General features: G+C 60.7%; 51 protein-coding genes and 2 pseudogenes (2 of these 53 cut by a window edge). 26 read left to right on the top strand and 27 right to left on the bottom strand.

Annotated elements, in window-relative coordinates:
- On the top strand, positions 1-18 hold the 3' portion of the coding sequence (locus tag ACS4RR_RS28760; protein WP_017967613.1) for a dioxygenase family protein. It extends 831 nt beyond the left edge of the window; the window shows 18 of its 849 coding nt (coding positions 832-849); its start codon lies beyond the left edge, outside the window; it ends in the stop codon at positions 16-18.
- On the top strand, positions 15-338 hold the full coding sequence (locus tag ACS4RR_RS28755; protein ID WP_222296191.1) for a YciI family protein: 324 nt from the start codon (positions 15-17) through the stop codon (positions 336-338). Before ACS4RR_RS28760 ends, ACS4RR_RS28755 begins: the two co-directional genes overlap by 4 nt.
- Positions 339-404: 66 nt before the next feature.
- On the opposite strand, the gene ACS4RR_RS28750 is transcribed toward ACS4RR_RS28755, so the two are convergent.
- The 10 genes from ACS4RR_RS28750 to ACS4RR_RS28705 all read right to left on the bottom strand — a co-directional run bounded on the left by ACS4RR_RS28750 (position 405) and on the right by ACS4RR_RS28705 (position 10,835).
- A complete protein-coding gene (locus tag ACS4RR_RS28750) occupies positions 405-1,358 on the bottom strand; it encodes a sulfonate ABC transporter substrate-binding protein (RefSeq protein WP_017967611.1) in 954 nt (317 codons plus the stop codon).
- A 300-nt stretch (positions 1,359-1,658) separates the two neighbouring features.
- Positions 1,659-2,006 carry a DUF488 domain-containing protein gene (locus ACS4RR_RS28745; RefSeq protein WP_456190593.1) on the bottom strand — a complete coding sequence of 116 codons (348 nt, stop codon included), beginning with the start codon at positions 2,004-2,006 and terminating at the stop codon, positions 1,659-1,661.
- Between the two features lie 250 nt (positions 2,007-2,256).
- Positions 2,257-3,702 (bottom strand): aldehyde dehydrogenase, encoded by a 1,446-nt coding sequence (locus tag ACS4RR_RS28740; RefSeq protein WP_456190499.1) that lies wholly within the window; start codon positions 3,700-3,702, stop codon positions 2,257-2,259.
- Between the two features lie 23 nt (positions 3,703-3,725).
- Positions 3,726-4,511 (bottom strand): coniferyl-alcohol dehydrogenase, encoded by a 786-nt coding sequence (locus ACS4RR_RS28735; RefSeq protein WP_260111162.1) that lies wholly within the window; start codon positions 4,509-4,511, stop codon positions 3,726-3,728.
- 40 nt (positions 4,512-4,551) lie between these two features.
- The gene (locus tag ACS4RR_RS28730; protein WP_260111163.1) at positions 4,552-5,589 is read right to left on the bottom strand and encodes a branched-chain amino acid ABC transporter permease; all 1,038 of its coding nucleotides are present in this window, start codon (positions 5,587-5,589) and stop codon (positions 4,552-4,554) included.
- On the bottom strand, positions 5,586-6,500 hold the full coding sequence (locus ACS4RR_RS28725; protein WP_456190498.1) for a branched-chain amino acid ABC transporter permease: 915 nt from the start codon (positions 6,498-6,500) through the stop codon (positions 5,586-5,588). Before ACS4RR_RS28725 ends, ACS4RR_RS28730 begins: the two co-directional genes overlap by 4 nt.
- Positions 6,497-7,225 (bottom strand): ABC transporter ATP-binding protein, encoded by a 729-nt coding sequence (locus tag ACS4RR_RS28720; protein ID WP_260111165.1) that lies wholly within the window; start codon positions 7,223-7,225, stop codon positions 6,497-6,499. The genes ACS4RR_RS28725 and ACS4RR_RS28720 overlap by 4 nt, the downstream gene beginning before the upstream one ends.
- Positions 7,222-7,977: an ABC transporter ATP-binding protein gene (locus ACS4RR_RS28715; RefSeq protein ID WP_260111166.1), complete on the bottom strand. Its 756-nt coding sequence runs from the start codon at positions 7,975-7,977 to the stop codon at positions 7,222-7,224. Before ACS4RR_RS28715 ends, ACS4RR_RS28720 begins: the two co-directional genes overlap by 4 nt.
- A gap of 6 nt (positions 7,978-7,983) precedes the next feature.
- Positions 7,984-9,303: an ABC transporter substrate-binding protein gene (locus ACS4RR_RS28710; protein ID WP_260111167.1), complete on the bottom strand. Its 1,320-nt coding sequence runs from the start codon at positions 9,301-9,303 to the stop codon at positions 7,984-7,986.
- Positions 9,304-9,371: 68 nt separating this feature from the next.
- Positions 9,372-10,835, bottom strand: coding sequence for an aldehyde dehydrogenase (locus tag ACS4RR_RS28705; RefSeq protein WP_260111441.1), 1,464 nt, complete (start codon positions 10,833-10,835; stop codon positions 9,372-9,374).
- 262 nt (positions 10,836-11,097) lie between these two features.
- Between ACS4RR_RS28705 and ACS4RR_RS28700 the strand changes: the two genes are divergently transcribed.
- Complete coding sequence (locus tag ACS4RR_RS28700) at positions 11,098-11,997, top strand: helix-turn-helix transcriptional regulator (RefSeq protein WP_260111168.1); 900 nt, start codon at positions 11,098-11,100, stop codon at positions 11,995-11,997.
- 321 nt (positions 11,998-12,318) lie between these two features.
- On the opposite strand, the gene ACS4RR_RS28695 is transcribed toward ACS4RR_RS28700, so the two are convergent.
- Entirely contained in the window at positions 12,319-12,942 is a 624-nt protein-coding gene (locus tag ACS4RR_RS28695; RefSeq protein ID WP_018486467.1) for a response regulator transcription factor, read from the bottom strand.
- Positions 12,932-14,839, bottom strand: a complete 1,908-nt coding sequence (locus ACS4RR_RS28690; protein ID WP_018486468.1) for a PAS domain-containing sensor histidine kinase — start codon at positions 14,837-14,839, stop codon at positions 12,932-12,934. Before ACS4RR_RS28690 ends, ACS4RR_RS28695 begins: the two co-directional genes overlap by 11 nt.
- A gap of 444 nt (positions 14,840-15,283) precedes the next feature.
- Between ACS4RR_RS28690 and ACS4RR_RS28685 the strand changes: the two genes are divergently transcribed.
- From ACS4RR_RS28685 to ACS4RR_RS28670, 4 genes and pseudogenes are all read left to right on the top strand, one after another.
- Positions 15,284-16,258: an alpha/beta fold hydrolase gene (locus ACS4RR_RS28685; RefSeq protein ID WP_170279727.1), complete on the top strand. Its 975-nt coding sequence runs from the start codon at positions 15,284-15,286 to the stop codon at positions 16,256-16,258.
- A 99-nt stretch (positions 16,259-16,357) separates the two neighbouring features.
- On the top strand, positions 16,358-16,984 hold the full coding sequence (locus ACS4RR_RS28680; RefSeq protein ID WP_260299037.1) for a pyridoxamine 5'-phosphate oxidase family protein: 627 nt from the start codon (positions 16,358-16,360) through the stop codon (positions 16,982-16,984).
- Positions 16,984-17,166: pseudogene (locus tag ACS4RR_RS28675) on the top strand (DUF1348 family protein); the annotation flags it as partial. The gene ACS4RR_RS28680 and the pseudogene ACS4RR_RS28675, both read left to right, overlap by 1 nt.
- A gap of 132 nt (positions 17,167-17,298) precedes the next feature.
- On the top strand, positions 17,299-18,117 hold the full coding sequence (locus tag ACS4RR_RS28670; RefSeq protein ID WP_456190497.1) for a GNAT family N-acetyltransferase: 819 nt from the start codon (positions 17,299-17,301) through the stop codon (positions 18,115-18,117).
- A 390-nt stretch (positions 18,118-18,507) separates the two neighbouring features.
- Here the strand turns inward: ACS4RR_RS28670 and ACS4RR_RS28665 are convergent, their stop codons facing one another.
- Positions 18,508-19,914 carry an adenylate/guanylate cyclase domain-containing protein gene (locus tag ACS4RR_RS28665; RefSeq protein ID WP_222387470.1) on the bottom strand — a complete coding sequence of 469 codons (1,407 nt, stop codon included), beginning with the start codon at positions 19,912-19,914 and terminating at the stop codon, positions 18,508-18,510.
- Between the two features lie 121 nt (positions 19,915-20,035).
- The gene (locus tag ACS4RR_RS28660) at positions 20,036-20,521 is read right to left on the bottom strand and encodes a MarR family winged helix-turn-helix transcriptional regulator (RefSeq protein ID WP_162116223.1); all 486 of its coding nucleotides are present in this window, start codon (positions 20,519-20,521) and stop codon (positions 20,036-20,038) included.
- 200 nt (positions 20,522-20,721) lie between these two features.
- On the opposite strand from ACS4RR_RS28660, the gene ACS4RR_RS28655 reads away from it, so the two are divergent.
- From ACS4RR_RS28655 to ACS4RR_RS28625, 7 genes are all read left to right on the top strand, one after another.
- On the top strand, positions 20,722-22,308 hold the full coding sequence (locus ACS4RR_RS28655) for an AMP-binding protein (RefSeq protein WP_456190496.1): 1,587 nt from the start codon (positions 20,722-20,724) through the stop codon (positions 22,306-22,308).
- A 56-nt stretch (positions 22,309-22,364) separates the two neighbouring features.
- Positions 22,365-23,189, top strand: coding sequence for a p-hydroxycinnamoyl CoA hydratase/lyase (locus ACS4RR_RS28650; RefSeq protein ID WP_260111442.1), 825 nt, complete (start codon positions 22,365-22,367; stop codon positions 23,187-23,189).
- A gap of 57 nt (positions 23,190-23,246) precedes the next feature.
- Entirely contained in the window at positions 23,247-24,353 is a 1,107-nt protein-coding gene (locus tag ACS4RR_RS28645; RefSeq protein ID WP_456190495.1) for an NAD(P)-dependent alcohol dehydrogenase, read from the top strand.
- Between the two features lie 21 nt (positions 24,354-24,374).
- Positions 24,375-25,814: a coniferyl aldehyde dehydrogenase gene (locus tag ACS4RR_RS28640; RefSeq protein ID WP_170279560.1), complete on the top strand. Its 1,440-nt coding sequence runs from the start codon at positions 24,375-24,377 to the stop codon at positions 25,812-25,814.
- A gap of 233 nt (positions 25,815-26,047) precedes the next feature.
- A complete protein-coding gene (locus ACS4RR_RS28635; RefSeq protein ID WP_456190494.1) occupies positions 26,048-27,976 on the top strand; it encodes a diguanylate cyclase in 1,929 nt (642 codons plus the stop codon).
- 80 nt (positions 27,977-28,056) lie between these two features.
- Entirely contained in the window at positions 28,057-30,351 is a 2,295-nt protein-coding gene (locus tag ACS4RR_RS28630) for an FdhF/YdeP family oxidoreductase (RefSeq protein ID WP_222350839.1), read from the top strand.
- The gene (locus ACS4RR_RS28625) at positions 30,348-30,632 is read left to right on the top strand and encodes a hypothetical protein (protein WP_170279563.1); all 285 of its coding nucleotides are present in this window, start codon (positions 30,348-30,350) and stop codon (positions 30,630-30,632) included. Before ACS4RR_RS28630 ends, ACS4RR_RS28625 begins: the two co-directional genes overlap by 4 nt.
- A gap of 51 nt (positions 30,633-30,683) precedes the next feature.
- Here ACS4RR_RS28625 and ACS4RR_RS28620 read toward each other — a convergent pair whose 3' ends face one another.
- The 6 genes from ACS4RR_RS28620 to ACS4RR_RS28595 form a co-directional block, all read right to left on the bottom strand.
- Positions 30,684-31,685: an AraC family transcriptional regulator gene (locus ACS4RR_RS28620; protein ID WP_170279564.1), complete on the bottom strand. Its 1,002-nt coding sequence runs from the start codon at positions 31,683-31,685 to the stop codon at positions 30,684-30,686.
- Between the two features lie 1,110 nt (positions 31,686-32,795).
- A complete protein-coding gene (locus tag ACS4RR_RS28615) occupies positions 32,796-33,875 on the bottom strand; it encodes a quaternary amine ABC transporter ATP-binding protein (protein ID WP_222350840.1) in 1,080 nt (359 codons plus the stop codon).
- Positions 33,868-34,755, bottom strand: coding sequence for an ABC transporter permease (locus tag ACS4RR_RS28610; RefSeq protein WP_170256650.1), 888 nt, complete (start codon positions 34,753-34,755; stop codon positions 33,868-33,870). Before ACS4RR_RS28610 ends, ACS4RR_RS28615 begins: the two co-directional genes overlap by 8 nt.
- A gap of 207 nt (positions 34,756-34,962) precedes the next feature.
- Positions 34,963-35,964 carry an ABC transporter substrate-binding protein gene (locus tag ACS4RR_RS28605; RefSeq protein WP_170259543.1) on the bottom strand — a complete coding sequence of 334 codons (1,002 nt, stop codon included), beginning with the start codon at positions 35,962-35,964 and terminating at the stop codon, positions 34,963-34,965.
- Positions 35,965-36,031: 67 nt separating this feature from the next.
- Entirely contained in the window at positions 36,032-36,826 is a 795-nt protein-coding gene (locus ACS4RR_RS28600) for a pyrroline-5-carboxylate reductase family protein (protein WP_170276055.1), read from the bottom strand.
- Positions 36,827-36,837: 11 nt separating this feature from the next.
- On the bottom strand, positions 36,838-37,467 hold the full coding sequence (locus ACS4RR_RS28595; RefSeq protein ID WP_011649280.1) for a TetR/AcrR family transcriptional regulator: 630 nt from the start codon (positions 37,465-37,467) through the stop codon (positions 36,838-36,840).
- Positions 37,468-37,614: 147 nt separating this feature from the next.
- Between ACS4RR_RS28595 and ACS4RR_RS28590 the strand changes: the two genes are divergently transcribed.
- From ACS4RR_RS28590 to ACS4RR_RS28545, 10 genes and pseudogenes are all read left to right on the top strand, one after another.
- Positions 37,615-39,651 (top strand): NADH:flavin oxidoreductase, encoded by a 2,037-nt coding sequence (locus tag ACS4RR_RS28590; protein ID WP_222350841.1) that lies wholly within the window; start codon positions 37,615-37,617, stop codon positions 39,649-39,651.
- A 48-nt stretch (positions 39,652-39,699) separates the two neighbouring features.
- Complete coding sequence (locus tag ACS4RR_RS28585; RefSeq protein ID WP_222350842.1) at positions 39,700-40,302, top strand: dimethylsulfoniopropionate lyase; 603 nt, start codon at positions 39,700-39,702, stop codon at positions 40,300-40,302.
- A 34-nt stretch (positions 40,303-40,336) separates the two neighbouring features.
- The gene (locus tag ACS4RR_RS28580) at positions 40,337-41,086 is read left to right on the top strand and encodes an electron transfer flavoprotein subunit beta/FixA family protein (protein WP_222350843.1); all 750 of its coding nucleotides are present in this window, start codon (positions 40,337-40,339) and stop codon (positions 41,084-41,086) included.
- 25 nt (positions 41,087-41,111) lie between these two features.
- Entirely contained in the window at positions 41,112-42,041 is a 930-nt protein-coding gene (locus ACS4RR_RS28575) for an electron transfer flavoprotein subunit alpha/FixB family protein (protein ID WP_222350844.1), read from the top strand.
- 14 nt (positions 42,042-42,055) lie between these two features.
- Positions 42,056-42,751, top strand: a complete 696-nt coding sequence (locus ACS4RR_RS28570) for a dimethylsulfonioproprionate lyase family protein (RefSeq protein WP_456190492.1) — start codon at positions 42,056-42,058, stop codon at positions 42,749-42,751.
- 148 nt (positions 42,752-42,899) lie between these two features.
- Complete coding sequence (locus ACS4RR_RS28565; RefSeq protein WP_222281726.1) at positions 42,900-44,027, top strand: S-(hydroxymethyl)glutathione dehydrogenase/class III alcohol dehydrogenase; 1,128 nt, start codon at positions 42,900-42,902, stop codon at positions 44,025-44,027.
- A 3-nt stretch (positions 44,028-44,030) separates the two neighbouring features.
- Positions 44,031-44,867: an S-formylglutathione hydrolase gene (fghA, locus tag ACS4RR_RS28560; RefSeq protein ID WP_222281727.1), complete on the top strand. Its 837-nt coding sequence runs from the start codon at positions 44,031-44,033 to the stop codon at positions 44,865-44,867.
- 54 nt (positions 44,868-44,921) lie between these two features.
- The gene (gfa, locus tag ACS4RR_RS28555; protein WP_222350848.1) at positions 44,922-45,494 is read left to right on the top strand and encodes an S-(hydroxymethyl)glutathione synthase; all 573 of its coding nucleotides are present in this window, start codon (positions 44,922-44,924) and stop codon (positions 45,492-45,494) included.
- 93 nt (positions 45,495-45,587) lie between these two features.
- Positions 45,588-45,746 (top strand): annotated as a pseudogene (locus tag ACS4RR_RS28550) (proline racemase family protein); the annotation flags it as partial.
- A gap of 10 nt (positions 45,747-45,756) precedes the next feature.
- The gene (locus ACS4RR_RS28545) at positions 45,757-46,770 is read left to right on the top strand and encodes a GlxA family transcriptional regulator (protein ID WP_222281729.1); all 1,014 of its coding nucleotides are present in this window, start codon (positions 45,757-45,759) and stop codon (positions 46,768-46,770) included.
- 47 nt (positions 46,771-46,817) lie between these two features.
- Here the strand turns inward: ACS4RR_RS28545 and ACS4RR_RS28540 are convergent, their stop codons facing one another.
- Positions 46,818-47,888 (bottom strand): FAD-binding oxidoreductase, encoded by a 1,071-nt coding sequence (locus tag ACS4RR_RS28540; protein ID WP_170279579.1) that lies wholly within the window; start codon positions 47,886-47,888, stop codon positions 46,818-46,820.
- 10 nt (positions 47,889-47,898) lie between these two features.
- The gene (locus ACS4RR_RS28535) at positions 47,899-49,152 is read right to left on the bottom strand and encodes an aromatic ring-hydroxylating oxygenase subunit alpha (protein WP_456190491.1); all 1,254 of its coding nucleotides are present in this window, start codon (positions 49,150-49,152) and stop codon (positions 47,899-47,901) included.
- Between the two features lie 110 nt (positions 49,153-49,262).
- Here ACS4RR_RS28535 and ACS4RR_RS28530 point away from each other — a divergent pair, with 110 nt between their 5' ends.
- On the top strand, positions 49,263-50,150 hold the full coding sequence (locus ACS4RR_RS28530; RefSeq protein ID WP_222281754.1) for a LysR substrate-binding domain-containing protein: 888 nt from the start codon (positions 49,263-49,265) through the stop codon (positions 50,148-50,150).
- An 11-nt stretch (positions 50,151-50,161) separates the two neighbouring features.
- Here ACS4RR_RS28530 and ACS4RR_RS28525 read toward each other — a convergent pair whose 3' ends face one another.
- On the bottom strand, positions 50,162-51,814 hold the full coding sequence (locus ACS4RR_RS28525; RefSeq protein WP_456190490.1) for an acyltransferase: 1,653 nt from the start codon (positions 51,812-51,814) through the stop codon (positions 50,162-50,164).
- Positions 51,815-52,143: 329 nt separating this feature from the next.
- Positions 52,144-54,141 (bottom strand): putative bifunctional diguanylate cyclase/phosphodiesterase, encoded by a 1,998-nt coding sequence (locus ACS4RR_RS28520; protein WP_170279582.1) that lies wholly within the window; start codon positions 54,139-54,141, stop codon positions 52,144-52,146.
- Positions 54,142-54,321: 180 nt separating this feature from the next.
- On the opposite strand from ACS4RR_RS28520, the gene ACS4RR_RS28515 reads away from it, so the two are divergent.
- Complete coding sequence (locus ACS4RR_RS28515) at positions 54,322-55,359, top strand: class I SAM-dependent methyltransferase (protein WP_222281733.1); 1,038 nt, start codon at positions 54,322-54,324, stop codon at positions 55,357-55,359.
- A 137-nt stretch (positions 55,360-55,496) separates the two neighbouring features.
- Here the strand turns inward: ACS4RR_RS28515 and ACS4RR_RS28510 are convergent, their stop codons facing one another.
- The 3 genes in view from ACS4RR_RS28510 to ACS4RR_RS28500 are tightly spaced (at most 31 nt apart) and all read right to left on the bottom strand, a layout consistent with a single transcriptional unit that may run on beyond the window.
- On the bottom strand, positions 55,497-55,967 hold the full coding sequence (locus ACS4RR_RS28510; RefSeq protein ID WP_222281734.1) for a cyclophilin-like fold protein: 471 nt from the start codon (positions 55,965-55,967) through the stop codon (positions 55,497-55,499).
- 13 nt (positions 55,968-55,980) lie between these two features.
- Positions 55,981-56,727, bottom strand: a complete 747-nt coding sequence (locus tag ACS4RR_RS28505; protein WP_260111187.1) for an SDR family oxidoreductase — start codon at positions 56,725-56,727, stop codon at positions 55,981-55,983.
- A gap of 31 nt (positions 56,728-56,758) precedes the next feature.
- Positions 56,759-56,845: the 3' end of an MFS transporter gene (locus ACS4RR_RS28500; protein ID WP_456190489.1), read on the bottom strand. It continues 1,101 nt past the right edge of the window; 87 of the gene's 1,188 nt are visible here — the last part of the coding sequence; its start codon lies beyond the right edge, outside the window — the gene reads right to left on this strand; its stop codon occupies positions 56,759-56,761.

The following is a 56,845-nucleotide window of genomic DNA, read 5'->3' as shown; positions in this document are numbered from 1 at the left end:
GGGGAGAATAGACAATGATCGTTGCTCGCTATGCGCTATCCGACCCCGGCAAGGCTGGCGAGCGTTCCCGATTGCTCGAGGAACACAAGGCCTATCTGAATGGCGCGGCGATCCGCATCTTGCTTTCCGGACCTTCTGCACCGCCGGCGGAGGGCAAGGGTTCGACCGCCGTCGTGATCGCGGAAGTCGAAACGCTCGCCGAGTTCGAGGCGTTCAGTGCTGAAGATCCCTTCGTCCGCTCCGGTGTTTACTGCAGCATCGATGTATTCGAATGGCGGCCCACTTTGGGGCTTCTTCTGGCGAGGGGGATGCCTCGGTCGACAGATTGCTCAAGCTGACCAGTGGAACCGTCATGCTACCTCCCTTCTACAGGCAGAGATCCGCGCCTTCCATGTCGATGAGCACTACGCCTTGCCCTTGCGGACAACGTCCGCAATCGTCACCTCCTTGGGAATGAGCTTGAGTTTGAAAAAGGTGTCGGCGATGCTCTGCTGCTGCGCGACGACAGAGTCATCCAGGCTCTTGATCCCATAGGACTGACGTTCGAGCGCCTTGACGAGGACAGATTCGGGGATGCCGACCGACGGTGATAGCTCTGCCGCGGCAGCCGCGGTATCGGACTTGGTCCATTCGTCGATCTCGGAAATGGCGTCGATCAAGACATCGATCGCCTGGGCGTGGCCGTCAACCAGCGTACTCGTGCCGAGATAGAACTGGTGATTGGGAACGATGCCCTCGCCGTTTCTGAGCTCTCTCGCTTCGATCGCCACTTCCGCAGCTGCCTGGAAGGGATCCCAGATGACCCATGCATCCACCGCGCCCTTCTCGAAAGCTGCGCGGCCGTCGGCTGGAGCGAGGAAGGATGGCTCCACGTCCTCATAGGTCAAGCCGGCTTCTTCGAGCGCCTTAACGAGCAGGTAATGCACGTTCGAGCCCTTGTTGAAGGCGACCTTCTTGCCCTTCAGCTCCGCGACCGACTTTATCGGGCTATCCCTAGGGACCAGTATGGCTTCGCCGCGCGGGGCGGGCGGCTCATGTGCGATATAGACAAGCGGAGCGTTCGCGGCCTGGGCGAAGATCGGTGGCGTTTCGCCGGTCGATCCGAAATCGACAGCACCGGCGTTCAGGGCCTCGAGGAGCTGCGGACCGCCCGGAAATTCGGTCCATTCAACCGTGTAGTCGATGGATTTGAGTTTCTTCTCCAGCAACCCTTTGCCCTTGAGAAGCACCAGAGTTCCATATTTCTGGTAGCCGATACGCACGACCTTGTCAGCCGCGCCAGCCGGCCGGACATGCGTCAAAGGTGTCGCGATGGCACCTGCGACCAGTGCAGTGAAAGCTCGTCTTGTGATCTTCATCATACCCTCCGGAATAAGATCACGCCAAAATTAAAGTGTCTCTACATTTTTACTAGATTATACGTGCTCCTGAGCCCGCTTCTCCGGGATTCGCTTTTTTGTTCTGTCCCGGCAGCGAGCAAAAAGAACTGCGCCTGCTGGTTCAGTTCCCCGCGCACGTCGTTTCCGCGGTTTCAGGAGATTGAGGATTGAACAGAGCTTTCCACCATCGGCTGCAGTCCGGCGATATTCATGGTATGCGCGGGAGGTATCGCTCCGCCGAGCGAATTTTTCGTAGATCCATGCGGCCACACCGCCGTGTCAGCCTTCGCCGACGAAGTGCTGAAGAACGATAGCGTGATTGTGGTGCAGGTCTCTCGCAGCGTAGAGAAGCGTCGCGTCCGATCGCCCAATCTGGCGTTTCAGTTCCTCGACGGCGGACGGATTCTTTTCCAGCTCGTCTCGATAGCGGCGCTGGAACTCTGTCCATTTCGCGGGGTCGTGGCCGAACCAACGGCGTAGCGCCGGGCTTGGCGCGATATCCTTCAACCAGATATCGACTGCTGCATCCTGCTTGCTCAACCCGCGAGGCCATAGCCGGTCGACCAGGATCTGCGCCCCGTCCTTATCGTCTTTCGGCTCGTAGATTCGTTTGATGTGTAAAGCCATTTGCTCGCCCGCCATAAGGTCGAAAGCCATTCTCGAACGAATACGTGTGACAAGTTTTGGTTCCGGACTGGAGCCCGAGAACAGGTCCTGGAACCTTTTCAAATAGGCACCGCGCTATTTCGCGGCCCACGCCATATCGAAGCGCTGAAGCACCTTTCTAAGGGCCGTGCGAAATCCCTTTTGCGGTCTGAGCATAGACCGTGCCACGACCTCAATGGCGTCGTGGCACGGTGAAGCCCGTCAAACCGGCTCAGAAGGGATAGTGCTGGGCGGAATCCTCGACCGTGATCCAGCGCAGGTCGGTGAATTCGGCGATCCCCGCCTTGCCGCCGAAGCGGCCGTAGCCGCTGCCCTTGACGCCGCCAAAGGGCATTTGCGCCTCGTCGTGCACCGTCGGGCCGTTGATGTGGCAGATGCCGGATTCGATCCGCGCCGCAACCGCCATTGCCCGTTGGACATTCCGGCTGAAGACGGCGGAGGACAGGCCGTATTCGGTGTCGTTGGCGATGCGGATCGCTTCTTCCTCGCCGGAGACGCGAATGATCGGCTTGACCGGGCCGAAGGATTCTTCCGCATAGACGCGCATCTCGGGCGTCACGTGATCGAGCAGCGTCGCCTCGACCACGGTGCCCGAGCGCTTGCCGCCGGCCACGAGCTTTGCCCCCTTGGCCGTCGCATCGGCAATCAGCTCCTCCATTTTCTTCGCTGCGTCGAGGCTGATCAGCGAGCCGAGAACGACATGGCCACGTGGGTCGCCGGCCGGCAGCTGGCTGGCGCGGGCGGCCAGTTTGGCGACGAACTGATCGGCGATCGTCTCGTCGACGATGATCCGCTCCGTCGACATGCAGATCTGCCCCTGATGCATGAAGGCGCCGAAAGTGGCGGCATTGACGGCACCGTCGATATCGGCGTCGTCGAGGATAACAAGCGGCGCCTTGCCGCCGAGTTCGAGAAGGGCAGGCTTGAGATATTTGCCGCAGGTCTCGGCGATGATCTTGCCGACCTTGGTCGAGCCGGTGAAGTTCACGCGCTTGACGGCCGGATGGGCAATCAACGCGGTGACGATTTCAGGCGCATCCTCCGGCGCGTTGGTGAGGACGTTGATGACGCCGGCCGGCAGGCCGGCTTCGGTCAGCACTGTCGCAATCAGCCGGTGCGTGCCGGGGCATTGTTCGGATGCTTTGAGGACGACGGTGTTGCCGCAGGCGATCGGCATGGCGATGGCGCGGGTGGCGAGGATGACCGGCGCATTCCAGGGAGCAATCGCCAAGCAGACGCCCGCGGCCTGGCGAATGCCCATGGCGAGCGTGCCCGGCTTGTCGGAAGGGATGATTTCGCCTGATATCTGCGTCGTCATCGCGCCGGCCTCGCGCAGGATATTGGCGGCAAACATGACATTGAAGCCGGCCCAGGGCGCGGTGGCGCCCGTTTCCTCGATCATGAGCCGGGTAAACTCGCCCACCTTGGAATCCATGATATCGGCGGCCTTCAGCAGGATCGCGCGGCGCTGGCCGGGACCGGTCTTCGACCAGGCGCCGAAGGCGGCGCTGGCGGCATCGACTGCCGCGGCAGCATCCTCCAGGCTTGCCGCGGCGGCGCGGCTTGCGAGCTTTTCGGTGAAGGGATCGATGCGATCATAGGTGCGGCCGCCGGAGGCCGCGCGGTCTGCGCCGTTGATAAGCAGGGAAATATTCATCGGAGGTCTCCTTGGGACAAGAACTAGAAGCCGAGGACTTCGGCGTTGATGGAAGCTTCGAGACCGCCGTCGGCGGCAAGATTGGCGCCGTTGATCCAGCGTGCGCCATCCGAGCAGAGGAAGAGCACGGCGGGCGCGATATCGGCGGAGGTGCCGGCGCGGCCGACGCGGGTGATGTCGCTATCGACCCTGGCGTCGCCGAGCACGGCGCGGAACTGCTTGAGGATCGGCGTTTCCACCGGCCCGGGGCTGACAGCATTCACCCGGATGCCGCGGTTCTTGAATAACGGCTGGTGGGCCGCCCGCATCGTCCACAGCAGCAGCAGCTCCTTGGAGAGCGGGTAACCTTCCTCATTCTTGAGATCGTGGTCGGCGACAACTGCCGCCACTTCGGGAAAGCCTTCGATTGATGTCAGCGACTTCGCCCGCTCGAGATTGGCGCGCCAACCGTAGCCGGCGATCGAGGCGACATTGACGATGGCCCCGCCTTCGCGCAGGCGGGGCGCCACGGCTTCGGACAGGGCACGAAGGCCGTAGAAATTGACGGCAAGCGTCGAGACGACGCCGGTGCTGCCGGAGAGGCCGGCGACATTGGCGAGCGCGTCGAGGCGCGCTGGAAGCCGTGCCGCGATCTCGGCAACGCCTGATGCCGTGGAGAGGTCACCCTTGATGAAGGCGGCACTTCCACTGGCAGGCTCGCGCACATCGACGCCGATGACTTCGGCACCCATCTGGCCGGCCAACTCCGCCGTGCGGGCGCCGATGCCGGAAGCCACGCCGGTCACCAGGATCGTTTTACCAAAAAGCATGAACGTCACCTTTCGCGAGAGAGCCCGGAAGCAAGCCGGCTCATTCTTTCCATTGGATCTTGGTCGGACCGGGCAATTTCAGCCGGTAGCCGACCGGCAGAAGTTGAAAATCGAAGCGGCGCTCGATTTCGCCCCAAAGGCCGCGCGGCAGGTAGAGCGAGAAAATCAAGGCGGTGGCGCCGAGGCCGATCAGGTACCAGACGCCGGCTGCGCCGAAGACGGTCTCGATCACGAAGAACAGGATGGCGCCGAGGATCGCGCCTTCGAATTTGCCGATCCCGCCGACCAGCACCATGAAGATCATGTAGGCCGTCCATTGAATGCTGAAATAGGTCTTCGGCTGGAAGGTCGTGGCGGTCGCCAGCCACAGGCCTCCGGCGACGGCGACGCCGAAGGCGGCAAGCACGAAGAGCAGCCTCTTGGTTGCGATCACCCTCACGCCGACCGAGGTCGCCGCCTCCTCATTGTCGCGGATCGCCTGCATGGCCGCGCCGGCACGGCTTCGCATCAGCATGAAGAGCGCGCCGAGCAGGGCGGCCATGGCCGTCAATGCGAGCCAGTAGATCGTCGCCCGCCGCGTGCCGCTATCATAGACGTTGAGGGAGATCAGCGAGGTGCCCGTTTCCCCCTGGATCAGCCGGTCGAGGTTGACCAGCAGATGGGCGAGCTCTGATATCACCCACATGCCGATCGCGAACTCGCCGCCCTTCAGGCGCAGCATGAACAGCGAAAGCGGGATCGACAGCGCGCCGGTCACGATCGCGGCGGCAAACAGCGCGACGAAGGGATTGAGCCCTGCATCCGCAAGCCGAATGGTGAAATAGGCGCCGAGGCCGAAGAACACCTGCTGGCCGACCGAGACCAGCCCGCCGAAACCGGCAAGCGCATTCCACATGGCGGCAAGGATCACGTAGATGAACAGGGCCGTCATCCGGTCGATCGCGCCGGCGCCGAGCGCGGCGGGGGCAAACATCAGCAGGGCGAGCACCGCGGCCATGCAGCCAAGCGCCACCCGCGACGACTTCGTCCAGCGTTCTATCGATATTCCGTTGGAGGCAAGAGTAGTGTTGGGGCTCATGTCGGGCTCCGGAGGCGGGTGCGCTGTTTGAAACGTGCGCCGAGTTTGTCGAAGATCGGCATGCCGGACCGTGACAGCCTGACGAAAAGCACCAGCAGGAACACGGCATGGCCGCCGATCAGGAAGCCTTGCGGATGCAATTGCGCGCCGAGCGATTGGGCAAGACCGAGAACGATGCCGCCGGCAAGCGTGCCCCATAGCGATCCCGCTCCGCCGATAACGGCCGCCTCGAAGGCGAAGAGTAGCTGCGGGCCGCCGGCATAGGGGCTGAAGGTTGCCCGCATCCCGAGAAAGGCACCGGCGATCCCGACCGTTACCATGGTGATCGCGGTGGCGACGGCGTTGACCCTGCGGGCGTCGATGCCGACCAGCCCCGCCGTATCGGGATCTTCCGCCGTGGCGCGGATCGCGCGACCGAGCGCAAAGCGGCTCAGGAAGAACTGCAGCCCGCCGAGAATGAGGACGGCTGTCACCATCATCATGACGGCAAGCTTGCCGACGAAGATGTGGCCCGGCAGTTGCCAGGAGGCATAGGACAGGTTGCCGATGAACGGCGCGAGCGAACGGGTGTCGGCGCCGAACTGCTCAAACAGCAGATTGTCGATGACGATCGACAGGCCGAAGGTCGTCAGGATCGGCAGGAGCGTGCCGCCGCGGGCGCTGCGCTCCAGAATGAAGCGCTGCAACAGCCAGCCGACGGCCGCCATGACCGGCAGCACGATCAGCAGGCCGGCGAAGGGCGGAATGCCGGCTTTGGCGGCGAGCAGCCACAGCCCGTAAGCAGCTGCAACCGCCAGGCTGCCATGCGCGAGATTGATGATCCGCATGACCGAGAACATGAAGGACAATCCACAGGCGATAACGGCGTAGTAACCGCCGAGCAGAATGCCCTGGAGCAGGGTGTTGATCACGATGCGCTCCTTTCGCCGGCGGCCCGGTGCAATCCGAAATAGGCCTGGGTGACGTGCTCGCGCGTGACGTCGGCGGCCGGCCGGTCGAGGACGATAAGCCCTTCCAGCATGCAGATGACACGGCTTGCCACGCTCATGGCGCGGGCGAGGTCCTGCTCGACGAGCACGATGGTCGTTCCTGAGGTGAGCAGTGCCTGCAACTGGGCATAGACGCGATCGACGACCAGAGGCGAAAGTCCGAGCGAGACCTCGTCGAGGAGAAGAATATCGGGATTGCTCATCAGCGCCCGGCCGATGGCGGTCGCCTGCTGTTCCCCGCCCGAGAGATGTCCCGTCTTGGCGTGGCGGCGGGGTTTCAGGTTCGGAAAGGCGTCGAGGATGCGGTCGATGTTCCACTCGCCCTTTCGGCCGGAGGTCTTTCCGAGAAGCAGGTTCTCTTCCACCGTCATCTGCGAAAACAGCCGCCGGCCTTCCGGCACCAGCGCGATGCCCTTGGCGATCCGCTTGTGGGACGGGATGGCGGCCAGATCTTCGTCGTTGAGAAGGACGCGGCCGGAGGATGGCAAATGGGCGCCGGCGATCGATCTGAGCAGCGTCGTCTTGCCCGCGCCATTTGCGCCGACCAGTGCCAACACCTCGCCCTTGGCAAGATCGAAACTGACGCCGCGCACCGCCTGGAGCAGGCCGTGGCGGACGTCGAGATCGCGGATGGAGAGAAGGCTCATGCGGGTGTCCCTCCGAGATAGGCCTTGACCACCTCCGCGTCGTTCATGACCGTTTTCGGTTCGCCATCGGCGATGATCCTGCCGGCATCCATGCAGATCAGCCGTTCCGCCACCTGCAGCAGGATATGAACGATATGCTCGATCCAGACGATGCCGACACCGCGGCGGCGCAATTCGAGGATGGTTTCCACCAGCTCGCTCGCCTCGCCATCGGTCAGGCCGCCGCCGATCTCGTCGAGCAGCATCAGCCTCGGCTGCGTGGCAAGCGCACGGGCAAGCTCCAGCCGTTTGCGGTCCAGCAGGCCGAGCGTGTCGGCCGGGCGGTTGGCGACTCCAAGCATGCCGCAGAGCGAAAGCGAATCCACCACGCGCGCATAGGCCTCGTCGCGGCTTGCGGCATTGCCGTGCGATGCGGCGACGAAGACATTTTCGAAGGTCGTCATGCCGCCGAAGGGCTTGGGAATCTGGTGGGTCCGGACAAGCCCGGAGCGGCAGCGTTCCGCCGCCGTCCGGCGCGTGACGTCGACGCCGTCGAAGGTGATGCTTCCCTCATTCGGCGGGAAGGCGCCGGCGAGCACGCTGAGCAGGGTCGTCTTGCCAGCGCCGTTCGGCCCGACAATGCCGATCGCCTCGCCATCGCCCATGGAAAAATCCAGATTCTCCAGCACCACCAGCGCGCCGAACCGCTTGTGGATCCCGTTGGCCGAGAGAAAGGCTTCCCCCGGCCGTCTTTGAGCTTCCCGCTGCAGCACTGTACGTTATCCGTTATAAGCGGTGAGCTTGGCGCCGACCGGGACATTCGGGTCGGTGGCGTTTTCGGTAACGACGTAGTCGAGCGCGAATTTCGACCCCTCCGGCGCTTTCACCCATTGCGTGCCGATGATCGGCCCGGGAGAGACGTTGGCGACGGGGCCGCTGGTGAAATCGACCTTGCCGGCGATGGTCGTTGTCTTCAGCGTGCTGATCGCCTTGGCGACGGCCTCCTTGCTCTTGACGTCGGTACTGACCTTCAGCGCATCGAAGCCGGCGTCGAGAAGCGCCAGGCTGGCGCCGAGCTGCTGCGTCCACTGCTTGCCGCTGGCCGTCTCATAACCGTCGGCGAGTTCGGTTCCGGAAACTCCGGTGAGCGTGGATTTATAGGGGAAGGCCTTGTGCCAGTAAGCAGCGCTGCCGATGTTCAGGCCGAGATCGCCGAGCGCCTCGATGTCGGACGGAAACAGGCCCGTCTTGGCGATCTGGCAGATCTTGATCTGCTGGGTAAGGCCTTGCTGCGCGGCCTGACGCCAGAAGGCGGCGAAGTCAGGCGGTATCGGGAACGAGTTGAAGATCTCCACGCCCTCCTGCCTGAAGAGAGCGATCTGCGCCGTAAAGTCGGTGGTTCCGGTTTCATAGGCGCCGGGATCGACGATGGTGAAGCCGGCCTTGGCGAGCGCCGGCGCCAGATGGGTGCGGATCGCATTGCCGTCGGCGTCGTTGGGATACATCACGCCGACCTTCTTGTTGGTCTCGATCAGGTTCCACTGCGAAACATAGGCCTTGTGGAACTCTTCGACGCCGAAGCCGAAATGATAGGTCCATTTGAACGGCGAGGGCGCGCCCGGCTTGGCGCCGCGGCCGAAATACCAGGCTTCCCAAGGCATGACCGTCGAGAGGCAGGGAATTCCGGCTGCCTCGCAGGCATCGGCCACCGGGTTGATGGTTTCCGGTGTCGAGACGGCGAGCATCAGGTCGATCGCCTGGTTGTTGATGAGGTCCTTTGCCAACTGGCCGGCGCGCGAGGGGTCGGACTGGGTGTCCTGGTCGAGAATCTCCACCTTCCAGGTCTTGCCACCCGCCTGCAGCCCGTTTGCCAGCGCCTTGCGCGCCAGTTCTAGCACATAGCCGTCCGTCTCGCCGAAGCCGCCGAGAGGGCCGGTGCGCGGGCTGATGAAGCCGACCTTCAACGTATCGCTGCTTTGAGCGAAGGCCGTGCGGCCGGAAAGCGCCAGCGCAGCACCGCCCGCGACAGTCGATGCGATGAAAGACCGGCGGCTCAGCGATGCCGCGTTGATTTTGCCGTTGCGGAAAATGCCGTTCATGAAATCATTCCTCCCTCTTGATCGGGCCTCCCAGCCCGTTCCCAGTGTTCATTTCGGCCGATCTCAATTCAGATCGGGTAGTGCCGTTTTCCCGAGGCCATGGTGATCCATCTGAGCTCGGTGAATTCATCGATCGCGGCCTTGCCGCCGAAGCGGCCGTAGCCGCTTGATTTGACGCCGCCGAACGGCATTTGCGGCTCGTCGGAAACTGTCGCTTCGTTGATGTGGCAGATGCCGGATTCGAGCCGCATGGCAACGGCAAGTGCTGCATTGACGTCGGCGCTGAAAACGGCGGCCGACAGCCCGTATTCGTTGTCGTTGGCAACCGTGACGGCCTCGTCGACGCTGCCGACCCGGACGATCGCCGCGACCGGTCCAAAGCTCTCCTCGCGGTAGATCCGCATGGCAGGCGTCACGTGATCGATGACGGTCGCGTCCATCAGCGTGCCGTTGGCCTGGCCGCCGCAGACGAGGACTGCGCCCTTCTGCAGGGCATCGTCGATGAGCGATCGGACGCGCCTGATGGCTTCGGTGTTGATCAGCGTGCCGAGCGGCGTGTTGCCGTCCCTGGGATTGCCGGCAATGAGGGTTGCGGCTTTCGTCCGGAACTTGCCGACGAAGCCATCGGCGATCTCGTCCATCAGGATGATCCGTTCGGTCGACATGCAGATCTGACCCTGGTTCATGAAGGCGCCGAAGGCGGCAGCACGTACGGCCTCATCGATATCGGCGTCGGCAAGAACGATGAACGGCGCCTTGCCGCCGAGTTCGAGCAGGCAGCGCTTGAGATGCCTTGCCGCGGATTCGGCAATGATCCGGCCGACACGGGTGGAGCCGGTGAAGTTGATGCGGCGGACGGCCGGATGGGCGATCAGCGCATCTACGACGGCGGCGGCATCGATCGGCGCATTGGAAACGACATTGACGACGCCGCGCGGAAAGCCGGCGTCACACAGGATGTCGCCGATCAGGCCATGGGTCTTCGGGCAAAGTTCGGAGGCCTTGAGGACGACGGTGTTGCCGCAGGCAAGCGGCATGGCGACCGCGCGGGTGCCGAGGATAATTGGCGCATTCCAGGGGGCAATGCCGACGCAGACGCCTGCCGGCTGGCGGACCGCCATGGCGAGGCTTCCCGGAATGCCGGAAGGAATGATCTCGCCGGATATCTGCGTGGTCATCGCCGCCGCCTCGCGAAGAATATCCGCGCCAAGGCCGCAATTGACCGCCGCCCATTGTGTCGTGGCGCCGGTTTCGCCAGTCATGGCGGCAACGAGTTCGGCTGTGCGGGCCTCCAGGATGTCGGCTGCGGCATTCAGAAGCCTGCGCCGTTCGCCCGGGCCGGTCTGCGACCAGTCCGGAAAGGCTGCTGCTGCCGCGTTGGCTGCCCGCGTCATGTCGGCAACGGATCCTGCCGAGGCAATCGTTGCGACGTCGCCGGTCAACGGATCGATGCGTTCGAAGGTGGCCCCTTCGGAGGCATTCATCGCCTCGTTGTTGATCATCAGCTGTGCTGAAAACACTGTTTCACCCAATTCGCCATGTGTTGGTGCCACACATTGGCGCCAGGTGTTGGCGCCGAATGTCGGTTTGCGTTGTTGCCATGGGAGAAGACGAGCGGACGCGGCGCCACGAGGGCTGCCCGACTGTTCCTGCATCTGTTGATGTGCCTCCTCCCAAAGGCTGATGGAGAAAAGGTTACGCCGATCTGGTGCAGATGGAATGCGATTTATTGGGTTAATATTGTAATTATCCGGCGATTGCGGCATTGTTTGACATGGGAGCGGAGGGGAAGCGTTGGCGACGAACGGCGGGATTCATCATTATGCCAGGGGCGAATGGCACGCTCCGTCGCTGTCGCACCGGCGCATCCGTCTTCAAAAAGGGCTGTATACCGATTTCCATCACTTCCTTCTGCTCGGGGAGGGCAGTGGGGAGCTTCACTTCGACAATGGCGAACATCGGCCGCTGCACGGACCGCTGCTTGCCTTCCTGCCGCCGCAGGCGCGGTGCGACCTGTCGATATCAGCCGGAACCGCGGCTCATCTGGTCGGCGCTTCGCCGCAGATCATGGTCGATGCTATTGGCGACAAGGTGGAATCCTATTCGTTGCGCATCTTCACAGAGCAGCGCAAGCTGGTCGAGGCATTGGATCCCTTGGCGGTGGCCGAAATCAGCCCGCTGATTTCTGGCTTCGTGCGGGAACTCAGCGATCCCTCCCGCTCCTCCTGGATGGTCGCATCCGCCTATATCAGGCTCATCTTGATGGCGCTGTGGCGCGGCTCCGATGGCGAGAGAAGCGAGCAGCGCGGGCAGGGCGAAGTGGGATCGATCCTGCAGCGATACCGGCAACTGGTCGAGGCCGGTTTCCGCCAGCACCGGCCGATCAGCGATTATGCCGCGGAATTGGGCGTCACGGCCGACAGGCTGCATTCCACCTGCCAAAGAGCGCTCGGCCGCTCGCCGATCCAGCTCCTGCACGAGCGCGTGGTGCAGGAGGCGAAGCTCAGATTGGAGCGATCGGCCCGCAATATCCAGGAAATCTCCGACAGCCTCGGCTTTCGCGACCCGACCTATTTCAGCCATTTCTTCAAGCGCAAGACCGGGCTTTCACCCGCCGGCTACCGCGAAATCGCCCGCGCTTCGGCCGGCTCGGAAAATAGCATGCTGTCTTCGGGTTATGCGGATTGGCCTTAGATTAGGCTCTGGGCTCGTTGGTCAACGCTAGAATTTGCCGGTCTTGGATCGCGATGATGCTGACATGAAATCCCAAGCTGGCGGAGAACTGCAATGCGCCAATAGCCTTCATTGCGCGCTGCAATCGGCAATGGCCGACATGGGGCCGGTAGCGGACTGGTAGCTCCCGGTGTCCTTCACTTCTGTAGAAGACGGTCAGATCGCAGCGCGAAGTTTTCAGGTCCGGACTATGGCACACAGGCAAAAGGCTCAATCACCATCGGCCGGTGTGGGACCCTCAGCTCTTGCAAGGGATCGAACGCTTCCTCCAAATCGCTGCTTTCAGCCCTTCAGAATGCCCGCAATCCTAACCAAATCCGCAACTGACGATGCTTGCATTTTTCGCATCATGTGACCGCGGTGAAGCTTCACGGTGGCCTCAGCGAGCTGAACTTCAGCCGCAATTTGTTTGTTCAGCTTCCCGGCGACAACCAATGCCATAATCTGCCGCTCGCGCTCGGTAAGTTTGGAATACATTAGGCGCAATGCCGCCGTTTGACGTGCCTCTTCGCGTCGAGCGCTATCACTTGCCAAAGCCCGATTCACCGCTTCGAGCAGGTCCTGCTCGCGCACAGGCTTGGTAAGAACATCGATAGCACCTGCCTTCATGGCGCGGACAGCCATCGCCACATCGACATGGGCACTGATCAGCACCACCGACCTTGGATGCCGGCTTTTCGCGAGTGCCTCCTGAAACTCCAGGCCGCTTTGACCTGGCAAGCGAATATCAAGCACAATACAGCCGGCACGATCAGGATCATCCGCGGCAAGAAACTCTGCCACCGAACCATGGGTTTCAGCGACAAGTCCGACTGACTGGAACAATCCTCTCAAAGCTTCGCGGACACTTTCGTCGTCATCGATGACAATAACTGTGGGCTGCCCTCTCTTGCGATCATCTATCATGGACGACAGCGCCCTCCGCCATTGGCAACGTGAACGTAAACAGGGCCCCGTCCCCGTTCTCCCCCAATGAAGCCCAAATACGGCCACCATGGGCTTCGACGATGGAACGGCATATCGATAAGCCCATTCCGATACCGTCGGCCTTCGTGCTGTAGAATGCTTCGAAAACGCGCTCCAATTCGTGGATAGGTACCCCGCGACCCGTGTCAGAAACGCTCACGCTGACAAGCTGCTCCTCCACAGCGCATCTGATGTTGATGTGTTTTGCTGTTGAAGAAGCTGTCATCGCTTCGGCGCTGTTCATAACCAAGTTGAGAACAACCTGTTGCAGTTGCGTTCGGTCTCCTACGACTTCGATAGGCGTTGCTGCCATATCAAGACTGAGCTCTATTCCACGCCGTTGAAGTTCGCCCGTCAACAGATCCAGCACCTCGCGGACGGCAGGTTTGAAGTCAGTTAGCTCAATCCTGGCAGGTAGCTTCTGAGCCATCGCCCGGATACTGGTGATGATATCGCCGGCGCGATGCCCATCCCGGACGATCCTTTCGGCGGCCACGCGCGCCTGCTCCAGATCGGTGTGGCCCGGCTGTAGCCACCGCAGACATGTGCCGGCATTCGTGACGATTGCCATCAGCGGCTGGTTGACTTCATGGGCAATTGAAACGGCAAGCTCACCTGTGGCCGTCATCCGCGTCACATGCGCGAGGTCACTCTGGCTTTGCCGCAAGGACTCTTCCGCCCGTTTGCGATCCTCGATATCCACGACGACGCCGTACCATCTCACAACATTTCCATCGGGATCCAGAAGGGGGCTTTGTCGAAGGTTGAACCATCGATATTCGCCATCGGCGCGTCTGATGCGGGCGTCTACAGGACGACTTTTTTTTGAGGCTACGATATCGTCCCAAGCCATACGCATCGGCTCGACATCATCAGGATGAAACATACGATAAAAACCGAAGCCGACGATCTCTTCAGAAGGTAGACCAACATAGTCGATCAAGTTTCGATTGAAATATTCAAGCCGGCCATCCGAGGTGCAGGACCAGGCCATGGCGGGTATCGTGTTGATGATAAGATTAAGCTTGTGTTCACTTTCCCTGAGCGCAGCTTCGCTTTCCCGAAGAGCATTCTCCGCACGTTGCAGGTCTTCGATATCGATGTTAACACCGAACCAACGAACGACGCCGTTGGCATCGACCAGCTTTCGCCCTGAGAAGTAAAACCAACGATAGTTGCCGTCTGCTCCGCGAATGCGTCCTTTCAAAACAGTGTGGTCGGAATGCTCGAGGTCTCTCTTCCAGATGTCCACCATGCCTGGAATGTCGTCAGGATGGTAAAGGTCCAGAAAGCCCCACTCGAGGATTTGATCAGCAGGACGACCTGCATAGTCCAACCAGCTTTTATTGACAAAATCGGCGCTGCCATCCGGTCGCGCTGACCATACGAGAACAGGCAGCGAATTGATGATAAGGCTGAGGTTTTCCTCGCTGGCCGCAAGCGCAGTCTTCGTTTCCTTCAATGCATTTTCGGCCTGTTTGCGGTCTTCTATATCGAGGACCACACCATACCACCTGACGACATTTCCTTCGGTATCGAGCCGCGGCTTCTGCCGAAGCGTGCACCAACGATATTGGCCATCTGCGCGCCTGAGCCTGCCCACGACCTCTCTGGCATGTTTCGACGCCATGATGTCGTGCCATTCCGAAGCGAGATGTGACATGTCGTCGGGATGAAATAGCTTGTAGAATCCCACTCCGGAGATTTCCTCAAGCGGCGCCCCGATAAACTCGAGAAAATGCTGGTTGGCAAAATCCAACATGCCTTCCGACGTTGCGGACCACACCATGGCGGGGATCAGATCGATAATGGGATCGGTTTCCGGCTCTCGTTCCACCGCACTCTCCGTTCAGTGTTTGAGACGTTACAGAGCCCAGACGTACCGACTCCATGTCAGGAAATGTCGAAAGATGGCCGATCGTCCGTCGGAAATAGTTACGGGATTTCTGTGACTTGGGTAAGGGAAAATCGATATACGAAGGTCTATGGTTGCAATGCCATCGTCTAGTTGCGCGTGACCTAGATCGCAATTGAGCGAGGCCATAAACCGGCTTACTCCTAAACATCGAAGCCTTTGATGAACGGTGACCTCAACGGATCCCTCGTCGCCTTCACATCGACCATTCACGTGCAACGAATTTCTACATCGCTGCCATTTCCTGACCTGAGGCAACAGCCTCCGGTGAGGTTGTTAACCGCCACGGCGCTTGCGCGGTCCGAACGACCGACAGCAGCCCTCATTCGAAATCATTCTTTCATCTCAACTTTTAGGGAGACCATCATGCGTAGCTTGATTATGTGCTTGATGCTGGCGACCGCCAGCATGACTGCCGCAACAGTGGCGTCAGCGCTTCCCGCGCAGGCCACGACGGACGTTCGCGAGGCTCCGGTTCCCGTCCACTACCGAACCGCAAAGATCGAGGGTCTCGATATCTTCTACCGGGAAGCCGGGCCGGCCGACGCTCCGGTCGTGCTGCTGCTTCATGGTTTTCCGACGTCATCCCACATGTTCCGGAATCTGATCCCGCTGCTTGCAGATCGATACCACGTCATCGCGCCGGACTATCCGGGTTACGGGCAAAGCGCATCTCCCGATCATAGCAAATTTGCCTATACGTTTGGCGGGGTCGCCAATATCGTCGACAAGTTGCTGGATCATCTGGCCGTCAAAAGCTACACCATGTACGTCATGGATTATGGTGCACCGGTGGGATACCGCCTGGCGCTGAAACATCCCGAGCGGGTCAGTGCGCTGATCATCCAGAATGGCAATGCCTATGATGAAGGGCTGAAGGAATTCTGGGATCCCATCAAGACCTACTGGTCCGATGGATCGCAGAAGAGCCGTGAGGCGCTCTCCGGTCTGGTCACGCTCGAAACGACCAAGTTTCAGTACACCGACGGGATGGAAGACGTGTCGCGCATCAGCCCCGACAACTGGGTTCACGACCAGGCTCTCCTGGACCGACCAGGGAACAAAGACATCCAGCTCGACATGTTGTATGACTATCGCACCAACGTGCCGCTTTACCCTGACTTCCAAAACTTCTTTCGTGAGCGTAAACCTCCCACGCTCATCGTCTGGGGCAAGAACGACTATATTTTTCCTGAGGCCGGCGCTCATCCTTATCTCAAGGACCTCCCAGATGCCGAAATTCATGTCTTGAATTCGGGTCATTTCCTGCTCGAAGAAAAACTTGACGTCGCTGCTCCTCTAATCAACGACTTCCTGGATCGCCACGTCGCGAAGAAGTGACCATCAGACATGGTCACCGGCGGTGTGACCAAGGTTCCGCAAACCCGAGGTCACGCCGCTGAACGGCGGTTACTAAATTCCAGATTTTGGAGATCTCCCATGCCGTACCATTTTTTGGAAGTTGCAATCACTCCGAATGTGCGGCTGGCCCAGACTGAAATGGGTGCCGATCAGATATGGTTGGGCGATCACCATCGAGAGTCGGATAGTTTAACCGACAGCGAGCGCGCCTTCATCGCTGCTCGGGACAGCTTCTATGTTGCGTCTGTGTCGGAAACCGACTGGCCTTATGTGCAGCATCGCGGCGGGCCGCAGGGCTTTCTCAAGATCGTTGACAACAAGACACTGGCATTCGCCGACTACCGGGGTAACCGCCAATACATCAGTACCGGTAACTTCGCCGCAAACGATCGGGCCTGTCTCTTTCTGGTTGATTACCCGCGGCGAGCCCGCCTCAAAATCTACGTGCATGTCGAGAAGCTTGCACTCGATGCCGACCCGGCACTGACCGATCTTGTTTTGGATGCCGGCTACCGAGCAAAGGCTGAGCGGATTTTCCGGCTGCGGCTGGAAGCCTTCGATTGGAATTGCCCTCAGCATATTACACCGCGTTACACCGAACACGAGGTGGAGAAAGCGGTAGCACCGTTGCGTGAACGCTTGGCCGAACTGGAGTCGGAGAATGCGGAATTGCGTACTCGGCTCGAAGCCTGGGGAGGAAAATAATGGACGCCACAAGACCCCCATTGCCGCCCTTTTCATGGGCTTCCGCAACAGAAAAGGTTCGGCTTGCGAAGGATGGCTGGAACAGCCGCAATCCCGAAAAGGTAGCGCTGGCCTATAGCCATGACAGCCGGTGGCGCAACCGTTCCGAGTGCATAAACGGCGGCGAGGCGATCATCGCTTTTTCACGCGGAAATCGCCATCGCAATGGCCGACTTCCTGACTTAATCGCGCTCGCAACCTCAGCCTGCTTCCACCGTTGCTGACTTCGCTGCGGTGAAGCCTGTTTGGCTTGTTGATAGCTTAAGGACACTGCCATGGATCGCCCGTCAGCATCGCGCCAAGCGGTGCCGGAAGAAGATATCACCGAAGCGAAAGCATTTATCGGCCTGTTCATGATCGCGCCCCAGACGCTCGCCGACAGGGCTGAGTTTCGCTGCATGCAATTGGCTGCAGGTTGCGCAATATCGCTGCCCAGCGCGCCCGCCATCGGTCTCAATCGCGTGCTCGGCATTGCAGCACTTGAAGATCTTGACCCGGCCTTTGAGTGGATGAGCAAAAAGGCAGGCCGCCGCTACTTGCAAATGAACGCTGCCAGCGCTCCTCAACAGACACACGATTGGATAAGGAAACGGGGTCTTGTTCCCCAAGGTAACGGTTGGGCAAAGCTATGGCGAACAGCGCCTTCTACGCCACTCATTCATTCTGGAGAGGTCGCTACCCGGCAGGTCAAAGTCACCGAGGCCGAAATCTTCGGCGCGATGATGTGCGCCGGATTTAACTTTCCAGCAAACCTGACACCGCTTTGGTCATCGATCGTCGGGAAGGACGGTTGGACCTGCTTTTTCGCGGAATTGGACGGCAGACCGATTGCGACCGGCGCAATGTATGCGGCAGACGGCCGTGCGTGGCTTGATGGTGGCGCGACGGTTCCCGAGTTTCGCAATCGAGGGGCACAGAAGGCCCTCATCACCGCGCGTCTGAATCAAGGCATCAGTCAGAGCGTTCAGACATTCGTCGTCGAAACGGCCCAGCCTTCTGCCGCGGAGCCAAATATCTCTCACGCCAATCTCATCGTGGCCGGATTCGAGCAGATTTATGCTAGAATGAATTACCGGTTTCCGGACGATTCATAAGGGACACCAGACACCTTAGGTCTGCGACTCGAGCTGTTGCGTTCTTTCCAGTGTCGCGCTTGCCGGATCGGTACCTGAAACTCTTAGAGAATGTCATCTGTTTCTGTGTCAGCCTGCAAACCCACTCCATCCTCCACCACCTATTAATACGCGCGTTGAACGAGGTTCGTCTTCGATCCATCGCCGACGACATCAAGTGGGCCGTGGAAAGCACTATGGCACTCAGCTCTCGCCGATCCCCTGAATGTCCGCTTTCGGGGTGCGGCTAGGATGCGCTCTACGGCCGCCATGGGGCGCAAAGCAGCCATATCCTTCGATAACGAAAAAGTCCGCTCCGGGCCGGCAGTGGAAACCGCTCAAGTTGACTTGACCTCGAAGAGAAGACCAAACTCACGACAGCGCAAAAATCCTTACCTCTCTCCCGATGCCCTGAAGCTCCGCCATTCGGGAAGCCGAGGTGATGCCGCTGTCGCGGAGGATCTCTGAAACTTGGGCATCCCCAACGATCGCTTCCGTTGTCATGATCACATTCGGATCGGCAAGGCCCTGGACGCGGGAGGCGATATTGACGGTTTGGCCGAAATAGTCCTGCCGGTCGTTCAGGTTGACGGCGAGGCATGGTCCCTCATGGATGCCGATCTTCAGCAGAAGATCGTCGCTGCCGTGTTCGGCATTTAAGCGAAGCATCGCCTCGCGCATGCTGAGTGCCGCCGCCACCGCGCGGTCCGGGCTCGGGAAGGTCGCCATCACGGCATCGCCTATGGTCTTGACGACTGCTCCGGCCTCTGTGGCGACGATCTCGTGAAGAACTCGGAAATGCGCTCGCACCAGATCGAAAGCGGCAAGATCTCCGACGCGCTCGTAAAGCGCGGTCGAGCCCCTCAAGTCGGTGAAGAGGAAGGTCAGGCTGGTGATTTTGAGGCGTTGGTCGACGTCGAGTGTGTCTGTCCGATAGATGTCCCGGAAGCTCTGGTTCGTCAGCAGGCGCTTGGCCGTCAGGAAAGGCCGCCTGCGGCCCAAGAGGTCGTGCAGGTCATCGCCTGCGATGCAGACGTTCGGCACCACCCTGCGATCGGTGTGGTTCTCGAGGGTCAGCCGCAGTGAGCCAGGACGCAGGGTCAGCGTTTCGTTCAGCGCATGCGTCCGGCTGATGATCATCGAGAGGTTCTGACGTTCGTCGGTGGGCTCTCCTTGCACGTCGATGAACTGCGCCGAGTGTGTCACCGCATCGAAGATGATGACGAATTGCGCCGGCAGTTGCAGCGAGACGAAGGCCTTCTCGCCCGGATCCAGCTCGATCATCTCCAGCTGGATGCGCGCCAGCCTCGCTTCAAGATCGTCAGGCAGGTCGACGCCGGAGCTGAAGAAGATCTGGCGGTAGTACTCGAGCGGGGACAACCGATCGGGATCGTGGGCGGCAATCCTGCGCACGCGCGGACTGACCGTAAACGTGACCTCGACCATCTCGTCGAGGGTCGGCTCGTATCCGGCCGCGCAAAGCGCGCAATGGTACGTCTCGTGGACGACGGTTTTGAGGGTTGCGCCGCTGTCGAGGACGCCGCCGCATCCCGGGCAAAGGACATTCCAGGTCATCTCGAATGCGCCTATGCGGGCTGCATGGAGAAACGCGGCGATGGTTTTTTCTTCATCGAGATGGTGTGTATCGGCGAAAGCGAGCGCATTGATGCGATTGAGCTCGCGATCCGAGCCATTCATGACGACATTTTCGATGCACTCCACCGTCTGCGGGTCAGCCGCCTGTCGCAGGGAGGCAAAAAGGACGTCCACTTCGCTCATGAGACAAGTCTCCGTGTGCAGAACCCACGGCGGACAACGCCAGGACCGGGATCATAACACGGGAGTGTCCCAATAGAAATCTACAGGCTCGGATGCTGCTCGCTTCCCAAGCGAAGGGGCTTCAGCTCCCCTTGTATATCCGCTTCAGCGCCGTCAGCAGCGCATCCAGTTCCTCGCGCGAAAACAGCTCGATGAAGCGCTGCTCATGCCTATCGATCAGTTCACGCGCCCGGGCGAGCATTGCGCCTCCCGCCGTCGTCAGATGAAGCTCCTGGCGGCGGCGGTCGGCCGCGGAGGGCCGGCGCTCGATCAGGTCGCGGGCGGCCAGCCGATTGACGAGGGCCATCATCGTCGCCCGGTCGGTGCCGAGCGTATTGGCAAGATCGATCTGCGATGCGCCCGGATTGCCGGCGACGAGTTCCATCACCGCCAGCTGCTTCTGCGTCAGCGCCAGAGCCGCCATGGTTTCGGCGAAGTCGCGATAGACTGCGACATGCGCCATGCGCAGATGAAATCCCAGCAGATCGCCAAGCCGGCCGACGTCGAGGCCCGGCGTCGCGGGAGCATCGTCGCCCTCGAAATCGTCCTGCGGTGGTTTGGTGCTCATCGTTCGCTCTCGCCTCATCCATCATCATAACCATCAAAATCAGCAGGTTAGTCAATATCCGTCGTGCGGATTTCCGCGCGCCATTCGAGCGATTCGAATTTGCCTTAAACAGCCTCTTGCATCATGGGAAAAAGATATTAGTATGTGTTACATACAAATTTGATGCCTGCCGCGGGGAGCGGTGGGCATGGGAGGAGAACATGGCGCATTCCTTTTCCGGGGTGGCTTCGTCGGCGGATTGCGGACTGGTGACGGATGATCCGATCCTTTACCGCGCCCGGGTCGCACCGGACCGTCCGGCTCTGTTCGAGATCGCCACCGGCCGGCAGCTCACCTATGCCGAGCTCGATGCGCGGATCGCCCGCTGCGCCGGCTTACTGAGCGATTTGCTCGAAGCGCGCCACGACGGGGCGCGTGTCGCCATGCTGGCGCGCAACTCCATCGATTCGATCGTGCTTGCCTTTGCCTGCCAGCGTGCCGGCGCCATCTACGTGCCGCTCAACTGGCGCCTCAACGCCGCCGAGCTTCGGCCGATCCTTGCCGATTGCGCGCCGGCTCTGCTCGTTCACGACGAGGAGTTCGCGGCAACCGTCGCCAGCCTTGCGGGCGCCGATCCTGAGATGGCGGTGATATCGACGGCTGGCGGTCCGGCCGGGCTGGCCGCGCGGATCGAAGCGAGCCTTCCGGCCGCTCCGGTGGCCGGCGATGCCGACGCACCTTGCGTCCTTCTCTACACCTCGGGCACGACGGGGCAGCCGAAAGGCGTCGTCATCACCCGCCGCAACGCCTTCTTTGCCGCCATCAATTTTTCCGTCGTCGGAGAGATCGGGCCAAAATCCGTTGCCCTGTGCGATCTGCCGTTCTTCCATACGATCGGGCTGATCGCGGTGGCGCGCACCACGTTGATGCTGGGCGGCACGCTTGTCGTCTCCGACCGCTTCACGCCGGCGCGCACACTCGCCGCCCTTGCCAACCGGCAGCGTGCCGTCACCCATTATTTCGCCGTGCCGCAGATCGCGCTCGCCTTGCGCGACGATCCTGCCTATAGCGCCGCGGCGCTCGCCGGCCTGCATGCGCTCTTCGTCGGCGGCGCGCCGCTGACGCAGGCGCTGATCGAAAGTTATCTCGATGACGGCGTTGCGCTGGTCAACGGTTACGGCATGAGCGAGGCCGGAACGGTGCTGCACGTGCCGATCGACCGGCGCGCCGTGCAGGACAATCCCGGCAGCGTCGGTCTTCCCGCGCCATTGCTCGACATTCGCATCGTCGACGAGGATGGCCGGGAGGTTGATGAAGGCGAGATCGGCGAACTCTGGCTGCGCGGGCCGGCGGTGACGCCGGGCTACTGGAACAAGCCTCAGGAAACCGCTGCCGCCTTCACCGACGGCTGGTACCGCACCGGCGATCTCGGCCGACGCGAAGCGAACGGCTTCTATCGCATCGTCGACCGGCTGAAGGACATGTACATCAGCGGCGGCGAGAATGTTTATCCCGCCGAGATCGAGGCAGCGCTCGCAAGTCATCCCGATATCCTCGACGCCGCGGTCGTCGGCATTCCCGACATCCGATGGGGCGAATGCGGTGTGGCCTATGTCGTGCTGCGGCCGGGGGCTGTGGCAACGGACGTTGAGATCGCCGGCCATTGCGCGGCAAGGCTCGCCGCCTTCAAGCGCCCGGCGCGCATCCTCTTCGTCGAGGCCATTCCTCGTACCGCCTCCGGCAAGGTGCAGAAACATGTCCTGCGCCAGTTCCATTCCGACGAAACCCTTCAACGACAGGCCCTGTGAAGCGGCCCGGGCACTCACGCCGAAACCCATGGAGTAACCTCATGACTGAAGAGAACATGACTGACAGGCAATCGCCGGTTCTGGTCGAATTCGATAACGGCATCGCCTTTGTGACCCTCAACCGTCCGGAAAAGCGCAATGCGATGAACCCGGCCCTGAATGCCCGGATGCTCGAAGTGCTCGACGAGCTCGAGGGCGACGAGCGTTGCGGCGTCCTCGTCCTGCGCGGCGCCGGCGAATCCTGGTCCGCCGGCATGGATCTGAAGGAATATTTCCGCGACAATGACGACAAGCCGCGCAGCGCGACGCTGAAGGCGCGGCGCCAATCCGGCGGCTGGTGGAGCCGGCTGATGTATTTCGAAAAGCCGACGATCGCCATGGTCAACGGCTGGTGCTTCGGCGGCGCCTTCACGCCGCTCGTTTCCTGCGATCTCGCCATCGCCGCCGAGGAGGCGAATTTCGGCCTCTCCGAGATCAACTGGGGCATTCTGCCGGGCGGCAACGTCACCCGCGCGGTCGCCGAAGTGATGCGCCATCGCGATGCTCTCTATTACATCATGACCGGCGAACTGTTCGACGGGCGCAAGGCCGCCGAAATGGGTCTCGTCAACGAGGCCGTGCCGCTGGCGGAGCTGGAAACCCGGGTCCGCAAGATTTGCGCCAACCTGCTCGAAAAGAACCCGGTGACGCTGAAGGCCGCCAAGGACACCTACAAGCGCGTGCGCGACCTGCCCTGGGATCTTGCCGACGATTACATCTACGCCAAGCTGGAACAGATGCTGTTTCTCGACAAGACCAAGGGGCGCGACGAAGGGCTGAAGCAGTTCCTCGACGACAAGACCTATCAGCCGGGGCTCGGCGCCTACAAGCGCGGCCGTTGATGGCGAGCCCGGCTCGCCGGGCGGGTTGACGAGCCGATCATCGGGAGGAGGAAAGCAATGAAGATCCATGCTGCGGTGGCGCGTGCGCCGCATACGCCGTTTTCGCTGGAAAGGCTCGATCTGGAGGAGCCGCGCGACGGTGAAATCCTGGTTCGCGTCGTGGCAACAGGGGTTTGCCACACCGATATCGTCATGCGTGACCAGCATCTGCCGGTGCCGCAGCCGGTGGTGCTCGGCCATGAGGGCGCTGGAATCGTCGAGCGTGTCGGACCGGGCGTCGCCAAGGTCAAGCCCGGCGATCACGTGGTCATGACCTTCAATTCCTGCGGTCATTGCCCCAGCTGCAACGATAACGAGGAGACCTATTGCCACGAATTCTTCCCGCGCAATTTCTTCGGTGCGCGCGCCGATGGTTCGAGCGGGCTCTCATGCGAGGGAGAGCGGGTTCACGGCAATATTTTCGGGCAATCCTCCTTCGCCAGCCACGCGCTGTGCCATGAGCGCAATATCGTGAAAGTGCCTGGGGATGTGGATCTGGCGCTGCTCGGGCCGCTTGCCTGCGGTATCCAGACCGGCGCCGGCGCGGTCATGAACGCGCTGAAGGTCGAGCCGGGAAAAGTGCTGGCAGTTTTCGGCATGGGCTCCGTCGGCCTTGCCGCCGTGATGGCGGCGCGGATCGTCGGCGCTTCACGGATCATCGCCGTCGACGTCAACAAGAGGCGGTTGGCGCTTGCAGCGGAACTCGGCGCCACCGACATCGTCAACGGCAAGGCAAGCGACGCGGTTGCCGCGATCATGGCGCTGACCGGCGCCGGCGTCGATTATTCGATCGATGCTTCCGGCGTGCCCGCCGTCATCGACCAGTGCGTGCGGGTGCTGGCGCCGCGCGGCACCTGCGGCATCGTTGGGGCCTCGCCGCATGGTGCGACGCTGACGCTCGACCTCACCCATATCCTGTCCGGCGGGCGCCGGGTCCGCGGCATCGTCGAGGGCGATTCCAATCCCGACGTGCTGATCCCGTTGTTGATCGAGCTGCATCGGCAGGGCCGCTTCCCCTTCGACAGGCTCATCACCTTCTATGATTTCGCCGACATCAACCAGGCGGTGGAGGATTCGGAAAAGGGCATCGTGCTGAAACCGGTCGTGCGTCAGCCGGCCGCCTGAACCCGTTCAAGGGAGGAAACAATGAACACCGTCACCCCAATTGCCACCGATACCAGCCCCGATGTCATGAAGGCGCTGCTTGACCGGCAAAGGGCGTCTTTCCTGAGGGAAGGGCCGCCAAAAATTGAGACCCGCCTCGATCGCATCGACCGCGTCATCGCCCTTCTCGTCGACCATAAGGATGCGATTGCCGCTGCCCTGTCGGACGATTTCGGCAGCCGCAGTGTCGGAGCGAGCCTGCTTCTCGACGTCTTTACCTGCGTCGGATCGCTCAAATATGCCAAGGCCCATCTTGCCGAATGGCTGAAGCCCGAGCAGCACGAGGCATTGTTCCCGGACGCAGTGGCCGAAGTGGTCTATCAGCCGAAGGGGGTTATCGGAATCCTGAGCCCGTGGAATTTTCCTTATCAGCTCGCCCTTGCGCCGCTTGCCGGAATTCTCGCCGCTGGCAACCGCGCCATGATCAAGCCGTCGGAGGTGACGCCGGCCTCGGCCGCCTTGATGGCGGAACTCATCGCCGGCGCTTTCGACGAAACGGAAATATCAGTCGTTCAGGGCGGACCGGCGACGGGCACGGCCTTTACATCACTTGCCTTCGACCATCTGATCTTCACCGGCGGAACCGCGATCGCCCATCATGTCATGCGCGCGGCGGCGGAAAACCTGACGCCGCTGACGCTCGAGCTCGGCGGTAAGTCGCCGGTCATCATCGGCCGCTCGGCCGATCTCGCCGACGCGGCGCGGCGCGTCATGACCGTCAAGACGCTGAATGCCGGCCAGATCTGCCTTGCGCCTGATCATGTTTATGTGCCGGAGGAAAGCGTCGAGGCCTTTGCCGGGCACGCGGTCGCGGCTGTCGGCGCGATGTATCCGGCGCTGAAGGAAAATCCTGATTACACCTCGATCGTCAATGCCCGCCATCACGCCCGCATCCAGGGCCTGATCGACGATGCCAGGGCCAAGGGCGCCCGTGTCGTCGAGATCAACCCGGCGGCAGAGAATTTTTCCCAGCAATCGGCCCACCGCATGCCTCCGACCCTGATCCTCGATCCGACGGAAGAGATGCGCGTGCTGCAGGAGGAAATCTTCGGACCCGTGCTGCCGGTTCTTCCCTATCGGGATGTCGCCGACGTCATCGATCGTATCAATGCCAAGCCGCGCCCGCTGGCGCTCTATTATTTCAGCCAGGATCAGCAAGAGGAGGCCCGCGTCCTCGACAATACGACCTCCGGCGGGGTGACGGTCAACGACTGCATGAGCCACGTCACGGCGGAAGGCCTGCCCTTCGGCGGCGTCGGCCATTCGGGCATGGGAGCCTATCACGGCAAGTTCGGCTTCCTCACCTTCTCGCATCCACGCGCCGTCTATCACCAGAGCCGGATGGTCGAAGCGGAATACATGATGCGGCCGCCTTATGGCGAGGCGATGCGCGGCTTCTTGGCAGCGGCGATCTGCAAGTAGAAGAGAAGTGGCGGACGATGCCGTCGGCAGCGCGGCTGCTGACGGCATGGGTGGCTGCTTGCGAGTGATCTCCTGTCGTCAAATTTGGCAGCAGGGCCTGCGTGCCATACCTCGTCGCCGCGGACGCCGCTTTCCTATCGCCGTATTGCTGCCGACCGACCTGCAGACGCAACTACTGACGATTATAGGCTGACAGTCCTGCGACTTAACGAAGCTCAAACCAGTATTGCCTTATGATTGGTTCGGATGACGTATTGGAAGGTGGATCCAACGCAGTGAATGGCATCTGGACGCAATTTGGTGGCAACCTGTCATTCGTGTGCCTGGCGATTTCGCTCTGGGCGCATTTCTCGATCCAATTTCAGCGTCGTTCGGTCACACAGGAAAAAATCGCCTTCGGAATTGTGGCCGGCTGCGCTTCCGTCGGATCGATATTGTTGGCCGTCGAAGTCAATCCCGGCATCTATATCGACATGCGCTTCTCGCCGCTTGCTTTGGCAGGCATGTTTGGCGGACCGGTCGCAGCGGCTTTTGCGGCGGCGCTGGCGTTGGCTTTCCGCTTCTGTGTGGGCGGTACGGCAATGATCGATGGCCTGATCGCAATTGCTGTCGCGACCGGGATCGGCCTGGCTGCCAATGTCTGGATCCGGAAGAGATCCCCCGAGCTTATGGACGTTGCGATGCTGAGCCTCGCGCTCGGCGCCGCACTGATCGTCTTGATGGCGGTGCTTCCCACACTGGTGCATGCCCGCGTATTGGCCATCATCGGTCTGCCGATGACGGTATTGAATTGCCTGGCGACGGCGCTGTGTGGTTTCGTTCTGTTGAAGACGCAGCAATGGGAGCTGGAGCGAAGCATATTGGTGACCGCGTTTTCGCAGTCGCCCGACTATCTCTACGTGAAGGACCGAAACAGCCGGTTCATCACCGTCAATGAAAATATGATCCGCCTTTTTCGTTTCAAAACCACGGCGGAGATGACCGGATTGTCGGATTTCAATCTTCTGTCGCGGCCGCGCGCCGAAGAATTTTATTATCTCGAACAGCAGGTCATGGACACCGGGGTGCCCCTGATCGACTCCGTCGAGCGTGTCGAAGACAGATACCTGCTCGCCTCCAAGGTGCCGCTGAAGGATAGGCAGGGACGGGTGATCGGCCTTGCCGGCGTCACGCGTGACGTGACGGAGCGGACTGCTCTGGAGCGGGAATTGCGCAAGAGCAAGAACCTGCTGTCACATGCGATGGCCGGCATGTCCGATGGCATCGCCATGTACGACAGCAAGGGTTTTCTCGTTTTTTGCAACGACCAGTATCGCGCCGCCTTTCCGCTATCCGGAGACGTCCGCGTGGTTGGCGCTCATATCAGCGACATCCTTCGCCGCGTTGCCGAAACCGGCGAGCGCACGGGTATCCCGGATAATGACCGCGAAGAGTGGATCAGGTCCGTCAGTGCTACGTTGCACAGCAACAAGGACGAAGAGGTTCAGCTTCACAATGGCGACTGGCGCAGCATCCGGACAAGGCTAGCGGAAGACGGCACGGCGATGGCGGTTGTCTCAGACATCACAGCGACCAAGCAGGCGGAAATCGCGCTCAGGCTGTCGGCGGAACAGCTGAAGAACCTCGCTGAGACAGATGGGCTCACCGGCATGGTCAATCGCCGGGCCTTCGACGAAGCTTTCGCGCGCGAAACCGCAGGCAGCGCCAGGAAAAACACGCCGTTCAGCCTTCTGATGGTCGATATCGACCGCTTCAAGGCCTATAACGATACCTATGGTCATCCCGCCGGAGACCAATGCCTGCGTGTCGTCAGCAGGTGCCTGCGCCAGTCGGTCAGCCGCCCGGCAGATATCGTCGCGCGCTACGGCGGAGAAGAATTCGTGGTTCTGCTCCCCGCAACCAGTGCGAAAGGCGCAATGATCGTTGCCGAGCAATTCGCGCGTCTCCTCAGCCAGGAGAATATCGTTCATTCCGGCAGCGAATTCGGCCGGGTGACCGCCAGCATCGGCATATCCTGCGCGACGGGGGCCACCTTGAGGATCAACCCGAACCGCCTCCTGACCGAGGCCGATGCCGCGCTCTACGACGCCAAGACGCAAGGCCGCAATCGCATCCTGGCACATTCGCCCGACGAACGGCATGCCATGAAGGACGTCGGTTAGCCAAACCTTTGATAGGTTTTTCCTATCGAACCATCGATCATCCGACCTTGATGTTTCCCCCGCTTCGACAATAAGGGCGCATGGACACAAAATTCATCGGTAAGAAATCGGCGGCAGCCGGTGGCTGGGGCGCTTTGAAGAGCTGCGGCAAGCGTTTGCTGCAAAGCGGCATGCCCATTTCAGGGGCGCGGACGATGCTGAAGGCGAACCAGCCGGATGGATTCGATTGCCCGGGCTGCGCCTGGGGCGATCCGGAGCACGGATCGTCGTTCGAGTTCTGCGAGAACGGCGTAAAGGCCGTCGCCTGGGAGGCAACGGAGAAACGGGCAACTCCGGCCTTCTTCGCGGAGAATACGGTATCGCAGCTTCGCCAGCTGACGGACTATGAACTGGAACTCAACGGCCGCCTCACGCATCCGATGCGCTACGATGCGGCGAGCGACCGTTACCTGCCGGTCGCGTGGGAAGATGCCTTTGCCGAGATCGGCAGTATTCTGACAGGCCTCGATAATCCCAACCGGGCGGAATTCTACACGTCGGGCCGGGCGAGCAACGAGGCCGCCTTCCTCTACCAACTGTTCGTGCGCGTCTACGGCACCAACAATTTTCCCGATTGCTCCAATATGTGCCACGAGGCAAGCGGCATCGCCATGCGCCAGGCGGTCGGTGCGGGCAAGGGTACCGTGCTGCTGGAGGATTTCGAAGAGGCCGACGCGATCTTCGTGATCGGACAGAACCCGGGCACCAACCATCCGAGGATGCTCGGCGACTTGCGCCGGGCGGCGATCCGCGGCGCGCGCGTCGTCGTCTTCAATCCCATCCGCGAACGTGGGCTGGAGCGCTTCTCCGACCCGCAGGACAAGGTCGAGATGCTGCGCGGCGGTTCGACCGATATCGCCAGCCTTTATCTGCAGCCGCAACTCGGCGGCGACATGGCCGCGGTGCGCGGGATGGCAAAGGCCGTTCTGGCCGCGGAAGAAGCAGCCGTCGCCGCCGGCCTGCCTTCCGTTCTCGACCACGCATTTCTCGCCGAACATTGCGATGGTTTTGCAGAATACCGGGCAGCGGTCGAGGCGACTTGCTGGGCTGACATTGAGGACCAATCGGGACTGAGCCGGCAGGACATCGAACGGTCGGCCGATGTCTATATCAACGCCGAGCGGGTCATCTGCACCTGGGCGATGGGCGTGACCCAGCACCTGCATTCCGTCGCGACGATCCGCGAGATCGCCAATTTCATGTTCCTGCGCGGCAATATCGGCAAGCCCGGTGCCGGCCTTTGCCCCGTTCGCGGCCATTCCAACGTGCAGGGCGACCGCACCGTCGGCATCAATGAAAGGCCGGCGGATGATTTCCTCGATGCGCTGGAGGAGCACTTCCGCTTCACCGTTCCCCGCGAACAAGGCCACAATGTCCTTGCCGCGATCGGCGCAATGCTCGACGGCTCGGCGGAAGCCTTCATCGGGCTTGGCGGCAATTTCGCCCGCGCCACGCCCGACAGCGCCCTGGTTGAAAAGGCGCTGCGGCGGCTGAAACTGACGGTGCACATCGCGACCAAACCCAATCATTCGCATCTCATGCCCGGCGAGACGGCCTTCATCCTGCCGTGCCTCGGACGCACCGAGATGGATCTGAACGCGGCGGGCAACTCACAGCTCATAAGCGTCGAGGATTCGATGAGCATGGTGCACGGTTCCGCCGGCATCAATCGCCCGGCCTCGCCGCATCTCCTCTCGGAAGTCGCCATCATTGCCGGCATTGCACAAGCGACGGTCGGCTCCGCCGTGGTCGACTGGTCAGAGCTTGCCGACGACCACGACCGCATCCGCGATCATATCGAGGCGACCATCCCAGGCTTCGAAAATTACAATAGGCGCCTGCGCAAGCCGCGCGGTTTCCACCTGCGCAACCCGGCCGCCCATCGGGAGTGGGATACGCCGACAGGCAAGGCATCATTTTCTTCCGAGGCGCTTCCCGACGAGACGGTGCATCAGCGGGCGCGAAAGGGCGAGGGGCGTTTCGCCCTGCAGACGTTCCGGTCACACGATCAATACAATACGACGGTGTATGGTCTCGATGACCGATACCGCGGCGTCTACGGGGAGCGGCAGGTCATCTTCATTCATCCGGCCGACCTGACGGCGATAAATGCCAAGGCCGGTGACCGGGTCGACGTGGTCGGCGAGCATGAGGACGGTATCGAGCGCATCGCTGAGAATTTCCGCTTTGTGCCCTATGATATTCCGCGGGGAAGCATAGCGGGTTATTATCCCGAACTGAACGTGCTCGTGCCGCTCGGCAGCTCCGGCAGGGAAAGCGATACGCCGACCTCAAAATCCATCATGGTTTCCTTCCGCCGGCGAAAAGCTGCGTGAGCGAGGAGGCGTCAGAGGCCGATCGCTTTCTTGCCCTCGTCGCTGCGGCGCAAGACAGGGATATCAGGCTGACATCCATACAGGCCGGTCTCCTTGTCGCCGCGGAACTCGGGATTGCCCGTGACAGTCGCGCCTTTGCGCGCAAGCTGGGGATCGCGCATTCTCTCGTGCTCAGGGAACTCAACGGCCTGGCGGAGCGCAAAGGCCTGCTGCAGATCGTGAAGCGGGATCCGAGGACCATGAGAGTGCACTACACGTTGCCGCCGCGGGACGAGACATAAATACACTGTGTCAGCGCCGGCCACCTGCGTACTCGCCGCAAGCTGAGGCCATTATCGACCGATCAGGCGTTTCCTGGTGTCGGAGGGGTATTCTCCATATGTGGCTTTATAGACTGCCGAAAACCGGCCGAAATGAAAGAAGCCCCATTTGAGGCAGATGGCCTTCATGGTCTCCTTGCTCTCGGGATCGATGAGATCCTGGCGCGCGGCGCGCAGCCGAAGCGTCAGCAGATAGGCGGCGGGAGAGGTTCCTCTGAATGCACGAAAACCGGTTTCGAGCGCCCGGCTGGATACGCCGGCCGCTTCGGCCACCTTCAGCATTGTGATCGGCTGATCGATATTGGCGTGCATGAATTCGATCGCCCTGCGGACGTGCCGGGGGGCGATCAGGGACGGGCCATTCTCCAGGAAATGCGATAGCCGGTGAGGCACTAGGCGCACGACCAGATCGGCCAGCGCCTGCGTCATATGCGCCATGGCGATCGGCGACTGCAGCAAGGGGCCATCGTCGCGCATGCCTAAGATAATCGTTTCCGTGAGGTTGCCGATCAACCGCCCGGCGGGCTTGGACAGATCCAGTTCCGGCAGTAGGTCGAGGGAGCCGCTGAACGGCATCTCGAATGTCTGGCCGATCGTCTGGAGGATGACAGGCCAGTTGATCAGCAACTCGTCGATGACGTTTGATTGCCCATGCATGATGACGCTGTCGGGTTCGAAATTGTTATAGAGAAGCAATTTTCCTTGCCCGGCCTCGGCGATGCGGGACGATCCATAGGTTACCCCCATGCCGCCGCTGCGCGGCACTACAATCGACAGATACTCCGACGTATTGACGGTCGGCTCGATATTGAACTGAAACTCCGCCTCATGATAACCCGTCAGCAGAACGGCCTTGTCACAGACGGAGAAATCCAGTCCCCAATGGAAGTCCTGGGCGCGGCCGACAGGCTCGGCATCAAAGGCGCCAAAAGCACCCCCCAGCGTTTCGACCATGTTGTCGAAGGACGAACCGCTAAATCGAAATGAGAATGGGGCAGTGCTATTTTCTGTCATGCTGCTCCCATTGTTCGATGTGGCTGTTTCGACATGCCCTTCTTGACCGCTCTGAGATGCCAGTGTGATGCGCGATCCGCGCGGGCGCCGGATCGGCGCGCCTACCTCTGCCAGTCTTGCCGGTCGTCATGCATGCGCCGTCGCGGGACTTCATCAGGGCCAGCAGCCGGTGTGGATGGGCGGAGCTCGCCTATATATTAGACGATTGTAACTTATAGTGAAGCTGCTTGCCGCGGAGCAGGTGGATTTCCGCATGGTCGGTCTCGGATCAGCGGCTTTCGGCAGCCGATCCAGCCCGAATTCGGGCGTGGCAAGCGTCAGAAAGACCAACCCTTTACATGCACCATCGATCGTTCCGGCAGAGCTCAGATGTTTTTGCGAGACGGCAGGAACTGACAGAACATGCGGCGATTGGCAAGATTTGCGCTACCGGTTATGACGGCAGTCCGCTGGTAAATCGATTGCGCTGAAGACGCGATCTTGCAGCTGCAGCTGCAGCTGCCATGCCACAGGTTCAACTGCCGCGACCTTGCCGAGACGCTCATCATCTGAAGTTTGTAGGAATGTCCATCCGAGAGCCGCGCAGTCGCCTGCCGAAGGTTTTATAGTGGACCGTTTAAGGAGCCTTCGGCAGGCAGACAGGCATGCAAGCATACGCACGGGATGGGGTGCGTATGTATGATCCCTTCCATCCTTCTGGGGGCGACGGATGGACGGGCCTTTTGGCTTAGAGACCGCAAACCATCATGGTCTTGGTCAGGATTGATCTTATTATTCTCCAGCCATGGAGCAATTGTCAGGCGCCGATATTGTCGGCCGATCGGCTTTTCGCTACGCAGTCTGGACTGCTCCTGCGCAAAATGTATACGCAAGCACTCGCCTCAAGCCGTATCTTCCGCGGTGCGGCCTGCCGGCCGCCGCGCTCGGAAGGGATCGGGCGAGAGAATCGTCATCAGTTGCTCATCTTCAGCGAGCTTCCAGGCGGTTGCGCAGCCGCGCCAGCCCTCGTTCAGCCCCAATCATCAGACGGCCGACTCCAGGTTCCGGAGATGGCGACCTGCCAGATATCGGTGTCGCCAACGAAACGGAGAGACAGCCGCAAGCGCAGCTTCAGAGCGCGATCGAGAGGGCGCTATCGCGTTGGGGAGCCACCTCCTGCGAGTTCACCATCGCACCCGCGAGCTGGCGGAAGGTGACAAGGCCCAATGCTTCCCCGGATGGCGAAATCACCCTCGCATCGTTGTCCTGCGCCGATGCCAACATCCGGACGGCCTCTTCGACGGTCGTACCTGATGCAATCGTCAATCCGCCTGGCACCGCACCGGAATGCAAGGATGTCATGACGGCATCGACCTGGATGACCCGGCCGCGATTGACCTCCTTGACGAAGTTGGCGATGTAGGCGTCGGCCGGACGCAGAACGATGTCCTGGCTGGTGCCCTGCTGGATGACTTCGCCATCGCGCAGGATCGCAATCTGATCGCCCAGCCGAAGGGCTTCGTCGAGATCGTGGGTGATGAAGACGATGGTCTTCTTGATCTCCTTCTGAATGTCGAGAAGGACTGTCTGCATATCCGTACGGATCAAAGGGTCGAGTGCCGAATAGGCTTCGTCCATCAGCAGAACCGGCGCATCGTTCGAGAGGGCTCGTGCCAGCCCGACGCGCTGCTGCATGCCGCCCGATAGCTGGTTGGGATATTTGCTCTCGAAGCCCTTCAGGCCGACCCGCTCCAGCCAGCCCATGGCGACGTCGGCGGCTTTCGAGCGCTCCATGCCCTGCACTTCGAGGCCGAAGATGGTATTGTCGAGAACATTGCGGTGCGGCAGAAGCGCAAACTTCTGAAACACCATTGCCGTCTGGTGCCGGCGAAACGCCCGCAATTCGGTCTCGTTCATTTTCACCACATCGACGCCGTCGACAAGCACTTCTCCGGCGGTTGGATCGATCAGGCGATTGAAGTGGCGGATGAGCGTCGACTTGCCCGAACCCGAAAGGCCCATGATGACCTGGATGCGGCCCGAGGGTATCTCGACATTGATATCTTTCAGGCCGAGCACGTGGCCGTGCTTTTCGTTGAGCTCGGTCTTCGACAATCCCTTTTGGACGGCATCGACATGAGCGGCAGGGTTGGGACCGAAGATCTTGTAGAGGTGGCGGATCTTGATGCCGCCGAAACGTTGATCAGCCATGGACGATCTCCCGATGCTTCTGGAGCCGTTTGCCATACGCCTGGCTGACCCGGTCGAAGATGATGGCAATGCCGACAATGGCAAGGCCGTTGAAAATACCCAGGGTGAAGTACTGGTTGGCGATGGCCTTCAGAACCGGCTGGCCAAGGCCCTGGACGCCGATCATCGAGGCAACGACTACCATGGCGAGCGCCATCATGATGGTCTGGTTGATGCCGGCCATGATGGTGGGAAGCGCCAGCGGCAATTGGACCTTGAACAGCTTCTGCGCGCTCGATGTTCCGAAGGCATCGGCTGCCTCGAGCACGTCCTTGTCGACCAGGCGGATGCCGAGGTCGGTCAGCCTTATCATCGGCGGAATGGCGTAGATGACGACGGCGATCAGTCCCGGCACCTTGCCGATGCCGAGCAGCATGACCACAGGGATGAGATAGACGAAGCTCGGCATGGTCTGCATAACGTCGAGGATCGGATTGATAACGCGCTGCAGCCGGTCGGAACGCGCCATCAATATCCCCATCGGGATGCCGATGGCGATGGAGAGCACGGTACAGACGAAGATCATCGACACCGTCCGCATCGTATCGTCCCACATGTCGAAATAGCCGATCAGCAGCAGTGTCACGAGACAGCCGAAGACGATCTTCAGGCTGCGGCTCGCAAACCATGCGATGACAAGGATGATTGCCGTAATGATCGGCCACGGCGTCTGCGTCATGAAGCGGTCGGCGGCGATCAGGAAATGCTGCAGCGGGGAGAAGAGGTTTTCGATCGCGTCGCCATAGCTGCGGGTAAATGCGCGAAAGCCGTCATCGATCGCCTTCTTCAGATTGCGAAGGGCATCGTCATCCATATGCGGGAATTTATAAAACCATTCCATTCGGTTCCCCTTTTTCTTCAAAGAGCCGTGGCAGTCTTTTTGATTTTATCGGCAGCGAAAGGCGGTGCGCATTAAGCGCACCGCAGTTGTCGGCGTTGTAGCATGATGCCGAAAACTGTGAGCGGCTTTCGCAGACATCATGCTCTGACTATTTAATTTAGAACAGCATTCAGATTTTAGGCCGATCCGGCCTGAAATCATCCTGTCCTAGAGCGCAGCTTCGATCTTCGTGGCTGCCTCAGGCGAAACCCACTTGGTCCAGAGGTCCTTGTTTTCTTTGAGGAAGTGCTTGGCACCGTCCTCGCCGGTTGCCTGGTTGTCGGTCATCCACGCCATCAGCTTGTTGACCGTGTCGTTGCTCCAGGAGCGCTTGGTCAGGTAGTCCATCACCTCGGGCCCGGCCTTTTCCGAGAAAGGCTTTGCAACGAGGGTGACGATCTTGTCGACCGGCCATGCGTTCGGCTTCGGATCGGGGCAGTCGGCGACGGTATTGCAGCGCTTCCATTCGGCGGGGTCGTTCGGCACGCCGGCTTCCAGCTTGACCATCTGATACTTGCCGAGCAGCGCGGTCGGCGCCCAGTAGTAGCCGGCCCAGCCTTCCTTGCGTTCGTAAGCCTTGGAGATCGAGCCATCAAGGCCGGCAGCCGAGCCGGTATCAACGAGGGTGAAGCCGGCCTTGTCGGCTTCGAAGGCCTTGTAGAGCTGCGTGGTCACCACGGTGCCGCCCCAGCCCTGCGGTCCGTTGTAGATGGCGCCCTTCTTCGGGTCCTCGGGAGCGGGGAAGAGTTCTGGATGCTTCAGCACGTCGCCGATGGTCTTGATGTCGGGATGGGCGTCGGCCAGATATTTGGGAATCCACCAGCCTTGGACGCCGCCATCGGGCAGCGGAGAGCCGACCTGGACGATCCGGCCTTCTTCCGTTCCCTTCTTGACGACGTCGGGCAGCAGGTCGATCCAGGCTTCCGGCGCGATATCCGGCTGGCCCTTTTCAGCCATCGAGGTGATCGTCGGAACGGTATCGCCGACGGTGATTTCCGCTTGGCAGCCGTAACCTTCGTTCAGGATGAACTTGTCGAGGTTGGAGAGAACCTCGGCACTCTGCCAGTTCATGCTGGCGATGGTGACAGTGCCGCATTCGGCGGCGCTGGCGAAAGACGCCCCGCCGATCAGGCCGAACGTCAGACATGTCGATGCGAGTAGTTTTTTCATTCTCGTTCCCTCTGTTTAGCGGCCGGTTTTGCTAAGCGGGGCGCCGCAGGACCCGCTCCAACGGTTGTCAGGAAGCGTCTCCCATACTCACCGATTTCTTGAATGCCGCCGATAGTCCCTTCGCGACCGAAGCGTCGAACCCGGCAGCGCGCATGGCTTCGATGGCCGCTGCAGTGGTGCCGCGATAGCCGAGAAAGGTTTGAACGACGTCATCGGGACATTCGTCGCGGCGCTCCAGCAGGCGGCCGGCGCCCGTGATCACCGTGTTGACGGCGCGGCGCGCAATCTCCCCCGGCAGGCCGTTTGCGACGGCGTCGCGCATCATGGCGGCGGCGAGCAGCGCAGGGAATGCCGGTCCGGACCCGGAAAGGCCGGTGAGGTAATCGATGTCGCTTTCCCTTGCGACCTCGTCCTCAGATCCGCATGCCTGAAAAATCGCGTGGACGAGCGCCCGGTCGTCTTCGGTGACAGCGCTCGCGCCAATCCACGGCGTATAGGATTTGGCGACTTCGGCGGCGGCGTTCGGCAAAGCGCGGACGACGCGACCGGTGTTGTGGCGCTCGGAAAGTGCGTCCAGGCGGATGCCCGCCATGACCGAGATGACCAGCTTGCCACCGGCATCGACATCAAGAGCATGCCAGTCATCAGGACGGACGGAGAGAAGGATCACGTCCGAACGGTCGGCAAGCGCCTGATTGTCGGTGGTCAGGAAAGAATTCGGGAAGCGGCGCGGCTGCTCGCTGCGATAAGAGAGGGAGAGGTTTCGAGGTTCGACCAGGCCGGCACCAAGGATCGAGCCGGCGATTGCTCCGCCAAGCCAGCCACCGCCACCAATGATCCCGATTCTCAAGAAAGCGCTCATCCCGGCCTTCCCTAACCCGGCCTATAGCCATGCCGGGAGAAGAAGCGATCGAGCTCCCTCTGCTGCGGCACTTCGCCGGTGTAGATCGCGATATATTCGGGAATCCGTTTCATGCGGACGGCGAGTTCCTCCTTGGCTTGCATAGAGATGTATCCGATCTGCACGAGGTACGTTGTTCGCGCTCGGACATCCGATGTCGCTTCTGGTAGCCCGAACCGGATAAACATCCGCTTGAGCGCATCGAGCCGGAGCTGATCGGCTTGCCGGACCTCGGCAAGAATCTCGTCGGACTGCAGCGCCCAGCTGCGCACGGCGAATTCGAACCTGGCGTCGAACAGATCATTGTTGAGCCAGCAATCGAAGACGTTGAGCATCGCCTCGGCGAGCGATTCCGCGTAGGCTTCGGACTGTTTGACGATGTTGCCGGTGTTTTTGTCGCGCCACCGCGCCACGAGCCCGGCCAGCAGTTCCTCCCGGTCCTTGAAGAACCAGTAGAAGCTCGTGCGCGAGAGGTTGAGCTTCTTCGCCAGCGGCAGAATTTTCACCGAATCCACGCCGGAATCCAGCAGCGAGTGGTATGCTGCTTCCAGCCATCCCTCCTGTGATCCGCGCCAGCCTGTATCATTCAAAGCCTGATCCATGGATGATCTCCTATCAGATTATCAAGCCACGCACAAGAAAAATGTACATCAGTGTCTAAATCGACGACCAAGCTGTTTTCAATGTTGACACATATGTACATTGTGCTTAGCGTCTCCTCTGACGTTTTTAATCCGGAACCGCCGCCCATGTCGAACGATCCCCTTCTTCAGCCTTACCAGCTCAAGCATTTGACGCTACGCAACCGTATCATCGTGACCTCCCACGAGCCGGCTTATCCGGAGGACGGCATGCCAAAGGAGAGGTATCGCGCCTATACGGTGGAGCGGGCAAAGGGCGGCGTGGCCTTGACGATGACGGCTGGCTCGGCCGCGGTTTCCAGGGACAGCCCGCCAGTGTTCAACAACCTGCTCGCCTATAAGGACGAGATCGTGCCCTGGGTTAGGGAAATGACCGACGCCGTGCATGAAGAGGGTGCGGCGATCATGATCCAGCTCACTCATCTCGGCCGGCGCACGCGCTGGGACAAGGGCGACTGGCTGCCGGTCGTGGCGCCATCGCATCATCGCGAGGCGTCCCACCGCTCCTTCCCGAAGAAGATGGAAGATTGGGACATCGAGCGCATCATCAAGGATTTCGCCGACGCTGCGGAGCGCATGAAGGCAGGCGGCATGGACGGTGTCGAACTGGAAGCCTACGGCCACCTGATCGATCAGTTCACGTCTCCGCTCACCAACGAGCTCGATGGTCCCTATGGCGGCTCCCTCGACAACCGTTTGCGCTTCTGCTTCGATGTCTTCAAGGCGATCCGGCAAAGGGTGGGGAACGACTTCATTCTCGGCGTGCGCTATACTGCCGACGAATGTCTTCCCGGCGGCACCGGCAAGGGCGACGGGATCGAAATTTCCAAGCGCCTGAAGGCAAGTGGCCTGATCGATTACCTCAACGTGATCCGCGGTCACATCGATACCGATGCGGGTCTGACCGACGTGATCCCGATCCAGGGCATGGCGAATTCACCGCATCTCGATTTCGCCGGCGAAATTCGCGCCGCAACCGATTTCCCGACCTTCCATGCGGCGAAAATCCCTGACGTCGCCACCGCGCGCCACGCGATCGCCTCCGGCAAGGTCGACATGATCGGCATGACACGCGCTCACATGACGGACCCCCATATCGTCCGCAAGATCATGGAAAAGCGCGAAGACGATATTCGTCCTTGCGTCGGCGCCAATTACTGTCTCGATCGCATCTACCAGGGCGGGGCCGCCTTCTGTATCCACAATGCCGCCACCGGCCGCGAACTGACCATGCCGCATATCGTGGCGAAGGCCGACGCCAGGAAAAAGGTCGTCATCGTCGGCGCCGGCCCGGCCGGTCTGGAAGCGGCGCGCGTCGCCGGAGAACGCGGCCACCAGGTCGTGGTTTTCGAAGCGGCGAACAATCCCGGCGGTCAGATCCGGCTCACCGCCCAAAGCGAGCGCCGCAGGGAGATGAGCAGCATCATCGACTGGCGCATGAGCCAGTGCGAGAAATACGACGTCACCTTCCACTTCAACACATGGGCGGAAGCGGACACCATCGGAGCCGAGAATCCCGATGTGGTCATCATCGCGACCGGCGGCTTGCCGCATACCGAGGTTCTCGCCCGCGGCAACGAGCTGGTGGTCTCGTCATGGGACATCATCTCCGGCGACGTGAAGCCTGGAACCAACGTGCTGATCTTCGACGATGCCGGCGACCATGCCGGCCTCCAGGCAGCTGAGTTCCTCGCAAAGGCGGGCGCCAAGGTCGAGATCATGACGCCGGACCGCTCCTTCGCGCCCGAGGTCATGGCCATGAACCTGGTGCCCTATATGCGGTCTCTCCAGAAGCACGACGTGACCTTCACCGTCACCTATCGTCTCGAGGCCGTCGAGAAGAGCGGCAACCAGCTCGTCGCCCATGTCGGCAGCGATTACGGCGGGATTGCCAGGCAGCAGAGCTTCGACCAGATCGTCGTCAATCATGGGACCATTCCGCTCGACGAGCTCTATTTCGAACTGAAACCCAGCTCGAGCAATCTCGGCGAAATGTCGCACGACCAGCTTCTTTCCGGAGAGCCGCAGTCCGTGATCCGCAATCCTGATGGCAAGTTTCAGCTGTTCCGGATCGGCGACGCGGTCGCCGCACGCAACACGCATGCCGCCGTCTATGACGGCCTGCGCATCGCGAAAGATATCTAATCGCTACAGTGGACCGCTTGCCGGTCGATGGTCTCGGGAGGTGATGACATGAGGTTACGCAATGAAAGCCTCCAGATCTTCCTGGATGCGACGTTCGCGGCTTTCGACCAGTTCGCCAAGGCCCCAGAGGCCCGCCGTTCGGTCCGTCAGATTTTTGCGGCGCTGGAGCGCCAAGGGATCGCGCGTACGGGGCCGGGAAGCCGATTGCCCGTGTGTGCTCAGCTTGATGTGGCGCTTTCCTTCGATACGTCCTATCCTTCGCTGACACGTTTGATCGAGGGGTTCAAAGGCGTCGAGCCAATGCTTGAATGGCATCGGCGCACCAAGTATGACCACACGGCCAGCGACAATTTTGTCGATGGGCATGCCAATGCCATGATTATCGGCCCGGGAGGATTGGAAGAGCGGAGCGACCTGTGGATCGGCGTGACGTTGATGGCGCCTCACGTGCGCTATCCGGATCATGATCATGCGCCCGAGGAAGTCTATCTCGTGCTTTCCGAGGGAGAGTTCCAGCAGGGGGAAGGGGACTGGTTTTCGCCAGGTATCGGCGGATCCTTCTACAATGTCCCTGGCATCCGACATGCCATGAGGTCGCTCGACACGCCGCTCTTCGCCTTTTGGGCATTGCTTGCCGAACGGCCGAACTGACGGCCAGCAGTTTAGAAATAAAGGGGGGTTGCCCATGAAGATACTCGTCCCAGTCAAACGGGTTGTCGACTACAACGTGAAGATCCGGGTGAAGCCGGATGGCACGGGTGTCGAGCTAACCAATGTGAAGATGTCGATGAACCCGTTCGACGAGATCTCGGTGGAAGAGGCGCTGCGGCTGAGGGAAGCCGGCAAGTGCGAGGAAGTGGTGGTCGTCTCGATCGGTCCGGCCAAGGCCGAGGAGACGCTGAGGACCGCCCTTGCGATGGGCGCCGATCGGGCGATCCTCATCGAGACCGACGATCAAATCGAGCCGCTCACTGTCGCCAAGATCTTGAAGGCTGTTGCGGATGCCGAACAGCCGGGGCTGATCATCGTTGGCAAGCAGGCGATCGACGATGACAGCAACCAGACCGGCCAGATGCTGGCAGCACTGATGGGAATCGCCCAAGCGACCTTCGCCTCGAAGATCGAGATCGGTGATGGCAAAGCAACTGTCACCCGCGAAGTCGATGGCGGCCTGCAGACGATCGAGATCAAGCTGCCGGCGGTCGTCACATCAGATCTGCGCTTGAACGAACCGCGTTATGCCTCGCTGCCGAATATCATGAAGGCGAAGAAGAAGCCGCTCGACAAGAAGAGCCCTGCCGATTTCGGCGTCTCCACCACGCCGCGCCTCAAAGTGTTGAAGACCGAGGAACCGTCGGGCCGCAAGGCCGGCGTCAAGGTCAAGTCGGTCGCCGAACTGATCGACAAGCTCAAAAACGAAGCCGGCGTGCTGTAATCAGCTGGGAACAGGAGCCATCATCATGACCATTCTTCTTCTGGCTGACCACGACAATGCCAGCCTGTCCGATCAGACCGCCAAGGCGCTGACGGCAGCCGCAAAGATCGGCGGCGACGTGCATGTACTGGTTGCCGGCAAGGCTGCCAAGCCCGCTGCCGATGCCGCCGCCAAGCTTGCCGGCGTCTCCAAGGTGCTTCTGGCCGAAAGCGACGAACTCGCCAACAATCTGGCCGAACCGCTCGGCGACCTGATCGTTTCGCTCTCCGCCAGCTACGACACGATCATCTCGGCTGCCACCTCAGTCGGCAAGAATGTTCTGCCGCGGGTGGCCGCTCTTCTCGACGTCGCCCAGGTCTCCGAAATCATCGAGGTGATCTCGTCCGACACCTTCAAGCGGCCGATCTATGCCGGCAACGCCATCCAGACGGTGCAGGCAACGGACGCCAAGAAGGTGATCACCGTGCGCACCGCATCCTTTGCCTCCGCGCCGGAGGGTGGCTCGGCAACGATCGACGCAATCCCGGCGGTTTCCGACCCGGGGCTGTCGACCTTCATCGGAGACGCGCTGTCGGCCTCAGACCGGCCGGAACTGACCTCGGCGAAGATCATCATCTCCGGCGGCCGGGCACTCGGCTCGGCGGAAAAGTTCAGGGAAGTCATCCTGCCGCTCGCCGACAAGCTCGGTGCTGCCGTCGGCGCATCCAGAGCCGCCGTCGATGCCGGTTATGCGCCGAACGACTGGCAGGTCGGCCAGACCGGCAAGGTGGTGGCGCCGCAGCTCTATATTGCCTGCGGCATTTCAGGCGCCATTCAGCATCTGGCCGGCATGAAGGATTCGAAGGTGATCGTCGCCATCAACAAGGACGAGGAGGCGCCGATCTTCCAGGTCGCCGACTATGGCCTCGTCGCCGATCTCTTCGATGTCTTACCGGAATTGCAAAAGGCGCTCTAGCGGGGAGACCGAACGTGGCGCGCGTCGTGGGACGTCCAATCAAACCTGGTGCCGACCTTCTTCTCAACGATGACGAGAAGCCGGCATATATACGGCTGCACGACATCGGCAGGGAGAGGCGCTCTCGGCCGCTGCAGGAATTCCTCAATGACATCGGCGGGCTGATGTTGTCGGCCGAGGCTCCTGCGGTCGCCAGTTTCGTCGCGGGCAAGGTCCTCCAGAGGCTGCTCAAGACCGGCAAGGTGCGTCCGGAGGGCGGGCCTCTTCCCGGCGCGCCGGAAGGGCTGGACGACGCCATCGGCCATCTTGCAAAATCGGGACGGAAATACGAGGCGATCGCCAGCCAGTTTCGTAGTCTCGCCGACAAGCTGCTCTGGAGACGCGGCCGCTCCGGTCCGTTTGCAAGCCTGAATTTTGGCGATACGCATTCCCATGCGGTCTTGGTCGGTCCCGGCGGCATGGAGGAGCGCGCCGATCTGAGGGTCGGCGTGATCTACATGGATCGCTATACAAGATTTCCCGATCATGTTCAGACCCAGCCCCGCGCCTTCATTCTGCTTTCGCCGGGTGAAATCCGCCTTGGCGATTCCGAGTGGTTCTCTGCCGCTATCGGGACGGTCTTTGCGAACGACGCCGGCCAATCTTTCGCGATAAGATGCACAGCCCGGCCGCTGCTGGCGGTCTGGTGCCAGATTGAGCGGGAGAGGTGATAGGGTCCTTGGCAACAGCGAGCCTGAGATGAACGAAAAGCCGAACGCGAGAGCGTGAAGTCTCGCGGTGAAGCAGCAGCAGATCGGCGAGAGCTGGCCCCTTCGAATATGCAGCATCAGAATTCAATTTGACAGGAAGGATATCAAAATGGACGTTCGCGCCGCCGTGGCCACACAGGCCGGAAAACCGCTCGAAGTGATGACCGTGCAGCTGGAGGGGCCGCGAGCCGGCGAAGTGCTGGTCGAGGTCAAGGCGACGGGCATCTGCCACACCGATGATTTCACCCTGTCGGGCGCCGATCCCGAAGGCCTCTTCCCGGCCATCCTCGGCCATGAGGGTGCCGGCATCGTCGTCGATGTCGGCCCCGGCGTCACCTCGGTGAAGAAGGGCGACCACGTCATTCCGCTCTACACCCCGGAATGCCGCGAATGCTATTCCTGCCTTTCCCGCAGGACCAATCTCTGCACCTCGATCCGCGCGACCCAGGGCCAGGGCGTGATGCCGGACGGCACCTCGCGCTTTTCGATCGGCAAGGACAAGATCCATCACTATATGGGTTGCTCGACCTTTTCGAACTTCACCGTGCTGCCGGAGATCGCCCTTGCCAAGGTCAACCCGGACGCCCCCTTCGACAAGATCTGCTACATCGGCTGCGGTGTCACGACCGGCATCGGTGCGGTCATCAACACCGCCAAGGTCGAGATCGGCTCGACGGCGATCGTCTTCGGCCTTGGCGGCATCGGCCTCAACGTGCTCCAGGGTCTGAAGCTTGCTGGTGCCGACATGATCATCGGCGTCGATATCAACCCTGACCGCAAGGCCTGGGGCGAAAAGTTCGGCATGACCCACTTCGTCAATCCGAAGGAGGTCGGCGACGACATCGTGCCCTATCTCGTCAACCTGACGAAGCGCCACGGCGACCTGATCGGCGGCGCCGACTACACCTTCGACTGCACCGGCAACACCAAGGTGATGCGTCAGGCGTTGGAGGCCTCGCATCGCGGCTGGGGCAAGTCGATTATCATCGGCGTTGCCGGCGCCGGCCAGGAAATCTCCACCCGTCCGTTCCAGTTGGTCACCGGCCGCAACTGGATGGGCACCGCTTTCGGCGGCGCGCGCGGCCGCACCGACGTGCCGAAGATCGTCGACTGGTACATGCAAGGCAAGATCCAGATCGATCCGATGATCACCCACACCATGCCGCTCGAAGACATCAACAAGGGCTTCGAGCTGATGCACAAGGGCGAAAGCATCCGCGGCGTGGTCGTGTACTGAGCCATGAAGACCATCTCGACCGAAAAATCTCATGGCGGCACCCAGGGCGTTTACGTCAATCGCTCGGATGTCTGTGACTGCGACATGACCTTTGGGGTATTCCTGCCGCCGCAGGCCAAAGCACGGAAGCTGCCGGTTCTCTGGTACCTGTCCGGCCTGACGTGCACGCACGCCAATGTCATGGACAAGGGCGAATATCGGCGGCTTGCGGCCGAGCTTGGTCTCGTCATCGTCTGCCCCGACACCAGCCCGCGGGGCGAAGCCGTCCCGGACGAACCGGATAATTGGCAGTTTGGCAAGGGCGCCGGCTTTTATGTCGATGCCACCGAGCCGCCGTTTGCACAGAACTATCGGATGTACAGCTACATCGTCGACGAATTGCCGAAGCTTATCGCGGCCGAGTTTCCGGTCGACATGACGCGACAGGGAATCTTCGGTCACTCGATGGGGGGACATGGCGCGATCACGATCGCGCTCAAGAACCCCGAACGTTTCGGCAGCTGCTCGGCCTTCGCGCCGATCAGCCATCCCACGGTCTCCGGCTGGTCAAAGCCGGCATTCCGAAAATATCTCGGAGCGGATGAAGCGCGCTGGCGGGCGTATGATGCCTGCTCGCTGATCGAAGACGGGCACCGGTTCCCGGAATTCCTCGTCGATCAAGGGACGGCGGATAGCTTCCTGGAGGATGGATTGCGCCCCGACGAGCTCAGGCAAGCCTGTGAGACGGCCGGCATCAGCCTGCGGCTTCGCATGCAGGAAGGCTACGGCCACTCCTACTTCTTCATTTCGACATTCATGGAAGACCATCTGCGCTGGCACGCGCGAAGATTGGGAGACTGATTGCAGAGCTTGGCCGGGCATATCGCAAACGGCCCAGAAGGGGAGGAGAAACCCATGACCAGCATAGCCATACATCCGGCAGTGGATTCAGGCTTTCGGGCGACTGACGCTGCTTTCGCAGGCGGGACGCTCGTCTGCAAGTGCACAAGCAATCCCGTGAAGGTCAGGATCAAAGGTGATATCGCCCACAATCACGCCTGCGGCTGCACGAAGTGCTGGAAGCCCGACGGTGCCGTCTTTTCGGTCGTGGCCGTCGCGCCAACCGAAAGCGTCGAAGTCCAGGAGAATGGCGATAAGCTCGCCGTCGTCGATTCCACAGCCTTGATCCAGCGCCACGCCTGCAAGGAATGCGGCGTTCATATGTATGGGCCGGTCATGCGCGAACATCCGTTCCAGGGATTGTCGTTCGTCCATCCGGAGCGCTTTCAGGAAAGCGGCTGGGCGAAGCCGGGCTTTGCGGCCTTTGTGTCGTCGATCATCGAAAGCGGCTTCGACCCCGCCAAGATGGACGCCGTCAGAGCGCAGCTGAAGGCATCGGGCCTCGAGCCCTACGACTGCCTGAACCCGGGACTTATGGACTATATGGCAACCTGGACCGCGAAGAAGAGCGGCGTCCTGGCCGCGTGACGAGATCGGGGAGCCCCGCAGCGGCGCTCCCCGGCGATATCCGGATATCGGGATATTCCGGATGGCTGCGCACGGCTTTTCGACGGCCAGGTTGGCCGGGTCCAAGCCGAAGCACGCATTGGACCCTACAGCGGCATTCTTCCAAGCATCGGAGGCTGGGCGCGCGTCATCGGCCACAACACCATTTTCGTTGACGATCGTGATCCGCTGGCGCACGGTTTTCAGATTCGTGAATGCATTCAGAAACGGTGATGAGATGACCATGCGACCCGGACAGCATCGGCAGGCAGACGGCGCCGCGAAGCCCGCTGCCCGGCTCAAGGTGGGGTTCGTTCTGGCGCGATCGTTCACGCTGTCCGCCTTCGCGCTCTTCGTGGACACACTGCGGCTTGCCAGCGACGAGCAGGATCGTTCCGGAAGGGTTCTTGCCGACTGGCAGGTGATCGGCAGCACGCGGCATCTGATCACCGCGAGCTGCGGCGTCCAGGTCGCTCCGACGTCCGATTTCGTCGATCCGTCACGCTTCGATTACATTGTGGTCGTCGGCGGTCTTCTGACGGTGGAGAACCCTGTCGACCAGGCGACCATCGCTTTTCTCAAGCAGGCGGACGCCAAGAAGGTGCCGCTGATCGGCGTGTGCACGGGCTCGTTCATTCTCGCTGCGGCCGGCCTGATGAAGCGGCATGACTCCTGTGTGAGCTGGCTGCACTACAAGGAGTTCCGGGAGCGGTTTCCTGACCTCAGCGTTCGTTCCGACCGGCTCTTCAATCTCGACCGCCAGCGTGGGTCTTGCGCCGGCGGCAGCAGTTCAGCCGACATGGCGGCGCTGTTGGTCAGGAAATACATCAGCCGCGACGCCGAACGAAACGCGCTGGAGGTGCTGCAGATCGAGAGAGCCCGCGCACCTGCGGACGTCCAGCCCCGGCGTCCGCTTTACGACGATTATGACGATGCCCGCGTCAAGGCGGCGATGATCACGATGGAGCAGTTCGTCGACGGCAGCATGTCGATCGAGAAGCTTGCCGGCACGGTTGGACTCTCGCGACGGCAGTTGGAGAGAATCTTCATCGACAAGACGGGCATGTCTCCTGCCAAGGCCTATAGTCGTGTTCGTATGGAGCGGGCGAAGTCGATCCTTGCCCAATCGAAGGCGCCTCTGATCGAGATCGCGCTTGATGTTGGCTTCGAAAACGCCTCGCAGTTTACGAGAACGTTCAAGCGCACATTCGGGCAAACGCCTTCGCAGCATCGCGCGGCAGCTTTGAGAGCGCACTGAACGCGCAATCCCGCAACATCTTCCTCGGGTGGTGCGGTACCCGGCGTTCAGCGCTCGATGACCAGATCGCTCAGCGGCTTGGAGCAGCAGGGCAGGAAGAAGCCGGCGTCGATTTCCCTCTGGCGGATTCCGCCATTGTGGTTCATGTCGACCGTGCCTGACGTAAGCTTCGACTTGCAGGTGCCGCAGACGCCATTCGCACAGGACGACGGGATCCTGACGCCTGACTTCTTCGCACAAGAAAGCACGCTCTGGTCGCCTGTTACCTCGATGCTGCGGGCCTGCTTCGAGAAGGTGACCTGAAAGACTTTGGCGGCTGCCTCCTGAACCGCAGGGATTTCGGGTTCGTCAATGACCGCTGCGTCGAAGCTTTCTTCCAGATAATTTGAGGCGGGCACGCCGAGTTCGGCTGCAATGCCGCGCGCGGCGGCCATGAACGGTGCGGGGCCGCAGCACATCACGATCCGCTCGGCGATATCGGGAACCGCAAGCCTAATATAATCTTTCGAAATGCGACCGGTCAGACCGGGCCAGGACGGCTCGCCGGCCACGGTCTCCGGGAGGAAATGCAGGCGAAGGCCTTTCAGCCTGCGGGCGATGCAGGCCAGTTCGTCGCGAAAGATCAGGTCCTGCGGCGTCCGTCCAGCATGCATGAAGACGACGTCGGCAGGTTCGCAACTGTCGGCGAGTTCCCGCAGAATGGACATGACGGGGGTGATGCCGGAGCCGCCCGACAGCAGCAGAAGCTTACGTCGCGACCGCTCGGGCCTGATGAAATGGCCAAGTGGGCCGTTCGCCTTGACGGTCGCCCCGGGAACCAGTGTGTCGTGAAGCCAGTTGGAGATCTTTCCGCCGGGCACGCGCTTCACCGTCACGGAGAAAGCGTTCGTCCGATGCGGCGAGGAGGAGATGCTGTAGCACCTGTTTTCAGCCTCTCCATTGTGTTCCAGGTCGAACAGAAAATACTGGCCGGCCTTGAACGCGAACCGCTTGCCGTCGCGCGAAGCGAAGGTGAAGGTCTTGACGTCATGGGTCTCCTGCTGGACGTCAAGGCAGACGAGCGCGTCGTCTTCTTCCGGGTTCCAGACGTCGTGAAGGGCGGCCCTGGCTACGGGCATCTGCGGGCTCCTAGTATCCATGGGCGCGCATCCGATCGATGTACCAGCTGGCGAACTTGTCGAGGTTCGTCTCGGAAAACCGGGAGTAGGGGCCTGGCTGATATGCTGGGTCGAGAGTGCCGGCATGGGAGCGCGCGACGAGATCGGCGTCCTGGTCCGTCGTCGCGACCCAGACATCCGTCAGCTTGTCGAGATCGTAATCCACGCCTTCGACGGCGTCCTTGTGGACCAGCCACTTGGTCCTCACAAGCGTCTTGCCGGCGGAGAGCGGAATGACGGTTGCCACCACGGCATGGTCGCCCATGAAGTGGTTCCAGCTGTTGTGGCCCCAAAGATGCGTGTCGCCGAGATCCTTGCGGGTCATGTGACCGAGAAGCTTGGAGGATGCGGCGGTGGCGTCGTGGGTCTGGGATTCGCCGGCGCCTGCGATGATCAGCCGCTGGGTGCGGAAGTTGGTGGCGCAATCGGCGAGCTGCTCGACGGCAGCCGAGGGAAAGCCGTCGGACTCCCACGCCTTCGTCCGCTCTTCATACAGCCTGAAATGCTCCTCGGCCTGTTCGCGATCCTCCGGGCTCAGCGTCTCGGGGTCGAAGCCGAAGTCGAGATCGACGAAGGAGACGCAGAGCTCCGGGTGGTTCGCGGAGCAATGGTAGCATTCACGATTGTTTTCCATCGTCAGCTTCCAGTTGCCGTCCTCGATGACATCCGTTTGGAAGGCAACCTTTGCGTTCCGGATATCGTAGGGGGCGAGGCGCTCGGTCATGGCCTGTTCGAGGATGGCAATATCCTCGGGCGGATTGTCGGAAAGACAGACATAAATCAGTCCGCCGATCGACTTGAAAGTGACGGGCTTGAGGCTCCGACACTCCTTGTCGAAGTCCTTGCCCATGTGAGGCGCGTAGCTGAGCTCACCGGTCAGTTCGTATGTCCAGGTGTGATAGGGACAGACGAGTTTCGAGACGATCGTCTTGCCCGGATCGAGAAGGCGGGAGCCGCGATGGCGGCAGACATTGTGCAGGACGCGAATTTCTCTGTCGTCGTCGCGCAGAAGGATCAGGCTCGTCTTGCCGATATCGATGACCGTGGCGTCGCCGGGTTCGGGAACATCGCAATCGAGACCGACACAGATCCAGTGATTGTGGAAGAAGACGTCGATGTCTGCTTCGAACACGTCTTCTCTGACGTAAAGGCCGGCCGGCAGAGAGTGACCGTTGGCACGAGCGTCGAGAAGAGCCGAAATGGACGATGGGAGCTTGTTTAGCATCAGAACCTCTTATGCGAGAGTTTCCCCAGATTGCCCTTGCAGTTCCGATGTTTCAACGGCATAAAAAATTAGCTTCGCATAAGTTTTTATCATGCGATGAGGGTTCTGTGATGCACTTTAGAAGACGGATCCCGTCGCTGACGGCCCTGGTGACCCTGGAGGCGGTGCTCAGAAAGAAGAGCTTCACCACCGCTGCGGCCGAATTGGGCGTCACCCAGGCGGCGGTCAGCAGGCAGATTGCATTGCTGGAGGAGGAATTCGGCCAGCCCTTATTCGTGCGCAAGCATCGAGCGATCGAGCCGACGGCGGCATGCATCAACCTCGGAGCCACCCTGGCCAAGAGCTTTGCCGATATTGCCGAGGGCGTGGAAGCGCTCCAGTCGCGCAGCCAGGACGTGTTGACCATAGGGGCGACCGTTGCGTTCTCCTCTTTCTGGCTGCTGCCGCGGCTGGCCGAATTCCGCCGGGCGAACCCGGGTATTCTGGTGCGGGTGATATCCCAGGACAGCCCGCTCGCTCTCGACGACGGCGAAGTCGATGTGGCAATTCGATATGGTGTGCCTCCGTTCAGCGATAGCACCGTCATCGCCTCGCGCGGCGACGTCATTTGCCCCGTCTGCTCTCCCGACTATCTCAGGCGACGAGGAGATGGTCCGCTCGGCTCCAGTGACGAATTCATCGAGACTGACGTCCTTGATCGATCCTGGTATAGCTGGGCCCAGTGGTTTTCGCTGACCGGCGCCAACCTCAATGTAAAGCCGTCGCTTCGGTTCAACCACTATACCGAAACCATCGCTGCCGCGCGCGCAGGGCAAGGCATTGCCTTGGGATGGCGTATGCTGGTCGGCACCTTTCTGGAGGATGGAACCTTGATGCAGATCGGCGGCGGCGAGCTTGCGGCGGAGGATCGTTACAATGTGATCGTGCCTATCAAATCCAAGCGAAGCAATGCGCGCGACCTTGCCGCTGCTTGGCTGACGGCATCACTGCACGGTTGATCGAAGCGTGGTCACATGCCCAGCCCCACCGTTGCCGTCCGGTGAACGCCTCTAGGGACGAATGCGAAGCAATCTGCCAGTCCTAGGAAATCGGCCGCCAGGTGAATGACGGAAAGCCACATTTCCGTTCCCTGCAAGCTCGGTTCACCACCGTCGGCAAACGGGAATCCCTCGCCATCCCGCCATCTATCCAACGCCCTCGATATGAGCTTGCGGGCGATCGCCTCCCCGTCGGCCCGCCTGTAGTCGGTCTGCCGGGCAATCAGCAACAGTGGATGAATCGTATCGAGCAGGTTGCACGCATTGTATTTTGCACCAACGAAGCCCTTGTGGTTGCGATAGTTGAGGTGAACCGTTTCGAGTGAGGCATGCGGATGCGGAAGTGCCACGCCGAACCGGGCGTAGGTGCCGCGCGTCAGGCGATAAAAGCCGTTCACCGGTTGAAGCCATCCTTCCGCCGCGGTCGGTTCACCCCAGAGCCCCGAAACGCTGTTGGCATTGTGGCTCAGCCACTCGAAGAGCGCCTGCCGTGAATGCCTGATGCGAAAATACCTCGCGTTGAAGTACATGGCGGTGCCGATCGCATCGACCACGCTTCCGGCGTGCCATGCCCGGGTCGACCAGGGCAGGGCGCTCAGCCATTCATCCAGCTCCCCGGCGCCGAGCTCGACCGCATGGACAGGTTGGCGTGGACCGGAACCAAGCAGTTCAAGCGCATAGCCAACCGCAAGGACGTTATAGAGCGCCTTTGGATCATCCCTGAGGGGCTTGCCATGCATTCGCGAATGCTCTTCCGGGAAAAGGCCGGTCTCTCGGTCCTGCAGACCTTGGAGAAGCTCGACAGTCTCCGCCGGATGGAGGTCGGGCGGCAGCTGGCCGAAGCCGGCAGCGATCTCGATTGCGTCGCAGAGATGCCGGATCGCCGGTCTGCGGACGCCGTCTGCTTCCAGCGATTGATAGGTCCCTTGCGTTTTCCAGCGTGCCAGAATGTCCGGCCACTGGTCTTTCGCTTTCTGACCGAGCCTGACCAACTGATCTTCGACGTCGCCATTGCCTGTTTTCCGGGGTGCCGAGCCTCGGCTCCGCAGCACCCGGGCGGGCACGCCACCGGCAATCGCCATGGCGGGAATGTCTCCCGTGACCACCGCTCCGGCGGCGATCACCGCACCGTTTCCAATCGTGGCGCCATCGAGGATCACGCAGTTGGCGCCGATCCAGACATCGTCGCCGATCGAAATGCCGATGCTGACGACGCCTTGACGGTGTATGGGAATAGTCGGATCGTCGAAGCCATGATTGAAGCCGACGATCGAGGCATGCGAAGCAATCCGAACGCCATTGCCGCACGTTACCGTGCCGGAAACACAGGCATAGGGATTGATGGTGCAATCGTCGCCGAGAATCACATGGCCACGAACGAGAGCGTGCCCTGCGATCCAGGACCGCTCGCCCATCGTCAGGCTTTCGGTGAAGATTGCGGCGTGCTCGGCGATGTAGGACGTCTCGGCCAGCTCCGCACCGCATGATCGCCGGAGTTCCGCCCTGCGGGCGAGGTGAGCGGGATGACGAAGGTCAGACGCAATGTGTTCCCAGGTCAGGTATTGAAGCCTGCGCGCTTCCCTCTCTTCGTTCACTGACGATTGCGGGCTGCTGGCGTGATCCATCTCGATCCTCATTCTCAGGTCAACCGCCGAATATTCGTCTGCCTTCGGCGATCCGTTGCCTCGCTGCATAAGACGGCCTGATTCGTCCAAAAGCAAGACTTCCGACAATGGCGGCGCAGCCCTCGTTGAAATGGCTCCAATTGCTTTGATCGGGTCCGGCCTCCCGGCGACCGATGTGATCGCAAGTGCCCGTAGGATGGCCCCTCATAGCGGTTTGCCATGCGGGCGGTCGATGCGGCTCCTGTCCGAATTCGCGATTTGCAGAGACGTGATGCACGCGCACCGATTATCGGCCGCGCGCTGAGCTATCTGGAAACCTCGATGTCGAGCTATGCCGCGTTCAGAAGTTCAGCGCTCACCGGCATTCCCATATGAAAGCCCTGGGCGCGGTCGATGCGAAGATCCTTGAGAAGGGAAAACTGTGCTGCCGTTTCGACGCCTTCTACCAGGATCGTATTCCCGCGATTGCGGATGAGAGCAATCATGTCCTGAAGCATCGTCAAACCGCGTGGGTTCGAGCAGTCATGCAGGAAGGTTCTATCGACCTTGACCGTCTGAAACTCGATTGCCCTCAGCCAAGAGAGGCCCGCGAAGCCGGAGCCGAAGTCGTCAAGCCAGATTTCGACGCCGAGTGCGCGCAGATCGGCAATGCATTTGAGCACCTCCGACTGCATATCCATGTCCAGGCCCTCGGTGACTTCCAAGGCTAATCGCGACCCGCAGACCCCGCACCGAATAAGGATATCAGCGACACTAGTGGCAAAGCCGGGGGAGCGCAGCTGTATCGGCGACACGTTGACGCTGACGGTCGCCATGCGATCGGTCATCAGTATATCTCGGCATGCCGTCTCGATCGCCCACCTGCCCAGTTCGAGGATAGCGCCGCTTCGTTCTGCAACCGGGATGAATGTCTTCGGCGAAACCGCCGTGCCATCAGGCATCCTGAGGCGCATCAAAGCCTCGACAGCCCTTGCTTTCCCGTTCGTCACGTCGAAAATCGGTTGGTACACGAGCGAGACCAGTTTGCGATCGATGGCTGCCGCGAGCAGGGGCACGAGTTTACCGGCATAATCGTCGGGGCGAGGCAGCAGCGGATCAAAACTGCGAATGCAGTTTCGGCCGCTTGCTTTGGCATTGTAGAGAGCGAGGTCGGCTTCACGGACTATTCGTTCAACTTTCTCTCCGACTTTCTCGCGGGTGAAGGCGACGCCGATGCTGACGGTTACGGTCGATATATCGTCTGGTCGCTCGTCGTGAGCAATCGCAAGAGACTCGACTTCCATTCTGATCTTCTCGGCGAGAGTCATCGCAACCTTGGGAAGGGCCGCCGGCATGACCACGATAAACTCCTCGCCACCATACCTGCCGATCATGCCATCGGACGACTCTACAACCGCCTTCAGCGCATTGGCGATGACAGTCAGGCATCGGTCTCCTTCCTGATGTCCGTAGCGATCATTGAAGCGTTTGAAAAAGTCGACGTCGATCAGGAACACGGAGAAGTCGCGGCGTTCGTCTTTCCAAGCGGCCCAGCATTCATCGAGCCGCCGATCCAGCGCGCGTCTGTTGCTTATGCCTGTCAGGTAGTCGGTATGTGAAAGCTCGAGCAGTGACCTTCCTCGTTCGGACGCTTCCCAGTGCTGGTGGCGAGCCTCCGCCGCGTTCAGCAACACGTTTCGGCGCTCAACATTCAATCGCCAATTGACGAAAGACGTGAAAGCAAAGCACGAAATGTAGAACAGCCCGAAAGCGAGCTTGTAGGTTTGGCTGGAAGGAAAAAGTTCCTCGATCGTAATGAAAAACGCGCAGAGAACGAGCCCGGAGGTGATCACCGAAAGCCGAAACGGAAAACTGAAAAACAGGTTGGCGCCCATCATGAAGATGGCGCCGAATATCATGTAGTAGGACATAGCAGTGACGTCGTGGGTGGCAATCGCCGGGTAAAGCCAGCCTACATAGCCCACAAGCAGTGCAGTGGCGCACGTAATGTCAAGCCAGGCGGTTTTCGCATTTGCCAGCCGCAAGATTTCGAACGCCAGCAGGGCGATCGTCGCGACGGCGAATCGGGCGGCGATCGTCGCAGGCGCAACGTCGGGGATCAGCCAACGGTCGGGAAGTGCGAAGGCCACATAGACGGCAACCGCCATCCAAAGACCGTGCCGCGAGCTCTGCCTTCGGACAGCATCATTTTCAATTTTCAGAGACTTGAGGGCCTCGGCGAATGAAATGCCGGCGGTTGGTTCGTCCCGCTGGACATTATCGCAAGCCGCGATCATGCAACGACGCCGACCCGAAAGCCATCTAAAGTATGTTGAAAAGTAAGCCATACTTCGGCGCCCTCCAAAATCGCATTCGGCAACTTGCAACCGGTTTGTCTTATTGCTTGGCTTTGTTAGAGGGGTAGCATCGGACCCGCAAGACTAGAATTACCCTTATCCCGTGTAGATTCTAGTCGCATCCTATTCCGAGGTTGATTATGCTTAACGCTATGTCAAGAGGATCTCGAAATGGAACAAAGTCTGGTATTCGACGGTGAAAGTCTTGTTGCGCCTGGCGAAATTCGGCGGGTGGCAAGGAGGGTTGCTGCCCCGGATCCCGGCGATCTTATCGTTGCCCAGGCCGAGCTTGCCCTCAGCCTTGACGTGTCGATCCGTCAGTTCAAATCCGGCGTCGAGCCTCATGTGATCATCGAGCGTCTTACCGAAGCCTTGCATCAGATGCGGCGGCGCTTTCATCCAGAGGTGTGGGACGTCATCGTTCCGATCGCGCAATCTCATCCCGTTGCTTACTATCTTCATCAAGATCCATTGACCCGCTGGTCGTTTGAAAAGCCGCGCGGCTATTCCGGCGACGCACGTCTTCTCGATTTCATCTACGGCAGACCTGAGATTGAGGAAGCCGTCGCATCAGCGAGCGACTTGGGACGCTCGATCTACGGCTACACTCGAAATGCTTCGTCATCCGTCGCGGTAAGGGAGCGTCGAGACATTCTGGCTCGCCGCGCAGACGAAATTGCTTCGACCCGACCTGGCGCCACTGAAGTCCTTGCCATCGCCGCCGGGCATCTCCGCGAGGGGCCGTTGTCGCACGCTCTGAGCGCCGGCGCGATCAGACGCTGGGTAGCTTTGGATCAAGACCCGATCAGCGTTGGAACCGTCGCCCGCGATTTCGCCGGCACCTCCGTCGAAGCGGTGAACGGGTCGGTCAAATCCCTGCTCGGTGGAAGGCATGCGTTGGGAATGTTCGATTTCGTCTATGCCGCGGGTCTCTATGACTATTTGCCTGACGCGGTAGCCGTAAGGCTGACCAGGAAGTGCATCAGCATGCTTAAGCCTGGCGGCACATTCCTATTCGCCAACTTCTCTCCGGAGACGGACGTCGATGGCTATATGGAGACATTCATGAACTGGGCCCTGCTGTTGCGGTCGGAACGAGAGATGGGCTTGATCGCCGGCGAAAGCACGACTGGGGCTGATATGAAGGTTTCTGTTTGGTCCGGCTCAAACCGGAGCATTGTCTACTGTGAAATTCAAAGACCGCGTTAGGTCGCACGTTGGCTCGGCCTGAAAAAAAGAGTCCGCCTGGAAAGGGGGCGTTGCTCCTATTTGCGGAAATTTATAATCATTGGGTTCTTCATGCTTGGGAGGAAAGCGATTTCAGATTTCCACCCAAAACGCCCTTGTCAGATGCGTTCAATGCGGACCGGATACGCGCCGCGCACCAGCAACGGCCCGAAGCCATCGTCGAAGCGGCCGAGCCGGATCAACCCGTCCCAGCGGTAATCCGCGTAGAACAGGGCCAGGTTACCCCACGGTTTGAAGTAGCAAAGGTCGCCCGCCTGCTCGTTTCCGAAAGCACCACTGCCTTCTTCGGTCAACTTACGCGGCAGATAGACGATCTTTTCGTTCCTGCCGTAGTCCTCGATCTTGAGGTTTAGGGGCAGCATGGAAGCAAGATCGCGCGCCGACGGATTATCGAAGAGTGTCGCCGTCAGGGGAAGCTTGTTGAAGTCAATCCTGATCCTGACATCTGACACCTTGTGAGTGGTCGAGCTGTGCCCGTCCTGCCCTTGCGCCACGAGAGGGAGGGCGGCGGCCGCCAAGGCTCCGCCCAAAATCGCGCGACGGCTCATGAACGTGGATGTCATCGACATAGCGCGCCTCGCGTCAGACAGGTTGAGCCGTGGGCCGGAACAAGATTTCGTTGATGTCGACATCGTCTGGTTCGTTCACCGCGAAGGCGACCGTTCGGGCGAACGTGTCCGCGCTGATGGCGATCCTGCTGACGAACTCCTTGGTGCCTGCCTGGATGTCCTTCTCACTGATGTGCTCGAGGAGTTCGGTGCTCACCGCGCCGGGTGAAATGATCGTGGTGCGGATGTTGTATGGCTTCACTTCCTTCCACAGGCCTTCCGAGAGGGCGCGCACGGCGAATTTCGTCGCGCAATAGACGGTGGCACCCGGATCGACCACATGACCGTAGACGGAGGACACGTTGATGATGTGTCCAGACTTCTGCGCCTTCATGTGCGGAAGCGCTGCGGCGATGCCGTAAAGCACCCCTTTGATATTCACGTCGATCATGCGATCCCACTCATCGACCTTGAGCCGTTCGAGCGGCGCCAACGGCATCAGTCCGGCATTGTTCAGCATCACGTCGACTCGACCGAACGCGCTAACGGCGGTGTCGACGAGCGTCTTGACTTGATGTTGATCCGTGACGTCGGTTTGGACTGCCTTGGCCCTGTAGCCTTTGGCGGCCAGTTCCTCGGCCAGCGCAGCGATGCGGTCGCTACGCCGGGCGCCGAGGACGACCGAAGCGCCGCGCTCAGCAAGGTGACGCGCGGTGGCTTCGCCAAGCCCGCTGCTTGCGCCGGTGATGACGATGACTTTGTTTTCGATTCCTTGGGACATGATGATCTCCTGTATTGGGATTTCTGAAGGTTCAGGAACGGCGACCGGCGAGTGCGGCGAGGACAGCCGAACCGGCGAGAAGGCAGGCGGCCAGAAGGAAGGTGCTCCACCATCCCAC

Source organism: Rhizobium zaerense (assembly GCF_051810725.1).
Taxonomy (GTDB): domain Bacteria; phylum Pseudomonadota; class Alphaproteobacteria; order Rhizobiales; family Rhizobiaceae; genus Rhizobium; species Rhizobium leguminosarum_I.
This window is presented reverse-complemented; position numbering and strand designations above follow the sequence as displayed.

Bases quoted from the DNA above. Each gene is read 5' to 3' on its own strand.
- ACS4RR_RS28755 (WP_222296191.1), top strand. From the start codon at position 15: ATGATCGTTGCTCGCTATGCGCTATCCGACCCCGGCAAGGCTGGCGAG.
- ACS4RR_RS28750 (WP_017967611.1), bottom strand. From the start codon at position 1,358: ATGAAGATCACAAGACGAGCTTTCACTGCACTGGTCGCAGGTGCCATC.
- ACS4RR_RS28745 (WP_456190593.1), bottom strand. From the start codon at position 2,006: ATGGCTTTACACATCAAACGAATCTACGAGCCGAAAGACGATAAGGAC.
- ACS4RR_RS28740 (WP_456190499.1), bottom strand. From the start codon at position 3,702: ATGAATATTTCCCTGCTTATCAACGGCGCAGACCGCGCGGCCTCCGGC.
- ACS4RR_RS28735 (WP_260111162.1), bottom strand. From the start codon at position 4,511: ATGCTTTTTGGTAAAACGATCCTGGTGACCGGCGTGGCTTCCGGCATC.
- ACS4RR_RS28730 (WP_260111163.1), bottom strand. From the start codon at position 5,589: ATGAGCCCCAACACTACTCTTGCCTCCAACGGAATATCGATAGAACGC.
- ACS4RR_RS28720 (WP_260111165.1), bottom strand. From the start codon at position 7,225: ATGAGCCTTCTCTCCATCCGCGATCTCGACGTCCGCCACGGCCTGCTC.
- ACS4RR_RS28710 (WP_260111167.1), bottom strand. From the start codon at position 9,303: ATGAACGGCATTTTCCGCAACGGCAAAATCAACGCGGCATCGCTGAGC.
- ACS4RR_RS28695 (WP_018486467.1), bottom strand. From the start codon at position 12,942: ATGATAGATGATCGCAAGAGAGGGCAGCCCACAGTTATTGTCATCGAT.
- ACS4RR_RS28685 (WP_170279727.1), top strand. From the start codon at position 15,284: ATGCGTAGCTTGATTATGTGCTTGATGCTGGCGACCGCCAGCATGACT.
- ACS4RR_RS28680 (WP_260299037.1), top strand. From the start codon at position 16,358: ATGCCGTACCATTTTTTGGAAGTTGCAATCACTCCGAATGTGCGGCTG.
- ACS4RR_RS28670 (WP_456190497.1), top strand. From the start codon at position 17,299: ATGGATCGCCCGTCAGCATCGCGCCAAGCGGTGCCGGAAGAAGATATC.
- ACS4RR_RS28665 (WP_222387470.1), bottom strand. From the start codon at position 19,914: ATGAGCGAAGTGGACGTCCTTTTTGCCTCCCTGCGACAGGCGGCTGAC.
- ACS4RR_RS28660 (WP_162116223.1), bottom strand. From the start codon at position 20,521: ATGAGCACCAAACCACCGCAGGACGATTTCGAGGGCGACGATGCTCCC.
- ACS4RR_RS28655 (WP_456190496.1), top strand. From the start codon at position 20,722: ATGGCGCATTCCTTTTCCGGGGTGGCTTCGTCGGCGGATTGCGGACTG.
- ACS4RR_RS28650 (WP_260111442.1), top strand. From the start codon at position 22,365: ATGACTGACAGGCAATCGCCGGTTCTGGTCGAATTCGATAACGGCATC.
- ACS4RR_RS28645 (WP_456190495.1), top strand. From the start codon at position 23,247: ATGAAGATCCATGCTGCGGTGGCGCGTGCGCCGCATACGCCGTTTTCG.
- ACS4RR_RS28640 (WP_170279560.1), top strand. From the start codon at position 24,375: ATGAACACCGTCACCCCAATTGCCACCGATACCAGCCCCGATGTCATG.
- ACS4RR_RS28635 (WP_456190494.1), top strand. From the start codon at position 26,048: ATGATTGGTTCGGATGACGTATTGGAAGGTGGATCCAACGCAGTGAAT.
- ACS4RR_RS28630 (WP_222350839.1), top strand. From the start codon at position 28,057: ATGGACACAAAATTCATCGGTAAGAAATCGGCGGCAGCCGGTGGCTGG.
- ACS4RR_RS28620 (WP_170279564.1), bottom strand. From the start codon at position 31,685: ATGACAGAAAATAGCACTGCCCCATTCTCATTTCGATTTAGCGGTTCG.
- ACS4RR_RS28615 (WP_222350840.1), bottom strand. From the start codon at position 33,875: ATGGCTGATCAACGTTTCGGCGGCATCAAGATCCGCCACCTCTACAAG.
- ACS4RR_RS28610 (WP_170256650.1), bottom strand. From the start codon at position 34,755: ATGGAATGGTTTTATAAATTCCCGCATATGGATGACGATGCCCTTCGC.
- ACS4RR_RS28605 (WP_170259543.1), bottom strand. From the start codon at position 35,964: ATGAAAAAACTACTCGCATCGACATGTCTGACGTTCGGCCTGATCGGC.
- ACS4RR_RS28600 (WP_170276055.1), bottom strand. From the start codon at position 36,826: ATGAGCGCTTTCTTGAGAATCGGGATCATTGGTGGCGGTGGCTGGCTT.
- ACS4RR_RS28595 (WP_011649280.1), bottom strand. From the start codon at position 37,467: ATGGATCAGGCTTTGAATGATACAGGCTGGCGCGGATCACAGGAGGGA.
- ACS4RR_RS28590 (WP_222350841.1), top strand. From the start codon at position 37,615: ATGTCGAACGATCCCCTTCTTCAGCCTTACCAGCTCAAGCATTTGACG.
- ACS4RR_RS28585 (WP_222350842.1), top strand. From the start codon at position 39,700: ATGAGGTTACGCAATGAAAGCCTCCAGATCTTCCTGGATGCGACGTTC.
- ACS4RR_RS28580 (WP_222350843.1), top strand. From the start codon at position 40,337: ATGAAGATACTCGTCCCAGTCAAACGGGTTGTCGACTACAACGTGAAG.
- ACS4RR_RS28575 (WP_222350844.1), top strand. From the start codon at position 41,112: ATGACCATTCTTCTTCTGGCTGACCACGACAATGCCAGCCTGTCCGAT.
- ACS4RR_RS28565 (WP_222281726.1), top strand. From the start codon at position 42,900: ATGGACGTTCGCGCCGCCGTGGCCACACAGGCCGGAAAACCGCTCGAA.
- fghA (WP_222281727.1), top strand. From the start codon at position 44,031: ATGAAGACCATCTCGACCGAAAAATCTCATGGCGGCACCCAGGGCGTT.
- gfa (WP_222350848.1), top strand. From the start codon at position 44,922: ATGACCAGCATAGCCATACATCCGGCAGTGGATTCAGGCTTTCGGGCG.
- ACS4RR_RS28545 (WP_222281729.1), top strand. From the start codon at position 45,757: ATGCGACCCGGACAGCATCGGCAGGCAGACGGCGCCGCGAAGCCCGCT.
- ACS4RR_RS28540 (WP_170279579.1), bottom strand. From the start codon at position 47,888: ATGCCCGTAGCCAGGGCCGCCCTTCACGACGTCTGGAACCCGGAAGAA.
- ACS4RR_RS28535 (WP_456190491.1), bottom strand. From the start codon at position 49,152: ATGCTAAACAAGCTCCCATCGTCCATTTCGGCTCTTCTCGACGCTCGT.
- ACS4RR_RS28530 (WP_222281754.1), top strand. From the start codon at position 49,263: ATGCACTTTAGAAGACGGATCCCGTCGCTGACGGCCCTGGTGACCCTG.
- ACS4RR_RS28525 (WP_456190490.1), bottom strand. From the start codon at position 51,814: ATGGATCACGCCAGCAGCCCGCAATCGTCAGTGAACGAAGAGAGGGAA.
- ACS4RR_RS28520 (WP_170279582.1), bottom strand. From the start codon at position 54,141: ATGGCTTACTTTTCAACATACTTTAGATGGCTTTCGGGTCGGCGTCGT.
- ACS4RR_RS28515 (WP_222281733.1), top strand. From the start codon at position 54,322: ATGGAACAAAGTCTGGTATTCGACGGTGAAAGTCTTGTTGCGCCTGGC.
- ACS4RR_RS28510 (WP_222281734.1), bottom strand. From the start codon at position 55,967: ATGTCGATGACATCCACGTTCATGAGCCGTCGCGCGATTTTGGGCGGA.
- ACS4RR_RS28505 (WP_260111187.1), bottom strand. From the start codon at position 56,727: ATGTCCCAAGGAATCGAAAACAAAGTCATCGTCATCACCGGCGCAAGC.